Here is a 56,868-nt window from a genome sequence, read left to right as displayed (position 1 = left end):
GCTCGAACACGCCCGCAAGCGCCAGATCGGCGTCCCGGCGTCCACGAGCACCGACTATGTGAACACCATCCCCGTCGAGGCCGAGCCGCACTACCCCGGCGACGAGGCCGTCGAGCACCGCATCCGCGCGTTCGTGCGCTGGAACGCGGCGATGACGGTCCACCGCGCGCAGCGTCCCGGCATCGGCGTCGGCGGCCACATCTCGACGTACGCCTCCGCCGCGAACCTCTACGAGGTGGGCTACAACCACTTCTTCCGCGGCCGCGGGCACGCGGGCGGCGGCGACCAGATCTTCTTCCAGGGCCACGCCTCCCCCGGCATGTACGCCCGGTCCTTCGTGGAGGGACGCCTGACCGAGGACGACCTCGACGGCTTCCGCCAGGAGGTGTCGCGCCCGCAGGGCGGCCTGCCCTCCTACCCCCACCCCCGCCTCATGCCGGACTACTGGCAGTTCCCCACCGTGTCGATGGGCCTGGGCCCGATCAACGCGATCTACCAGGCGCTGTTCAACCGGTACATGGACGACCGGGGCCTGAAGGACACCAAGCAGCAGCAGGTGTGGGCGTTCCTCGGCGACGGCGAGATGGACGAGGTCGAGTCCCGCGGCGCGCTCCAGTTCGCGGCGGGCGCCGAGCTCGACAACCTCACGTTCGTCGTCAACTGCAACCTCCAGCGCCTCGACGGGCCGGTGCGCGGCAACGGCAAGATCGTGCAGGAGCTGGAGTCGTACTTCCGCGGCGCCGGATGGAACGTCATCAAGGTGATGTGGGGCCGCGAGTGGGACCCGCTCCTGGCCGCCGACCACGACGGCGCGCTGGTGAACCTCATGAACACCACGCCCGACGGCGACTTCCAGACGTTCAAGGCCGAGTCCGGCGCGTTCATCCGCGAGCACTTCTTCGGGCGCGACACGCGCACGAAGGCGATGGCGCTGCCGATGACCGACGACGAGATCTGGGACCTGCGCCGCGGCGGCCACGACGACCGCAAGATCTTCGCGGCGTACAAGGCCGCGATGGAGCACGAGGGCCAGCCCACCGTGATCCTCGCGCACACCGTCAAGGGCTACAAGCTCGGCTCGACCTTCGAGGGCCGCAACGCGACCCACCAGATGAAGAAGCTCTCGCTCGACGACCTCAAGGGCTTCCGCGACGCCCTCGACATGCCGGTCACCGACGAGCAGCTCGAAGCGAGCCCGTACCTGCCGCCGTACATCAAGCCGGAGGCGGGCTCGGCCGAGCACGAGTACCTCCAGGAGCGCCGCGCGGCGCTCGGCGGGTCGATCCCCTCGCGCCGCAACACCGTGATCCCGCTGTCGCTGCCGGGCGAGGACGCGTACAAGTCCGCCAGGCGCGGCTCGGGCAAGCAGAAGGCCGCCACGACGATGGCGCTCGTCCGCCTGCTCAAGGACCTCATGCGGGACAAGGAGATCGGCCAGCGCTGGGTCCCGATCATCCCGGACGAGGCGCGCACGTTCGGCATGGACGCGATGTTCCCGACGGCGAAGATCTACTCCCCGCACGGGCAGCAGTACCTGTCGGTGGACCGGGACCTGTTCCTCTCCTACAAGGAGTCCGAGCAGGGCCAGCTCATGCACGTGGGCATCAACGAGGCGGGGTCGGTCGCGGCGTTCACCGCGGCGGGCACGTCCGGGGACACGCTCGGCGTGCCGATGATCCCGTTCTACATCTTCTACTCGATGTTCGGGTTCCAGCGGACCGCGGACGCGATCTGGGCCGCCACGGACCAGCTCGCGAACGGGTTCCTCATCGGGGCCACGGCCGGGCGGACCACGCTCAACGGCGAGGGCCTCCAGCACGAGGACGGGCACTCGCTGCTCATCGCGCACACGAACCCCGCGGTCGTCTCGTACGACCCGGCGTACGGGTACGAGATCGGGCACATCATGCAGGACGGCCTGAAGCGCATGTACGCCGACGGCGAGCACGTCTTCTACTACCTGACGGTGTACAACGAGCCGATCGTGCAGCCCGCCGAGCCCGAGGGCGTCGATGTGGAGGGCATCCTCCGCGGCATCCACCGGGTGTCGTCCTCGGACGCGTCCGGGCCGCGAGTACAGCTCTTGACCTCCGGTTCGGCGATGTCGTGGGCTCGCAAGGCCGCCGACCTGCTCGCCGAGGACTGGGGCGTGGCCGCCGACGTGTGGTCGGTGACCTCGTGGTCGGAGCTCAACCGCGACGCGATCGAGGCCGAGCGGCACAACCTGCGCCACCCGGAGGCCGAGAAGCAGGTCCCGTACGTGACCGAGAAGCTCTCGGGCGCCGAGGGCCCGTTCGTGGCCGTCAGCGACTACCAGCGGTCCGTGCCGGACCTCATCAGCCGCTGGGTGCCGGGCGACTACACCTCGCTGGGCACGGACGGCTTCGGCCACTCCGACACCCGCGGGGCGCTGCGCCGCCACTTCAACGTGGACGGCGAGTCCGTCGCGGTGGCCGCGCTCCAGCAGCTCGCCGCCCGCGGCGAGGTCAAGCCGGAGCTGGCCGCGCAGGCGGCGGCGAAGTACCAGATCACCGACCCGACGGCCGCCGAGGCCGGCGAGGCGGGCGGCGACTCCTAAGCCGCGGTGACATCCGCAGGGCCGCAGGCGATCCGCCTGCGGCCCTACGCTGTGCTCCCGGAGGGTCAGGCGTCCACGACCAGTCGGCCTTTCGCGCGGCCCACGCAGGGGTAGAACAGGGCCGCGCCGTCGGGCGCGAGGGCGCCGGGGACGCGGCCGGGGTGGTCGGGGCGGCCTTCGACGACGCGGAGGCGGCAGGTGCCGCACACGCCGTTCTCGCAGCTTGAGGGGACCTCGACGCCCGCGCCGACGAGGGCGGCGAGCGCGGTGCGGTCGGGGCCGACGGTGACCTCGACGCCGCTGCGCTTGGCGAACAGGGGGAACGGGGCGGGTCCGGCGGGTGCGGCGAACTTCTCGGTGTGCAGCTCCAGTTGGGGCGCGACGCGGCGGACGGTGTCGGCGAGGGCGTCCATGAGGGGGACGGGGCCGCACGCGTACAGGCCGGTGGCGGCGGGGAGCCCGGCGAGTTCGGCGACGTAGTCGGGGCGGCCGTACTTGGCGGTCGGGTAGAGGACGACGTTGCCGGGCCAGGTGGTGGCGAGCTGGTCGGCGAAGGCCATCGTGGAGCGGTCGCGGCCGGTGTAGACCAGGCGCCAGGGCATTCCGGCGCGTTCGACCTGGAGGATCATCGGCATGATCGGGGTGATGCCGATGCCTCCGGCGATGAACAGGTACCCGGAGTGGAGGCCGAGCGGGAACTGGTTGCGGGGCGGGGAGATGCGCACGAGGTCGCCTTCGCGGAGGCGGTGGGCCTCGCGGGAGCCGCCGCGCCCGGCGTCCTCGCGCAGGACGGCGATCCGGTACAGGAGGCGGTCCCCGGCGTAGGAGCACAGGGAGTAGTGGCGGACGGTCCCGGAGGGCAGTTCGACCTCCAGGTGCGCGCCGGGCTCGAACGGCGGGAGGAGGCGTCCCTTGAGGCCGACGAGTTCGAGGGCGTGGACCTTCGCGGCGACGGGGACGACGCGGCGCACGCGCACCTGGATGCGCCCGTCGGCGACGGGCCGTTCGGCCCGCATTCGCCCGATGCGGCCCCAGGGGCGCAGGTAGGAGACGGCGACGGCGAACCCGAGTGCGACCGTGCCGAGGGCGGTTCCCGCGGTGAGGGCCGCCTGGTCGGCGCCGGTCCCGGCCCCGGCGGCGAGCGCGGTGAGGCTGGGGCGCAGGACCGCGAGGCCCCCGGCGACGACGGCGAGGGCGGCGGCGAGCTTCGCGGCGGTCCACCACTGGCGCAGGAGCCCGCCGGAGGCGGCGAGGACGACGCCGGTGCCGAGGACGGCGAAGCTGATCGCGCCGGTGCCGAGGCCGTTGAACATCCCGGCGACGGCCCACGCGGCGTCGGCGGTGCCGGGCTCCGGCGAGGCGAGGACCCAGATGCACAGGGTGAGGACGAACGCCATGTAGGCGAGCCACACGACCGAGAGGACGACGTGGCAGGCGGTGAGGGCCCGGCGCGTCGCGGCGCCGAGCGGGGGGCGGGTATCGGGGGCGGTGTCGGCCGGCACTTGCGCGCCTCCTCGGGAGGTGACCCTGCTGCTGTCCCCAACCGAAGCTCAACGTAGCACGCACATCGGACGGACAAAAGAGGGCGAGCGCGTCGAAACGCGCTCGCCCTCAATGAAGTCCGCGGGGCCGTGCCCCGGGAGGAGCTAGGCCTCCTCGGCCTCCTCCTTCTCGATCTCGGCGCGGACGGCGTCCATGTCGAGCTCCTTGACCTTGCCGATGATCTCCTCCAGCGCGGCCGGCGGCAGCGCGCCCGGCTGGCTGTAGAGGAGGATGCCGTCGCGGAACGCCATGAGCGTGGGGATCGACTGGATCCCGGCCTCGGCGGACAGCTGCTGCTGGTCCTCGGTGTCGATCTTCCCGAAGACGACGTCGGGGTGCTGCTCGCTCGACGCCTCGAAGGTCGGAGCGAACATCTTGCACGGCCCGCACCAGTCGGCCCACCAGTCGACCAGCACGATGCCGTTGCCGGTGACGGTCTCCTCGAAGTTGTCCTTGGTCAGTTCAACGGTGGCCATAGGACCGCCTCTCTGTCTCGGGTGATTTCGTCCTCTCCCGGGCAACAGTAGTGGCGCCGGTGGTATTCCGTCCGACGTCGGTGCGCGGCGCGCGCCACGTCTGGCAGGCTATAGGGCATGGACCTGGCCACGACCATTCAGAACATCGAACGCTCCTCGTCGGCGCTGACGACCCAGTCGCTCACCCGGATGGACGAACGCCTCCCCTGGTTCCGCGACCTCCCCGCCGAGCAGCGCTCGATGGTGACCCTGGTGGCCCAGGCCGGCGTGCGGCAATTCCTGGAGTGGCTGCGGTCCTCCGGGGACGACCTCGGCACCTCCGACATGGTGTTCGAGGCCGCGCCGCTCGAACTCGCGCGCGCGATCTCCCTCCAGCACACCGTCGCCCTCATCCAGGTCGTCATCGACGTCGTCGAAGAGCAGGTCCCCCAGCTCGCCGCCGACGGCGAGGACGACCAGCTCCGCGAGTCGGTGCTGCGCTTCAGCCGCGAGATCGCGTTCGCGGCCGCGCGGGTGTACGCGCGGGCCGCCGAGACGCGCGGCGCGTGGGACGCCCGCCTCCAGGCGATGCTCGTCGACGCGCTCCTGCGCGGCGACAACCCCGACGAGCTCATCAGCCGCGCCGCCGCGCTCGGCTGGTCGGAGACGCAGACGATCACCGTCGTCTGCGGCGCGACTCCCGGCGGCGAGGCCACGCTCGTCCTCCACTCGGTGCAGCGGGCCGCCCGGCGGCTCGGGCTCGACATCCTCGCGGGCGTCCACGGCGCCCGCCTCGTGCTCCTCCTCGGGGGCGTCGCCGAGCCCGTCGAGATCGTCGAGAAGCTCACCGGGCAGTTCGGCGAGGGCCCGATCGTCGTGGGGCCCACCGTGACCGGCCTCGCGGACGCGTCCGCGTCGGCCCTCGCGGCCGTCGCCGGGCACCGCGCCGCGCCCGCCTGGCCCGACGCGCCCCGCCCCGTCACCGCCGTCCAGCTCCTCCCCGAGCGGGCCATCGCCGGGGACGAGGCGGCCCGCCGCGGCCTGCGCGAGGGCGTGTACATGACGCTGCGCCGCGCCGGGGGCGAGCTGCTGGAGACCATGGACGCGTTCATCTCCTCCGGCGGCGTCCTCGAAGGCACCGCGCGCGAGCTGTACGTCCACCCGAACACCGTCCGGTACCGCCTCCGCCGCATCCAGGAGGTGACCGGTTTCTCCCCCACCGATCCGCATGAGGCGTTCGTGCTCCGTGTGGGGTTGACCATAGGGCGCCTGGAGAACTCCCCGGCGACCCGGCGTCCCCGCAGCTGACAACGAGTGTTGTAGATTCCCTACAAGAACCGACCGGGATCTCAGTCCGCAGACTGCTCCCGGTTCCCGTGCCGCCGATGCGAAAGTTCTAGTGTGCTTGCCATTCTCGCCCCTGGGCAGGGCTCCCAGAAGCCCGGGTTCCTCACCCCGTGGATCGAGGCCGACCCCGACGCCGCGGCGAAGCTCCGCGACTGGTCCGACCTCATCGGCCTCGACCTCGTGCGCCTCGGCACCGAAGCCGACCAGGCCGAGATCACCGACACCGCCAACACGCAGCCGCTCCTGGTCGCCGCGGGCCTCATCGCCGCCGACTCCCTGCCGCTCGACGCGTTCGACGCCGTCGCCGGGCACTCCGTCGGCGAACTGACCGCGCTCGCCCTCGCCGGGGTCCTCACCCCCGAGGTCGCCGTCCGCCTCGCCGCCGTCCGCGGCCGCGAGATGGCCGCCGCGTGCAGCATCGAGCCGACCACCATGGCCGCGGTCCTCGGCGGCGCCGAGGACGAGGTCCTCGACCGCATCGAGTCCTCCGGCGCCTGGCCCGCCAACCGCAACGGCGCCGGGCAGATCGTCGCCGCCGGGCCCGTCGCCGCCATCGAGAAGCTCGCGGGGAACCCGCCCGAGAAGGCCCGCGTCATCACCCTCAAGGTCGCCGGGGCGTTCCACACGCCCCACATGGCGCCCGCCCAGGAGGCCCTCGAAGCGCTCGCCGCCGAGATCCCCACCGCCGACCCCGTCCGCACCCTCCTGTCCAACCGCGACGGGAGGCCCGTGACCTCCGGCGCCGCCGCCTTGCAGCAACTGGTGGCCCAGGTCACCTCACCCGTCCGATGGGACGCCTGCATGAGTACGCTTGGAGAACTGGGCGTCACGGCGGTCGTGGAACTGCCGCCGGCGGGCACGCTCACCGGGCTGGCCAAGCGGGCGCTCACGGGCGTGGAACGACTCAACGTCAACACCCCCGCCGACCTCGCGGCCGCCGCCGCCCTCGCAGGGAACGAAGGAGCCGAGTGAGCGTCAACGGAACACGCGTCGTCAGCGTCGGGCACTACCAGCCCGAGAAGATCCTCACCAACGAGGACCTCGCCAAGATCGTCGACACCAACGACGAGTGGATCGTCTCGCGCGTCGGCATCAAGGAGCGCCGCATCGCCGCCGACGACGAGAAGGTCGCCGACATGGCGACCCACGCCGCCAGGCAGGCCCTGGAGAACGCGGGCCTCCAGCCCGGCGACATCGACATGGTCATCGTCGCCACCGTCTCCGCCAAGGACGTCTGCCCCAACACCGCCTGCCGCGTCTCCGACGCGCTCGGCATCAATGCGCCCGCCGCGATCGACGTCAACACCGCCTGCTCCGGCTTCGAGTACGCGCTCGCCCAGGCCGACATGGCGATCCGCACCGGCAGCGCCACTCGCGCGATCGTGATCGGCGCCGAGAAGCTCACCGCGGTCACCGACTGGGAGGACCGCACCTCGTGCGTCCTGTTCGGCGACGGCGCGGGCGCGGTCGTGGTCGAGGGCACCGACGACCCGGCGCTGGCGATCAGCCCGGTCGTGTGGGGCTCGGAGCCGTCGATGAGCGACGTCATCCGCATCGAGGAGGACGTCCCGTTCATCAAGCAGGCCGGGCAGACCGTCTTCCGCTGGGCCACCACCCAGCTCGCGCCGCTCATCGAGAAGGTCGCCGAGCGGGCGGACGTCAAGATCTCGGAACTCGCGGCCTTCGTGCCGCACCAGGCGAACCTGCGGATCATCCAGGGCATCGCCAAGCGGCTGGACTTCAGCGACGACTGCGTCGTCGCCGAGGACATCGTCTACTCCGGCAACACGTCGGCGGCGTCGGTGCCGCTGGCGCTGTCGAAGTTGGTACAAAGTGGCAAGGTGGCCTCCGGCGCCCCGATCCTCCTGTTCGGATTCGGCGGCGGGCTCACCTACGCCGGGCAGGTCATCCGCTGCCCGTAACTATCGAGAGGAAATTAACTCATGGCTCTGTCTCGTGACGAGATCCGCGAAGGCCTGTCGGACATTCTCGAAGAGGTCGCGGGCGTCAACCCCGACGATGTCGCCGACGGCAAGTCCTTCACCGACGACCTTGACGTCGACTCGCTCGCCATGGTCGAGGTCGTCGTGGCCGCCGAAGAGAAGTTCGGCGTGAAGATCCCCGACGACGAGGTCGCCAACCTGAAGACCGTCGGCGACGCCGTCTCCTACATCGAGAAGGGTTAATGTGACTGAGGTAGTCGTGACCGGGCTCGGCGCGACCACTCCCCTCGGCGGGGACGTGGCGTCGACCTGGGAGGCACTCGTCGCCGGACGCTCCGGCGTGCACCTGCTCCAGCACGAGTGGGCGCAGGAACTCCCGTGCCGGATCGCCGCCGAGCTCGCGGTGGAGCCGTCCGAGGTCCTGCCTCGGGTCCGGCTGCGCCGGCTCGACCGCTCCGAGCAGATCGCGCTCGTCGCGGCTCAGCAGGCGTGGGACGACGCGGGGCTGAGCGACGACCTCGACAAGGAACGGCTCGGCGTCGTCTTCGGCTCCGGGATCGGCGGCGCGCTCACGCTCCTCGCCCAGGACGACATCCTGGAGGAGAGCGGCGCGCGCAAGGTCTCCCCGTTCACCGTGCCCATGCTCATGCCCAACGGACCCGCCGCGGTCGTCGGCCTGGAGTTCGGCGCCAAGGCAGGCGTGCACGCCCCCACCAGCGCGTGCGCCACCTCCGCCGAGGCGATCTCCTGGGCCGCCGACATGATCCGCGCCGACCGTGCCGACGTCGTCGTCGCGGGCGGCGCCGAAGCGGTCATCGGCGGCCTGCCGATGGCCGGGTTCTCCTCGATGAAGGCCATGTCGACCCGCAACGACGACCCCGAGCACGCCTCCCGGCCCTGGGACCGCGACCGCGACGGGTTCGTCATGGGCGAGGGGTCCGGCGCGCTCATCCTGGAGCGCCGCGACCACGCCGAGGCCCGCGGGGCCCGGATCTACGCGGTCGTCGCGGGCTCCGGCCTGACCTCCGACGGCTACGACATCGTCCAGCCCGACCCGGAGTGCCGGGGCGGGGGCCGGGCGATGGCGGCGGCGATCAAGCAGGCCGGCATCGACCCGAAGGAGATCGGGCACGTCAACGCGCACGCCACGTCGACGCCCGTCGGCGACATGGCGGAGGTCAAGGGCATCAAGCGCGAGGTCGGCGACCACGTGGTGCTCACCGCGACCAAGTCGATGACCGGGCACCTGCTCGGCGGCGCGGGCGCGGTCGAGTCCATCGCGGCCATCCTGGCGATCACCGAGGGCGTCATCCCCCCGACGATCAACCTGGAGAACCCCGACCCGGCCCTGGACCTCGACGTCGCCGCGAACGAGGCCCGCAAGGTCGAGCTGAACGCCGCACTCAACACGGCCTTCGGCTTCGGCGGCCACAACGCCGCGCTCTTGTTCACCAAGCCCTAGTACCACAGCACTACTGCTTGCAGAAAGGCCCCGTCGCGTCAGCGGCGGGGCTTTTCTGCGTCCTGGGACTTCGACTGGCGGGTGGGATGGGGTGCTGGTTAGTGCGGGCAGCGACGAAGAGGCAGTCCTCTTCCTGGGGTTGGGTTGGCGGCCATGGGGTGTGATGATGGCGCGGGTGGGGCGGGTTGAATCTTTCTCACTAAAGATCACCCTTCTGGGTGTTGACGCACTTTAGCACACAGAGTCACAATTGAAGCACGAACATCGAACAGGCACACGGAAAACAGCAAGACATTCGAGAACAGTACGAGGGGGTGATCCCGATGGCGACCGATACGATCCACAGCCGGACCAGCACCGGCGACCAGGCCCAGACCATCCGGACCCTCCTCGACACCGCTGCCGCCGCTATCAATACCCACCATGCAGCGGTCCTGTCCTCGGTCATCGCGATGAAGGAAGCCAACCTCCATCGCACGGCCTTCGGGTACTCGGCCCTGCGGGATCTCCTGCTCTCCCAGTTCGACTTCACCCACCGCACCGCCTCGGACATCGCGGCCATCGCCCGCCTCTCCTCCAAGTTCCGGGCCCTCGTGGAGGCGGCAGTCTCAGGGCGGGCGAGGATCGACCAGGTCGCCTACGCGGTCAGGCAGTTGGACCGGACCCCGGCGATGCGCCTGTTCACCCTCACCCCCTTCCGATCCCCCGTGGCCTCCCCCTTCGACGCCGAGATCCTGTGCGCGACCCCTGAGCACCTGATCGCCCAGTACTGCACCCACGCCCCCTTCAAAGACCTCCAACGCCACCTCGATGAACTGGCCGCCAACCTGGCCGAGGAGACCGAACTCCTCGACAGCCTCGGCGAGCAGTCGCTCCAGTGGATCGAGGTCGCCGAACAGGACAACGGCATGTGGGCCCTCTCCGGCGAACTCTCAAGCGACACCGGCAGGCTGTTGGACAAGTACTTGAAGACCGCCTGCCCTCCGCCCCGCCAGGACGAGCAAGACGCTGAGGGGGTGCTTCCGGCCCAGCCGAACCGGCATGCCGAAGCCCTCCACCAGCTCCTCGCCGGATACGGCACCTCACCGGAGGCGGTCAAACGCCACGGGCACACCGCCACCCTCGACCTCATGGTGGACATCGAGACCCTCAAAGGCGAAGACACCGGCCGCACCCCGATCTTGGAAGGCCAGCCCGTCTCCGTCGCCAAGGCCCGCCACCTCGCCTGCGAAGCCGGTGTCATCCCCAGTGTGTTCGACTACGAGACCGGCGAGGCCATCGAACTCGGCAGGGAGAAGCGCCTCCCCAATGCGGCCCTGCGCAGGAAGCTCGAACTGGAGCAGCGGGAAGGCTGCGCCTGGTCGGGTTGCTCCCGCCCGGTCGCCTGGACCGAAGCCCACCACATCCAGCATTGGGCCGACGGGGGCGAGACCAACGCCGGCAACCTGATCCTCCTGTGCCGCTTCCACCACGGCCGCATCCACACCGCAGGCTGGACGGTCGAGAAGACCGGCCCCGGCCAGGCGATCATCACCCACCACAACCACCCCGACACCCACACTGAGGCAGAGCAGGCCCGGGAGTGCGGATGCTCCGACTGGCGAACCGATGCCGACATGGACACCGAACACGCCACCGATGAAGCGAACAACGTCTTCCCGACCGGGCTCTACCGGACCGAATGGTCGGACACACTGAAACCCGACCTGGACTCACGAGCCGAGGAGGCCGAGAGACAAAGAGCCCTCGCCGCCATCCGCGCCGCCCGAGCCAAATGCCGAACCAGGTTCACACCCCAACCCAAGGAACCCGCACCCACCCCCGCAGGCAGCCGAGGCGACCCACCCCACTGAACCGGCCCGCCCCGGCCAGCCAACCGGGCCGGGAGTACCAGGCAAAGGCCCAGGCGCACAGGCACACCAGACCCCAGGCCCGGCACCCAAGCTGGGCCGCCTCCCACACCTCTCCGTCGCCGCCAAAGAACCCGCTCCCCATCAGGCCCCATGGCCGAACAACCCGACCCCGCCCCACCACCCACCCCGTTGTCGCCGCCCGCTCTGACCAGAACCCTCACAAACCCGCAAGTCGGAAAGCCCAGCCCAGCCCAACCCAGCCCAATCCAGCTCAGCCCAGTCCAGCCCGGCCCGGCCCGGCCCGCGATCCACCCCTCACCGTCGCTGCCGGAATAGCCCGATCCCCATCTCCCGCAAGCCGAGAAGTAGGACCTAGGTATGACTCGGCCGAAGAGCCGTCGTTCCTCAGAACGAGGCGGAACGGTACCGCAGACGGGAGCGCGGGGCGGGGGCTGGCACTACCGTGAAATCGACGCAGTTTTCCTAGACTGAGGACGCGGACCCCACCGCGGATGGAAACCAGGAAGCCCGTCTCGAACCCGAAGGAGCCCGACGTGACCGCCACCCCCTATGCGACCGCCGACCCGCCGAAGTCGGGCGTGCCGGCGCCGATCAGCAAGGCCGAGCGGTCGCTCGCGCCGGACATCGCGCGCGGCGGGATGCTGCTGTTCATCGCGCTCGCGAACGTCCCGATCCACCTGTGGGGCATGGGCGTCGACAAGTACGGCCACAACACGGGCCAGTCGCTCGCCGACCACATCGCGCTGTTCGTGGAGCAGCTCGTGATCGCAGAGCGCTCCCGCCCGATGTTCGCGATCCTCTACGGCTTCGGCCTCGCCGTCATGGCCTCGCGCATGTTCGCGCGCGGCATGGAGCCCAAGGCCGTCCGCAAGCTCCTGCGCCGCCGCTCCTGGTGGCTGCTGCTGTTCGGCTTCGTCCACGCGGTGTTCCTGTTCATGGGCGACATCCTGGCCCCGTACGGGGCCATGGGCCTCATCGTGCTCGCGTTCGTGCACCTCTCCGACAAGGCCCTCAAGCGCTGGCTGTGGGGCTCCGTCGCGTACGTGGTGCTCATCGGCAACGTGATGATGGCGTTCTTCTTCACCGTGGGCGGGTCCTCCGGGCCGCCCGCCGACCCGGGCCTGCCGCCCTATGTGGAGCAGATGGTCCTCGGCGCGATCGCCTCGCCGTTCGGGTCGCTCGCGCTCGTGGTGACCGGGACGTTCTTCCCGCTCATCATCGCGGGCATGATGCTCCAGCGCGCGGGCTGGCTCAACCACCCCGAGGACCACCTGCCGCAGCTGAAGAAGGTCTTCGTCTCCGGCATGGCCGTGAACGTCCTCTCCTCGCTTCCCGTGGCCCTCATCGCGATCGGCGCCTGGGAGCCCTCGACGGGCCTGTGGCGCGGCGCGGTGTACCTGACGCTGCTCGGCGGCCTGTACGCCGGTCTCGGCTACATCTGCGGGTTCGCGCTCCTCGCCCACAAGCTCCGCGGCTACGGCCGCAAGGGCCTGCCCGGGGCGCTCGCCGCGGTCGGCGAGCGGTCGCTCACCAGCTACCTGCTCCAGTCGATCATCATGGCGCCCCTGCTCACCGCCTGGGGCTTCGGCCTCGGCGAGGACCTGGGCTACCTCGGCGCGTTCGGGGTCGCGTTCGGGACCTGGGCGGTCACCGTCATCATCGCGGTGCTCATGGACCGGGCCGGCGTGCGCGGCCCGTTCGAGGTGGTCCTGCGACGCCTCACCTACGGCGGCAAGCGGTCCTGATCCTCGGATCGCTTTCGGACGCCCCCGTGTCGGATGCCCGACGCGGGGGCGTCCGCGCATCCGCGGCCGTGACACAATACGGCCGTGCAGATGAGCTGGACTCCCCTCCGGGCGCTGCGGGCCGCCGTGTTCGCCGCGGTCTCGGGGTCGGCGTCGCTCCTGCTGCACCTGTGGAGCGGCGGGCACGCGCCCGGCCCGCTCCAGTCGGCCGCCGCCTTCGGGCTGGTCTTCGCCGCCGCGTACGCCGCCGGAGGCCGCCAGCGCGGCTTCCTCGTCCTCGCACCGCTGTGCCTGGCGGCGCAGTGGGGCCTGCACGAGCTGTTCCAGGCCGGGGCGGTGGGGGCCGTGCACGCGCACGGCGCGGGCCTGAGCATGTGGCTGGTCCACGTCGCCGCGGCGCTGGCGCAGGCGTCGTGGCTCGCGCGGGGCGAGTCGGCGATGGCGGCGCTGCTGGACCTGCTGACGCTGTTCGCCGCGCGCCTGGTGCGCGTCGCGGGCGTCGGCGCGCTGGTCGTGGTGCGGCCGCGCGGGTTCGTGCCGCGGGCGCGGGCGCCGCGTCCGGCCCCGGTCGCCGCGGCGGCCATCTCGCGGCGCGGGCCGCCGCGGTTCGCTTTCTGATTCCCGTCGTCCCCCGGCGCCAGTAGGCGCTTCCCCCTGCCCTGGGCGCAGTGCGCCTTCAGGGCCGCTCAGAAAGCGAACCATGTCCAGACTTCCGGCTGCCCTGCGGCAGCTCCTGCTCCGGCTGCATTTCTACGCCGGCATCTTGATCGCACCGTTCCTGCTGGTGTCGGCCCTGACGGGGCTGGCCTACGCGCTGTCCTACCCGTTGGAGGAGTACCTCTACCAAGATTTGAAGACCGTCGAGCCGGGCGGTGAGGCGCTGCCGCTGGCCGACCAGGTGGCGGCCGTCGCCGAGGCGCATCCGGACTGGACGGTGACGGCGGTGCGGCCCGCGGCGGGAGCCGAGGACTCGACGGGGGTCCTCGTGGACGACGGGACGGTCCGCGAGTCGGGCGCGGTCGCCGTCGTCTATGTGGACCCGTACACCGGGGAGGTGCTCGGGGACTCGACGACGTACGGGTCGTCGCAGGCCGGTCCGGTCCGTGAGTGGGTCTCGACGCTGCACCGGAGCCTGCACCTGGGCGAGCCGGGGCGGCTGTACTCGGAGCTGGCGGCGTCGTGGCTGTGGGTCGTGGCGCTCGGGGGCCTGGTCCTGTGGATCGCGCGGAGGCGGCGCGGCGGCGGGTTCTGGCGGCCGAAGCCGGAGGGGCGCGGCCGGGCGCGGACGCTGGCGTGGCACGGGCCGGTGGGGCTGTGGCTGGCGGCCGTGCTGCTGTTCCTGTCGGCGACGGGCCTGACGTGGTCGCGGTACGCGGGCGAGAACGTGTCCGAACTGAGAGCGGCGCTCTCGTGGACGACGCCTGCACTCACTGTGGAGCAGGATGCGGCCTCGGGCGACCATGCGGAGCACCAGCATTCGGACGGCGCGGGGTCGTCGGCGTTCGCGGTGGCGCTGCTCGACGGCGTGCACGGTGCGGCGCTGGACGCGGGCATGTCGGGGCCGGTGCAGATCGCGCTGCCGACCGGGTCGGGCACGGAGTTCCTGGTGACCGGGCAGCAGCGGTCGCTGCCGTTGCAGCAGGACCAGGTCGTGGTGGACACGGCGTCGGGGGCGCCGGTGGTGACCGAGGAGCTGCGGTTCGCGGACTGGCCGGTCATGGCGCAGGCGACGAACGTGGCGATCGCGCTGCACATGGGCATCCTGTTCGGCCTGGCGAACCAGATCCTGCTGGCGGCGGCAATGGCCGCGCTGGTGTGCATGATCGTGTGGGGCTACCGGATGTGGTGGCTGCGGCGTCCGCGCGGCTCCCTGGTGGGCCGCCCGTATCCGCGCGGCGGGCTGCGGCGGCTGCCGTGGCCGCTGGTCGCGGTGGTCGTCGCGGTCGCGGCGGGCGTGGGCTGGTTCTTCCCGCTGCTGGGGATCTCGCTGGCGGTCTTCGTGGCCGCCGATGTGGCGGTGGGGCTGTGGAAGCGGGCCGAGCGCCCGCCCGCGGACGGGGACGACGAGCCGTCGGTGACGCGACGGACGGCCCTGGCGACGGCGACGCTCGCGGCGGCGGTCGGCGCGGGGGTCGGGAAGGCCCTCGGGTCCGGGGGCCACGACGACGGCGAGGCGGGGCACGAGCACGCGACCGCCGGGGTCGAGCCGTTCTTCGGGGACCGGCAGGCGGGGATCGCGACGGCCGCGCAGGCGCACGCGCTGTTCGCGGCGTTCGACCTGGCGGCGGCGGACCTCGCTTCGGGCGAGGCGCTCGATGCGGCGGCCGTCGCGGCGAATCTCGAAGCGCTGCTTCGGGACTGGTCGGCGGTGTCGGCGGCGCTGGCGGCGGGTGAGGCCCCGCCGAAGGCCGCGATCGACGGCGCGGACCAGTTCGACGCGGAGGCGGTCGCCTCGGGTCTGGACCCGGCGCGGTTGACGGTGACGTTCGGGATCGGCCCGGCGGCGTTCGCGAAGGCGGGCCTGGAGGCGGCGCGGCCCTCGAAGCTCGCGGAGCTCCCCGAGTTCGACGGCGACCGGTTGAATCCGGCGTGGTCGGGCGGGGACCTGCTGGTGCAGGTGTGCGGGGACGACCAGCAGGTCGTGTCGGCCGCGTTCCTGGAGCTGCGCAAGCGCGCGGTGGGCCGCGGGACGCTCCTGTGGGTGCAGCAGGGGTTCTCGTCGGCGCCTTCTGGCGGGACGCCGCGGAACCTCATGGGGTTCAAGGACGGCAGCGCGAACCCGGAGGCGGGGAGCGCGCTGTTCGACGAGCGGGTGTGGGCGGTGGATTCGGAGCCGTCGTGGTTCGAGGGCGGCACGTACCAGGTGTTCCGCAAGATCCGGATGCGCCTGCCGGACTGGTCGGTGCTGAGCGCGGAGGACCAGAACCTGACGTTCGGGCGGGAGCGGGACTCGGGGGCGCCGCTGAGCGGTGGCGGCGAGTTCGACCACCCGGACTTCGAGGTCCTGGACGATTCGGGCCTGCCCGCGGTGCCCGCAGATTCGCACGTCGCGGTGGTCCACGACGCGGCGATGGTGCGGCGCGGCTTCAACTACGACTACGGGTTCCTGACCCAGGGCGACGTGTCCTCCGACGCGTCCGGCGACGGTCACCTGGACGGCCACATGCACGCGGCGCACCCGTACGACGCGGGGCTGCTGTTCGTGTCGTTCCAGGCCGACCCGCAGGTGTTCATCGACGCGCAGGAGAAGATGGCGGCCGGGGACCGGCTGGCGGAGTTCATCACCGCGGAGGGGTCGGGGGTGTACGCGGTGCCGTCGGGCGCGCCCGACGGCGGCTTCGTGGGCGAGGGTTTGTTCAGGTCGTAAGGGAAAGGGGCGGGCGCGAGTGGGCGCCCGCCCCTTTCACGTTCGCTACTGCCAGCGCCTGCCGGTGAGCAGCTGGTACGCCTCGATGTACCGGTCCCGGGTCGCTTCGACGATGTCGGCGGGGATCTCGGGGGCCTCGGCGTCGTCGGGCTTCCAGCCGGTGGACCGGGCCCAGTCGCGCACGAACTGCTTGTCGAAGGACGGCTGGGTCTGGCCGGGCTTCCAGCCGTCGGCGTCCCAGAAGCGGGAGGAGTCGGAGGTGAGGACCTCGTCGGCGAGGGTGAGGACGCCGTCGTCGTCGAGGCCGAACTCCAGTTTCGTGTCGGCGATGATGATGCCCTTGGCGAGGGCGATCTCGGCGCCGCGGCGGTAGACGTCGAAGGTGAGGTCGCGGACGCGGGCGGCGAGGCCGGGGCCGAGGCGGGCGGCGGTCTGCTCGTAGGTCTCGGGGGCGTCGTGGTCGCCGACGTCGGCCTTGGTGGTCGGGGTGTAGACGGGCTCGGGAAGTTTCGAGCCGTCCTGGAGGCCCGCGGGGAGGGGCACGCCGTTGACGGCGCCGGTGGTGCGGTAGTCGTTCAGGACCGAGCCGGTGAGGTAGCCGCGGACGACGGCCTCGACTTTGACCATGTCGAGGCGCTTGACGCGGACGGCGCGCCCGGCGAACTCGGCGGGGACGTCCTCGGCGGAGACGACGTGGTTGGGGACGATGTCGGCGAGGCGCTCGAACCACCAGAGGCTGAGGGCGGTGAGGAGGGCGCCCTTGCCGGGGATCTCGGTGGGGAGGATGACGTCGTAGACGGAGACGCGGTTGGAGGCGACGAGGATGAGGTCGCCGCCGTCGGCGTAGACGTCGCGGACCTTGCCCTGGTGGATGAGTTCCACTGCTGCTCCTTCATGGCGTGCGCCCCGGCGGTACTGACCTGTACGGCCCCGATTACATCAGCGGGGACGTCATCCTACGTGTGGCGCGGCGGGCGGCTGTGCCGAGCGACACCTGCCGGTGCGCGGTGTCGCGGCGTAGGCTGGGGCGGTGACTTCCGTACAGCCTGAAGGACGCCGGATGCTGCGCCTCGAAGTGCGCAACGCCCAGACCCCGATCGAGAAGAAACCCTCCTGGATCAAGGTCAAGGCCAAGACCGGACCTGAGTACACCGAGCTGCGGGGCCTCGTCAAGAGCGAGGGGCTGCACACGGTGTGCCAGGAGGCCGGGTGCCCCAACATCTACGAGTGCTGGGAGGACCGCGAGGCGACGTTCCTCATCGGCGGCTCCCAGTGCACGCGGCGCTGCGACTTCTGCCAGATCGACACCGGCAAGCCCGGCCCGCTCGACCGCCTGGAGCCGATGAAGGTCGCCGAGTCGGTCAAGACCATGGGCCTGAAGTACGCCACGGTCACGGGCGTGGCCCGCGACGACCTGGACGACGGCGGGGCGTGGCTCTACGCCGAGACCGTCCGCCAGATCCACGCGGCGATCCCCGGGTGCGGCGTCGAGCTGCTCATCCCCGACTTCAACGCCGAGCCCGACCAGCTCGCCGAGGTGTTCTCCTCGCGGCCCGAGGTGCTCGCGCACAACGTCGAGACCGTGCCGCGGATCTTCAAGCGCATCCGCCCCGGCTTCCGCTACGAGCGGTCCCTGTCGGTGATCACGCAGGCCCGCGAGGCCGGGCTGGTCACCAAGTCGAACCTGATCCTCGGCATGGGCGAGACCCGCGAGGAGATCTCGCAGGCCCTGAAGGACCTGCACGAGGCCGGGTGCGAGCTCATCACGATCACCCAGTACCTGCGCCCGACCAAGCGCCACCACCCGGTGGACCGGTGGGTCAAGCCCGAGGAGTTCGTGGAGCTGTCGGCCGAGGCCGAGGAGATCGGCTTCGCGGGTGTCATGAGCGGCCCGCTCGTGCGGTCCTCGTACCGGGCCGGGCGCCTGTACCGACAGGCGATCGAAGCGCGTGGAGAAGCCCGCAGCGAAGCGCTCGCGTAACCCGCCGGTAGAATCGGAGCCATGGCAAAGCAGCAGGAAAAAGAGACGTTCGGGTCGCGCCTGAAGACGATCGGGATGGCGATCAAGTTCACCAACCAGCGGGACAAGCTGTTCCTGCCGTTGGAGGCCGCGGCGATCCTGCTGCCGTTCGTCATCGTGACCGCGCTGGTCGTGTTCGCGCGATTCTCGCTGCTGTGGTACATCTCGGCCCTGTTCGTGGCGCTCCTGGCGGGCCTGATCGTGCTCAACATGCGCACGAGCAAGGTCGTGAACAAGGAGGCCGTGGGCAAGCCGGGCGCGGCGTACGCGCTCATCGACGGCATCCGCGGCTGGACCGTGACGCCCGGCGTCGCGGCCCTCTCGGAGACCCAGATGGTCCACCGCGCGGTCGGCAAGGCCGGCGTGGTGCTCCTGGGCGAGGGCGGGCAGAAGACCCGCAAGCTCCTCGGCCAGGAGAAGAAGCGCATCTCGCGGGTCGTGGGCTCCACGCCCGTGTACACGTTCCTCGTCGGCGAGGCCGCCGGGGACGACTTCTCGGTGACCGAGGTCCGCAAGCGCCTCATGAAGCTCCCGAAGAACATCGACTCCAAGGACGCCAACCACATCGCCAAGCGCCTCGACGCGCTCGGCATCGGCATGGCCATCCCGAAGGGCCCCATCCCGACCAGCGTCAACCAGGGCCGCGCCGCCCGCCGGGCGATGCTCCGGGGCCGCTAGGCCCGAAGGCGCCTGCACGCGACGCCGCGGCCCGACGGGGGAACCCGTCGGGCCGTTCCGCGTCCCCGGCTCGGCCCCGGTTCGCGCCTCACGTCCCGCGGAATGTCACACCCGTCAGTCACCCTTGAAGCCGGGGGCGGCCCGCCACCCGATCGCATCGCCATGCCCTGCGGGCGCCCGCCGCTCCGGAATGTCACACCTGTCAGTCACCCTTGAAACCGGGGGCGGCCCGCCACCCGATCGCATCGCCATGCCCTCCGGCCGCCCGCCACTCCGGAATGTCACACCTGTCAGTCACCCTTGAAACCGGGGGCGGCCCGCCACCCGATCGCATCGGCGTGCCTTCCGGCCGCCCGCCACTCCGGAATGTCGTACCCGTCGGGAACCCTTGTAGCCGGGGGCGGCTCGTTTCGCCTCCCGGCGGGGCTCGGCCCTGCCCTCGTTCCGGTCCCGTCCGGGCACGCGAAGACGGGCCCGCCCTCAGGCGCGGCCCGTCGCTCGCGTGCGCTTACTCGATGCAGGTCAGAAGATGTCGCCGTTGTCGCGGCGGCGGCGCCAGCGCTCCTCCATGCGGGAGGTGAACCCGCCTGGCTTGGTGTTCTTGGAGCCGCCGGTCGAACGCGTGGTGCCCTTGCCGTCGACGGCCTTGAGCTTCACGTTGGTGCCGCGGCGCTGGGCCCACAGGCCCAGGATGAGGCCGCCGAACATGAGGACCGCGCCGATGGGGGCGCCCCACTTGGCCACGTTCCCGCCGGCGATCACCGTGCCGATGACGGCGGCGATGCCGATGACCGTGACGACCCCGGCCAGGATCAGCCTGCGCCGGGTCACATGCGCCGGATCGTGGGCGCGCACCGCATTGGCGAACTGCGGGTCTTCAGACAAGGACTGCTCGATTTGCTCGAACAGACGTTGCTCGTGGTCGGAGAGCGGCACGACACTCCTCCTGCACTAGTCTCGACGGGGCCCGTCAAGGCCCCGGTGCTTGATAGTCCAAGTCTACGAGGCTTTCGCCCGAGGCGGAAGGCAGTTCGTCCTTGAATCGGTCCGTTCTGGCCTCGCATCCCCAGGCGGGGACCCTCGGTGCGGCGGCGCTCACCTGCCGGGGTTCCCGGAGTCGCGGGTGTCTACACGCGAGTCACGCCGAGTGAGCCTCCCGGCGGACCCGACGGCGCCCTTCCCGAACTTCTCGCGGGCCTTGTCCATCACGGTTTCTATGTCGCGCCAACCGTGTTCGGGCTCGCCGAGCGCGACCTGGCGGCCGACCGCGGCGGCCTCCACGAGGTGGTCGAGCTTCACTCCGATGAGGCGCACCGGCGCGGTCGCGGCCGCGTCGGCCATCTCGCGGGCCGCCTCGTAGATCTCCCGGCCGACGTCCGTGGGGGCCGCGAGCATACGGGAGCGGGTGATGGTGCGGAAGTCGCCGAACCGAATCTTCACGGTCACGCCGCGCCCGGCCCAGCCCGCCGAGCGCGCCCGGGACGCGACCTTCCGCGACAGCTCCAGGAGCACCGGCCCCCACACGGCCGCGTCGGGCGCGTCGTGGCCGAACGTGGTCTCGTTGCTGATGGACTTCTCGACGCGGTCGGGGTGGACCGGCCGCGGGTCGATGTTCCGTGAAAGCGCGTACAGGTGTTCGGCGCTGGCCGTGCCCACCGACGACGCGAGGCTGTCGACGTCGAGGCGCGCCAGGTCCCCCACCGTGCGCATCCCGAGGCGCCGGAGCTTCTCGGCGGTCTTCTCACCGATGCCCCAGACCGCGCGGATCGGCAGCCGGTGCAGGAATTCGAGCTCGGTGGCGACCGGGACGACCCCGAGGCCGTCTGGCTTGACCGCCTCCGAGGCGAGCTTGGACAGGAACTTCGTGGACGCGATGCCGACGGTGCAGGTGATGCCGTGCTCGGCGCGGACCCGCTCGCGGATCGCGCGGGCGATCGCGACGGGCGAGCCGATGAGGCGCCGGGCCCCGGCCACGTCGAGGAACGCCTCGTCCACGGAGATCGGCTGCACGTGCGGCGTGTACTCCCGGAAGATCGCCATGATCTCCCGCGAGACCTCCCCGTAGGAGGTCGTGGGCGTCATGAACACCCCCTGCGGGCAGCGGCGGCGCGCGATCGCCATCGGCAGCGCCGAGTGGACCCCGAACGTGCGGGCCTCGTACGACGCGGCCGCCACGACGCCGCGCGGGCCCAGCCCGCCGACGATCACGGGCTTCCCTCGCAGCGACGGGTCGCGCGCGACCTCCACGGACGCGAAGAAAGCATCCATGTCGACGTGCATGATCCCGAGGCCGTCGTCGGACAGGTCGGGGCCGATGAAACGGGTGAGGTCGCTGGCCACCACCGAAGCGTAGCCAGCGGGTCCGACAACCGGGCTCAGCCCGTGCGGTAGGTCCAGAGCGGGACGGCCATCTCCGCGGCGGTGAGGCCGCCGTGCTGGCCGATGAGGCGGGCGACGTGCGGGGGCTCGCCTTCGACGCCGACGACCGCGAACGTGCCCTTGCAGGCCACGACCAGGTCGCCGATGCGCTCGCGGGCGGCGTCGGTGACCTTCGGGCCGAACCAGCCGCGGTCCACCGCCTCGTCGCGGTCGATGAGCTCCGCGCGGTCCCCCACCGCCGCGGACCAGGCGGCGCGCACGTCCTCGACCGCGCCGGGCAGGGCGTACAGGTACCGCATGCGGCCGTCGCCGCCGATGACGTCGACGCCGTGGAGCAGGTCGGGCCGCTCGTCCACGTGCAGGCGGTCGGTCACGTTGACCATGCCGTGGTCGGCGGTCACGAACAGGGCCGCGTCCCGCGGCAGGCCCGCCAGGATGCCGTCGATCGCCTCGCTGACCTCGGCGACCGCTTCGAGCCAGTCCGGGGAGCCCACGCCGTGGAAGTGCCCGGCCGTGTCCACGTCGGGCAGGTACGCGTACACCAGGCTCCGGTCGCCGCGCGCCAGCGCCGCCACGGCGCCCTCGGCGACCTCGCGCGGGCTGGTCGCGGGGAGCCAGTCGGCGCCGCGGTAGATCGCGCGGGTGAGGCCGGTGGCGCGGAACGCGCCGTTGGAGACGATCGTGCACTCGACGCCGTCGGCGCTCGCCCGCTCGAACGCGGTCGGGGCCGGCTGCCAGGTCTCGGGGTCGGGGCTGGAGCCGTCCCAGCGGATGTGGGTGACGAGGTCGCCGGTGTCGGGGACGCGGACCGTGAACCCGATGATGCCGTGCTCGCCGGGCGGGAGGCCGCACGCGAGGGACGCGAGGCTGATCGGGGTGGAGGAGGGGACGGTGGCGGTGATGGCGGTGAGGGTGCCGAGCTCGCCGTGGTGGACGGCGCCGACGGTGGCGCTGGCCTGGGCGGCCTGGCCGAGGAGGTGGTAGCCGAAGCCGTCGAGGAGGAGCACGGCGATGCGGCGGACGCCGTCGAGCTCACCGGTGGCCCCGCCGCCGCGCAGGAGCACCGCGGGGCTGTCCGCCGGTTGCGGGACCCCAAGGGCCGCAAGGGCGGTGGGCATGACATCGGCGAGGGTGCCGGTGCCGTAGGCGGGTCGGGTGTCCGCCGTGTACGGGCTCGAAGGCATGGCAAGAGGCTAGCCGGTTTCGTGTCGTTTCGGCCACAACCGGGTCCGGTATACCGGAATGGCGCCCGGAACGGACGAGGCGCGGCTACGTCTCGGGGATGTCCAGGCCCGAGCGGTAGGCGATGGCGACGAGCCCGGCGCGGTCGCGGGCGCCGAGTTTGGCGAGGAGCTTGCCGACGTGGGTGCGGACGGTGGCGGGGCTGATGAACAGGCGTTCGCCGATCTCGTCGTTGGGCAGGCCGGTGGCGACCCAGCGGAGGATCTCCTGCTCGCGTTCGGTGAGGTCGCCGAGGTTGGGGTGGGGGCGAGCGCCGCCGGTGCCGCGCTCGGCGTAGGCGTCGATGACCTTGCGCGTGACGTCGGGGCTGAGGAGCGAGTCCCCGGCGGCGGCGAGGCGCACGGCGCGCAGGAGGTCCTCGGGCGGGGCGTCCTTCATGATGAACCCGGCGGCGCCGCCCGCGAGGGCCTCGAAGATGTACTCGTCGATCTCGAACGTGGTGATCATGACGACGCGGGTGCCCGCGAGCGACGGGTCCTTGCCGATGCGGCGCAGCACTTCGAGGCCGTCGAGGCCGGGCATGCGGATGTCGAGGAGGGCCACGTCGGGCCTGATGCGGCGGATGACCTCCCACGCCTCGCGGCCGTCCTCGGCCTCGGCGGCGACGTGGATGTCGTCCTCGTCCTTGTAGAGGTTGCGCAGGGCCATCCTGATGAGGCTCTGGTCGTCGGCGATCACGAGTTCGATCATCGCGCTTCCTTACGGTCGTAAGGGATGTGGGCTTTCACGGCGAAGCCGCCGCCGGGCCGGGGCGCGGCGGTGAACGCGCCGCCGCCCGCCTGGACGCGCTCCATCATGCCGGTGACGCCCTGGCCCATCCGGTCGGGGTGGAGGGGGCCGCCGCGGCCGTCGTCGAGGATGTGGACGCGCAAGGCCCCGGGGTCGCACGCGACCTGGACGACGGCCTTCGTCGCGCCCGAGTGGCGGATGACGTTCGTCAGGGACTCCTGCACGACGCGGTAGGCGGTGGCGGCGACGTTGACGGGGACGGCGGCCATGTCGCCGGTGAGCTGGTACTCGACGGGCAGGCCGCCCTTGCGGACGCCGTCCACGAGCGCGGCGATGTCGCTGATCGCGCCGGTGGGCCGCAGCTCGGGGGCCTGGCCGCGGCGCAGGGGCGCGAGGGTCGCGCGGAGGTCCTGGAGGGCCACGTTGGAGGCCTCGCGGATGGCGCGGAGGTTCTCCACGACCGCCTCGGGGGTGCCCTCGTGCTTCTCGGCCATGTGGAGGGCGACGCCTGCGTTCATGGAGACGACGGCGAGGGAGTGGCCGACGACGTCGTGGATCTCGCGGGCCATCTCGACGCGCTCGTCGGCGCGGAACCGCTCGCGCTCGGCCTCGCGCTCGCGGGCGCGGGCGCGGCGGGCCTCGCGGACGATGCGGCCGCCGACGGCGGGGATGCCCAGCCACAGGACCGTCAGGGTGGCGGTGAACCACAGGCTGCGGCCGGGGTCCACGACCTGGTGGAGGACGACGGTGTAGGTGAAGAGGGCGCCGAGGGCGATCGCGAGGGCGCGCACGGACCTGGTGAACGCGTAGAAGAACACGGCGAGGGCCGGAAGCATGAACACCGGGCCCTGCGGGAGGTCGAGGTACAGGTAGACCGAGAGGCCCGCGACGGTGCCCGCGAGGGCGGCCTCGGGCGAGAGGCGGCGCACGGCGAGGAACGCGGCCATGCCCCAGATGAGCGCGAACGCGACGGGGTCGGGCCGGTGGCCCTCGTTGGCGCCGACGGTCCCGCCGGAGGCGAGGATCGCGACGAGGACCGCCAGGCCGATGTCGAAGACGGGGGCCGGAATCCGGGGCCGGGTCGCGTTGGTAGTGGTCACAGGCTCAAGGCTACGGCCGCCGTGCCGCTCCGGCGTGGTCCCGGCGGCGTAATCGCGTCTACGTCGCTGAGCGTAGGCGCAGGCCGCGGGGCCGCCGGTCAGCGCATGGGCTTGCGGGCGAGCAGGTGGATGCGGGTGGCCATGTCGCGGAAGGGGACGCGGGCGGCGGTGGCGAGCTCGAACTCGCGCAGGGCCTCCCCGGCGGCGTTCTCGGGGACCTGCACGAGGTCGCCGACGACGCCGACGCCGTGGACCTGCTCGGTGACGAGCCCGGAGCCGCCGACGAGCGCGGTGAGCGTGGCGGTCTCGAAGCGGCGCTTGAGGGTGTCGCGGCCCTCGGCGACGCCGTCGACGTCGGCGAGGAGGTCGAGGGCGGTCGCGAACTGGCCGGAGAGGGCCTTGCCGAGGACGGCGGCGATGCGGTTGGCGACGAGCACGGAGACGGCGCCGCCGGGCGCGCAGGTCTTCGCGAGCGCGTCGAGGGCCGTGTCGGGATAGTCGACCATCTCCAGGACGTTGTGGCACAGGACGAGGTCGGCGGAGGCGGGCTCGGCGACGTCGGGGAGCTCGTCGGCGTCGGCCTGGACGGCGGTGAGCCTGTCGGTGACGCCCGCGTCGGCGGCCCTCTGGCGCAGGGACGCGAGGGCGTTGGCGCTGGGCTCGACGACGGTGACGTCGTGGCCGAGTTCGGCGAGGGGGACGGCGAAGCCGCCGGAGCCGCCGCCGACGTCGAGGATGCGCATGGTCGCGCCGGTCCCGGCGGCGAAGCGCTCGATCTCGGCCGACAGGACGGACCACACGACGGCGATGCGGGGGTGGCGGGGCGCCTTGGTGCTCTCTCTGGGCATGTTGTCGACCATGCGGCACAGCCTAGCGCTGACGGCGCGGGAGGGTCAGGCGAGCGGGCGGGTGCGCAACGTGAACGGAGGGTCCCGGCAAATCGGACATCGCTGGGCCCCCGGTCAAAACCCTGACACGGGGGTGCGACAGTTTCGGCGGCGTCCTGAATGCGGGCAGCTCTCATGGCGCGGAGTGCGTTGAGCCCCCGGTCTCAACCCTGCCCCGGGGGTACGACATGGCCGGGCGGCGATCAGGTGTCGTCTAGTCGCGCAGGAACGGGGGGCGCTTGCGGATCTGGCGCAGGTAGGCCGGGTTGTTCTGGAAGTACCTGCGCCACAGGCGCTTCGGTTCCTTGGTGAGGCGGTAGAACCATTCGAGGCCGTTGCGCTGCATCCACGGCGGGGCCTGCGGGACCAGGCCCGCGTGGAAGTCGAAGGCGGCGCCGACGCCGAAGAGCGCGGGGGCGTTCAGGCGGTCGCGGTGGGCGGCCATCCAGCGCTCCTGCTTCGGGGTGGACAGGCCGACCCACACCAGTTGGGCCCCGGAGTCGTTGATGCGCTTGACGATCGTATCGTCCTCCTCCTCGGTGAGGGGCCGGAACGGCGGGGAGTAGAGCCCTGCGAACTTGACGCCGGGGATGCGCTCGGCGAGCTTCTCGGCGAGGAGCTCGGGGACGCCGTCCTTGCCGCCGTAGAGGAACGAGGTCCAGCCGCGCTCGGCGGCCCGGGTGAGGACGTTGAGCATGAGGTCGGGCCCGTAGACGCGGTCCATCCAGTCGGCCCCGGCCTTGTGCCCGGCCCACACCATCGGCATGCCGTCGGGGGTGGTCAGGCCGGAGGCGTTGTGGATGGCGAGGAGCTCGGGGTCCCGCTGGGACTCCATGACCCCGTGGACGCCGGTGACGCACACGTAGTGGCGCTCACCGGCGTCGACCCAGCGGGTGACCTCGTCGAGGGCCATGGCCTGGTCGACGGTGGAGACGCCGACGCCGAGGACGTCGACGCGGCGGAGCTTCTGGTCGCTCATTAGGCGGCGAGCTTGACCTTGACCTGGTCGTAGACCCACTCGTAGGTCTTCGCCATGCCCTCGCGCAGGGAGATCGAGGGCTCCCAGCCGTAGTACTTCTGGATGAGCGTGTTGTCCGAGTTGCGGCCGCGCACGCCCAGGGGGCCGTCGATATGCTTGAGCTCGATGTCGATCCCGGCGATGTCGGCGACCAGGTAGTACAGGTTGTTGATCGTGGTCAGCTCGGAGGAGCCGAGGTTGAGCGGCTCGGTGACGTCGCCGCGGGTGAACATCTTCGTGCCGTGGACGCAGTCGTCGATGTAGGTGAACGAGCGGGTCTGCTCGCCGTCGCCCCAGATCTCGACTTCCTTCTGGCCGGTGAGCGCGGCGATCGCGATCTTCCGGCAGGTCGCGGCGGGGGCCTTCTCGCGGCCGCCGTCCCACGTGCCCTCGGGGCCGTAGATGTTGTGGTAGCGGGCAATGCGCGTCTGGAGGCCGAAGTCCTCGCGGAAGTGGCGGCACATGCGCTCGGAGAACAGCTTCTCCCAGCCGTAGCCGTCCTCGGCGTCCGCGGGGTAGGCGTCCTCCTCCTTCAGGGGCGCGATGTTCGCCTCGGTCTGCTTGTACCCGGCGTACACGCACGCGGAGGAGGAGTAGAAGAAGCGCCCGACCTCGGCGTCCTTGGACGCCATGAGCATGTGCGTCGAGGGGAGGACCGAGAGCATGCACAGGGCCTTGTTGTTCTCGATGAAGCCCATGCCGCCCATGTTGCACGCGAGGTTGTACACCTCGCCGGCGCCGTCGCCGACGGCCTCGCGGCAGTTCGCGAGGTCGGCGAGGTCCCGCTGGAGGCTCTCGACCCCGCCGTGGACCTGGTACCACTCGTCGAGGGGCTTCACGTCGACGGCCCGGACGGTCTTGCCCTCGGCGAGGAGGCTCGCCACCAGGTGCCCGCCGATGAACCCACCGGCTCCCGCCACTACCGCGTCCACGCTTGCCGCCATCGTCACTCCTCATGATTCCGGGTACGGGGAAGAATTGCTTCAGCCTACCCGTCGCGTTTCCGCGCCCACCAGCCGGGAAATGGGGTGTAAGTCACCGTCGGGGGTGGATTCGGGCGTTTCATCGGCGGTGGTCGCAAGGAGTGCCGAGGAGGTGACGACGCCGAGCCCCGGGTCCGGGTCGGCGGCGATCACCGGCTCGAAGCGGGACGCCACGCAGTAGAGCCGCACCGGCGGGTCGCCGAGGAGCCGCTTGACGTAGCGCAGGCGCTTGAGCTGGCGCTCGACCATCCGGAACCGCCACCTGACGGTCCCCAGCGCGAGCGCCTCGCCGTCCGCGTCCCAGGCGGCGAGCTCCAGGGTCCGCATCTGGCGGAACCGCGGGTCGGGGACGGTGATGCGCGTCGCCGACGCGGCGCCGGTCTCTCCGAGGACCCATTCGCGCGCGAGGCTGAGGAACTCGGGGCGGCCGACGTACCGGTCGAAGCGGGCCCGGTTGCGCCGCCACAGCGCGTCCGCGATGCGGCCCCGCCGCCACCGGTCGAGGTGGGGGCGCAGGACCGCGTAGTGGAAGCGCGCCTTGCGGTCCGTGAAGACCCAGAACGGGTTGTCGGGTTCGAGCGGGTTCACCGTGGGCGCGACGAGCCCGGCCGCTTCGAGGCGCGGCAGGAGCGCGGCCAGGTCCGCCTCGCTGAGGCGGGTGCCGGTGCGGAGGTCGTAGACGGTGCGCGGGCGGACCGCGATGAGCGCCAGGACCGCGTCCTCGGCCTCGTCGGGCTCCTCCCCCAGCGCGGCGGCGGGGGCGGCGTCCACGGCCGCGAAGTGCGGGGACTCGGGGGTGAGGAAGCCCTGCATGAGCCAGCCGTCGACCTGCTCGTAGCGCTGCGGGAGCGGCGCGGGGCCCTGGAGCAGGACCGGGTCGGCGCCGGTGACGGCGTGGACGGCGACGGCGGTCTCGGGGTCGGCGATACCGAGGGAGCGGATCGACTCGCGCAGTTCGTTCATGGTGAGAGCGATGCTACTCGGGGGCCGCGAGGCTCACAGTTCGCGGAACATGAGGTGCATGTCGACCAGGCCCTTCGACGGGTGGCGGAACGTCGCCGGGAGCAGTGCGAGGGTGCGGAAGCCCAGGGAGTGCCACAGGTCGACCGCGGCGGTGTTGGTGGCGACCACCGCGTTGAACTGCATGGCGGCGAAGCCGTCGGCCTTCGCGCGGGCGAGCGCGGCCTCCCCGAGCGCGCGGCCCAGGCCCCGGCCGCGGACGTCGGGGTCGACCATGAAGCCCGCGTTCGCGATATGCGCGCCGCGGCCGGGCTGGTTCGGGTGGACCTCGGCGATGCCGGCGACGCGCCCGTCCACTTCGGCCACGAGCGCGCTCGCGGGTGGCTCCTTCTCGATCCAGTAGGCGCGCAGGCGCTCCTCGGGGGTGCCCGGCTCCCACACGAAGTGCTCGCCGGACTCGACCACGGGTTCGGCGAAGGCCCACACGGCGGGCCAGTCCTCGGGGCGGGCGTCGCGGATCTGCATGGGAGCGAACCTATCGGGTCAGCGCGGCGGCTGCCAGTCCGAGAGGGACGCGGCCTGGCTCTGCACCCACGAGTCGGGGACGGCCCGCAGGAGGCCGCGCGTGACGCCGCGGCCGCCGGAGGCGATCGTGTGGACCCGGCGCGAGAGCCGCGCGACCCGTTTGAGGCGCGGCAGGCGGGCCCGGTCGTAGGAGGCGAGGGCGTCGGGGATGGACTCGGGGGCGCGGCGCAGCGCCCACCCGAGGGTCACGGCGTCTTCGAGGGCGAGGCTGCCGCCCTGGGCGAGGACGGGTGCGACGCCGTGAGCGGCGTCGCCCATGAGGACGAGGCCGCCGTTCCCGGCGCTCTGGTGGAGCCGGGACGGGACGGGCCAGACGTAGCGCACGGACTGCTGCGTCAGCTCCGAGGGCCGGGTGGCGGCGATGTACTTGCCGACGGGCGCGGGCCAGTCGGCGAACCACCGGTTGATGAGCTCGTGCTGGATCTGCGGGGACTCCGGGCGCATCCCGCCGGGGACGGTCGCCCACCAGCAGGCCCCGGCGTGGCCGAGGTCGCCGTAGCCGAAGCGGCGCCGGTCGGGGCCGTAGATCTCCACGGCCTCGGCGCTGCGCTCGGGGGCGCGGTGCGCGGGGATGGTCCCGCGGAACACCACCACCCCGGCGTCCACTGTGGGCGATCCGGGGGCGATGAGGGGGCGGGTCGGGGAGTCGATGCCGTCGGCGGCGACCACGAGGTCGGCGTCCCAGCGGCGGGTCTTGTCCCCCGCGGCGGGGTCGACCATGTCGATGCGGTCGACCTGCACGGCCGGGTGGACCTCCACGGAGTCCCCCAGGCGCGACACGAGCGCCTCGTAGAGCATCGCGTTGTGGACCATGACGGACGGGGTGCCGTCGTCGGCGCCGAGCATCGCCCCGGCGAACGAGGAGGACAGGCGCTCCTCGTTGCGGATCTCGAAGCGGTCCACGGGGGTCCCGGAGGCGTCGAGGGTCGCGTCGACCCCGAGCGCGCGCAGCGCGCGCACGCCCGAGGCCCACAGGATCATGCCGAGGTCGTCGCCTTTGAGGCGCTCGCGCCGCTCCAGCAGCGCCACCCGCCAGCCGAGCTTCGACAGCACGATCGCGCTGGCGAGCCCGGCGACGCCGGCGCCGACGACTACGGCTCTACGGTTGTGCATCTGGACCTGCCCGGGGGGAAGCGGTGTCGGTCAGCCGTCGTCGCGGGTCTTGCCCGCTTCGGCCTGGGGTGCGTCGGACGGCTCGTCGGCGACGCCGTCCTCCTCGGGTCGAGTGTCCTCGGTTTCGTCGGGTTCGGGGGTCCCGGCCGCCTCGGCGTCGGCGGGCGGGGCGAGCAGGACGCCCTTGGGGAGGGCGCCGTCGACGTACCCGGCGTCCTTCGCGGCGTCGGAGTCCCAGTCCACGGCGGTGCGCTCATCGCCCTCGAAGACGAAGACCTGGCGGGTGCCGCGGGCGAGCAGCAGGTAGGCGACGGCGGCGACCACGACGATGATGCTCATCCACTGGTTCAGGCGCAGCCCGAACATGGCCTCGGCGGGGTCGATGCGCAGGCCCTCGATCCAGAAGCGGCCGATGCCGTAGAGCGCCACGTAGAGGGCGACGGCGCGTCCGGCGCCGAACTTGAAGCGGCGGTCCGAGAGCCACACGACGAGGGCGACGCCGAGGTTCCACAGCAGCTCGTAGAGGAACGTGGGGTGGAACGTCGCGTAGTTCGCGTACCCGGCGACGCGGTGGTCGGGGTCGATCTGCACGGCCCACCAGGCGTCGAGCGGCCTGCCGTACAGCTCCTGGTTGAACCAGTTGCCGAGGCGGCCGATCGCCTGGGCGACGGGGATGCCGAGGACGATCGAGTCGGCGACCATCGTGAACGGGAGCTTGAGCTGGCGGCAGCCGAGCCACACGCCGACGCCGCCGAGGAGGATCGCGCCGGGGATGCCGAGGCCGCCCTCCCAGACCGCGAGGATCTTCCACGGGTCGCCGTCGGGCCCGAAGTAGGCGTCGGGGCTGGTGAAGACGTGGTAGAGGCGGCCGCCGACGATGCCGAAGGGCACGGCCCAGACGGCGAGGTCGAGGACGGCCCACTCGGGGGCGCCGCGGCGGCGCATGCGCGCCTCGGCGATCCAGCAGGCGACGACGATGCCGGCGATGAGGCACAGCGCGTAGGCCCGGATGGGGACGGGGCCGAGGTGCCAGACCGATTCGGACGGGCTCGGGATTGAAGCAAGGTCCACGACGCAAAACCTATCGGGTGTGCAGGGGCAGGCTGGATGCGGGCACGGTTCGGCCCCGCGGGCGACGCCCGCGGGGCCGGGTGCGCTAGCGGCGGACGCCTTCGGCGAGGTCCGCGGTGAGCGCCGCGAGGCGCTGGTGGCCTGCGGGAACGTCGTCGGTGTCGAGGTAGCAGTTGACCATGGCGGAGCCGACGATGACCGCGTCGGCGTACGTCGCGATCTCGGCGGCCTGGTCGCCCGAGCGCACGCCGAGGCCCACGCCGATCGGCAGGTCGGTGCGGGACCGGGTGCGGCGCACCAGGTCCGGTGCGGCGACGGAGGTCGCGGCGCGGGCGCCGGTGACGCCCATGACCGACTGCGCGTACACGAACCCGCGGCAGGCCGCGACGGTGGACGCGATGCGCTCCTCGGTGGAGGAGGGCGCGACGAGGAAGACCCGGTCGAGGTCGTGCTCGTCGGACGCGTCGATCCACTCCCCCGCCTCGTCGGGGATGAGGTCGGGGGTGATGAGCCCGGCCCCGCCCGCGGACTTGAAGTCGCGCGCGAACCGGTCGGTCCCGTAGCGCTCCACGAGGTTCCAGTAGGTCATGACGAGGATCGGGACGCGCCCGGCGACGGCCTCGGTGACCTCGAAGACCTGCCTGGTGCGGAACCCGCCGGCGAGCGCCCGGTCGGCGGCCTTCTGGATCGCGGGGCCGTCCATGACCGGGTCGGAGTAGGGCAGGCCCAGCTCGATGACGTCGGCGCCGTGGTCGATCATGATGTCGACGGCCTTGATGGAGTCGGCGAGGGTCGGGAACCCGGCCGGGAGGTAGCCGACGAGCGCGGCGCGCCCCTCGGCCTTCGTCTTCGCGAACGCCGTTTCGACGCGCATCTACGCAGCCCCCTTGTCGTAGCCGTAGTACTCGACGACGTTGCCCATGTCCTTGTCGCCGCGGCCCGAGAGGTTCACCAGGACGCGCGCGCCCGGCTCCAGGCCCTTCGCGAGGCGCAGGGCCCCGGCGAGGCCGTGGGCCGACTCGATGGCGCAGATGATGCCCTCGGTGCGGGCGAGCTTCTCCAGCGCGGCCATGGCCTCGGCGTCGTCCACGGGCTCGTAGCGGGCGCGGCCGGTGGCGGCGAGGTGCGCGTGCTCGGGGCCCACGCCCGGGTAGTCGAGCCCGGCGGAGATCGAGTGGGACTCGATCGTCTGGCCGTCCTCGTCCTGGAGGACGAACGTGCGGGCGCCGTGGAGGACGCCGATCTGCCCGGCGGTGATGGTCGCGGCGTGGCGGCCGGTGTCGTACCCGTCGCCCCCGGCCTCGAAGCCGTACAGTTTCACGTCCTCGTCGCCGAGGAACGCGGTGAAGATGCCCATGGCGTTGGAGCCGCCGCCGACGCACGCGGCGACGACGTCGGGGAGGGCCCCGGTGCGCTCCAGGAACTGGGCGCGGGCCTCGTCGCCGATGCCGCGGCAGTAGTCGCGCACGAGCATCGGGAACGGGTGCGGGCCGCCGACCGAGCCGATGAGGTAGTGGGTGCCGTCCACGGAGGCGACCCACTCGCGCAGGGCCTCGTTCATGGCGTCCTTGAGGGTCCGCGAGCCGGTCGTGACGGGCACGACCTCGGCGCCGAGGAGGCGCATGCGGGCCACGTTCAGGGCCTGGCGGCGGGTGTCCTCCTCGCCCATGTACACGGTGCATTCGAGGCCGAAGTAGGCGGCGGCGGTCGCGGAGGCGACGCCGTGCTGGCCCGCGCCGGTCTCGGCGATGATCCGGGTCTTGCCCATGCGCTTGGTCAGCAGCGCCTGGCCGAGGACGTTGCGGATCTTGTGCGCGCCGGTGTGGTTGAGGTCCTCGCGCTTGAGCCAGACCTCGACGCCGGCCTCCTCGGAGAGCCGCTCGGCGAGGTACAGCGGGGACGGCAGGTTGCCGTACTCGCGGCCCAGCTCGTCGAGTTCGGCGAGGAACGCCGGGTCGGCCATCGCGGACGCGTGGGCCGCTTCGAGCTCGTCGAGCGCGGCGATGAGCGCTTCGGGGACGAACCGCCCGCCGAATTCGCCCCAGTGGCCGCCGGGATCTGGATTGGGCACGGTTCTCCCCTTCGCGTACTAGATGGGTCTGGGCGTCGCCGGGTGCGATCCGGCGGTGACCAGTTCGCGGACGGCGTCGCGCGGGCTCTTCTGCTTGACGACCCCTTCGCCGACGAGCACGGCGTCGGCGCCGGCGCTCGCGTAGCGGATGAGGTCCCGGGTGCCGCGGACGCCGGACTCGGCGACCTTGACGACGTCCCGGGGCAGGCCCGGCGCGATCCGCTCGAACACCGAGCGGTCCACTTCGAGCGTAGTCAGGTCGCGCGCGTTCACGCCAATGACTTTGGCCCCGGCGCGCATCGCCCGGTCGGCCTCGTACTCGGTGTGGACCTCGACGAGCGCGGTCATGCCGAGCCCGGTGATCCGCTCGTGCAGGGACACGAGCGTGTCCTGGTCGAGCGCGGCCACGATGAGCAGGACCAGGTCCGCGCCGTGGGCGCGGGCCTCCAGGACCTGGTAGGGGGAGACCACGAAGTCCTTGCGCAGCACCGGGATCTGGACCTTCGCGCGCACGGCGTCGAGGTCGTCGAGGCTGCCCTTGAAGTAGGACTGCTCGGTGAGCACGGAGATGACCGAGGCGCCGCCCGCGGCGTACTCGGCGGCCAGGACGGCCGGGTCGGGGATGTCGGCGAGCGCGCCCTTGGAGGGCGAGGCCCGCTTCACTTCGGCGATGACGCTCACGCCGCCGGTCTTGAGGGCCGCGTACCCGTCGATCGGGGCCTTGGCGGCCTCGGCGCGCTCGCGGATCGCCTCGATGGGGGTCTCGCTCTGGCGCCGTTCGAGATCGGCGCGGACTTCGGTGATGATCTGCTCCAGCACGTTCATCTACGCGGTCCTTTCTCCGGCGCCGATGCCGTGATATTAGGCGACGAGGGGTCCCGGCCCGAGTCGAGGGCGTTCCACAGCGACACGGGGTCCTCTGCTATGGCCTGCTCCCCGGACGTCTCGTACCGGTCGGTGGCGGGCCAGCCGCCCGCGCGGATGGTGGTCCACGCGCCCGCGGCGGCGAGGACCAGGGCGGCGGCGGCGAGCGCGACCGGCCACGCGCCGGACGTCAGGTGCAGGAGGCCGCCGAGCGCGGCGGCGAGCCCGGCGAGGGCGGCGACGATCCCGAGGACGCGGCGGGCGCGGTTCCCGGTGGCGAGCATCGCGAGGAACGCGGCGCCGCCCGCGAGCGCGCACGGCAGGGCCCAGGAGGCGAGGTCGGTGCCGGACTGGACGGTGGTGGCGGTGATCCCGGCGTGCCCGGTCTCGGCGGTGGAGGTCCAGCCGCGGGAGGCGGCGAGGGCCGCGAGGGCGGCGGCGAGGACGCCGGCGAGCATGGTGCGGGTGCGCTCGGCGGCGCGGTCGGGGGCGGCCTCGGCGGCCTCGGGTGCGTCGGCTCCGGCGGTGTCGGGGGCGTCGTCGCTCATGCGATCTCCCTCCCGGTGAAGCAGGTGCGGGTGCCGGTGTGGCAGGCGGGGCCGGTCTGGTCGACCTGGAGGAGGACGGTGTCGGCGTCGCAGTCGACGGCGACGGAGACGACGGCCTGGTGGTGCCCGGAGGTCTCGCCCTTGACCCAGTACGCGCCGCGGCTGCGCGACCAGTAGGTGGCCTTCCCGGTGGCGAGGGTGCGCCGGAGCGCCTCCGCGTCCATCCACGCGAGCATGAGCACTTCGCCCGTGTCGTGCTGCTGCGCGATCGCGGGCACGAGCCCGTCGGCGTTGAACGCCAGCTTCGACAGGACCTCTTCTCGACCTTCCACGGTTATCGATTGTGATCGCACCGCGGCGCGCGGTGCCACCCGGGCCCTTCGGAGAGTGAATCGTGGGATTCTCGGGGGCATGGAGCGCCCGTATGTCATCCTTTCGGCCGCGGTGAGCCTCGACGGGTTCCTCGACGACGACTCGCCCGAGCGGCTCATCCTCTCGAACGCGGAGGACTTCGACCGGGTGGACGCGGTCCGCGCCGACGTGGACGCGGTCGCGGTCGGGGCCGGGACGGTGCGGGCGGACGACCCGCGGCTGCTGGTGCGGTCCGCGGCGCGGCGGGCCGGGCGGGTCGCGGCGGGGCGGCGGGAGTCGCCGCTGCGGGTGGTGTTCTCGCCCTCGGGCGAGCTGGACCCGGGCGCGCGGCTGTTCGCGGGCGGGGACCCGGTGGTGGTGTACACGTCGGTGGCGGGGGCCGCGGTGTTCGCGGTGGGCCGCGAGGCGGCCGAGCCGGTGGCGACCGGGGAGCGCGAGGTGGACCTGGAGGCGGCGCTCGCGGACCTGGCGGGGCGGGGCGTGTCGCGGCTGCTGGTGGAGGGCGGGGGGACCGTCCACACGGCGTTCCTCTCGGCGGACCTGGTGGACGAGGTGCACGTGGCGGTGGCGCCGTTCCTGCTCGGGGAGCGGGGGGCGGCGCGGTTCACGTACCCGGCGCCGTTCCCGCAGTCGCCGGCGCGGCCGCTGCGGCTGGTGGAGGCGCGGGCGATCGGGTCGGTGGCGCTGCTGGTGTACCGGCGCGACTGACCGGCCCGGCTGTTTTTCCAGTCTGGCGCGGTTCGGCCTGATCTGACGGATTGGTCCTTTATGGTGGCGGGAGTCCCCTGTCCGATCCGCGAGAGGACCCGCGCCATGGCCGTGAGCGACACGCCGACCGATCCCGAGCACGTCGAGCAGGAGGAGGCGCCGCCGCCGCAGCGGCCGATCGAGGACGAGGAGCGGCAGGCGACGCTGCCGGTGGACAGGCCGGTGTTCTGGACCGGCGCGATCGTGACGCTCGCGGTGATCGTGTTCGGGGCGGTGTTCCCGAAGCAGTTCGAGTCCGGTTCGACGGCGGCCCTGAACTGGGTCATCTCGAACTTCGGGTGGCTGTTCATCATCGCGGCGAACATCTTCGTGGTCCTGGCGATCTACATCGCGGCGAGCCGGTACGGGAACATCAAGCTCGCGGCGTCCTCGGACGAGGAGCCGGAGTTCGGGACGCTCCCGTGGATCTCCATGATGTTCGCCGCGGGCATGGGCATCGGCCTCATGTTCTACGGCGTGGCCGAGCCGCTCTCGCACTACGTGGAGCCCCCGCCGCCGCTCCAGCTCAACCCCGACAACCCGTTCTACACCGACCAGCTCCAGGAGGGCGCGCTGGTCTACTCGTTCTTCCACTGGGGGCTGCACCCGTGGGCGATCTACGCCGTGGCCGGCCTGGCCCTGGGCTACTCGACGTTCCGCAAGGGCCGCGGCAACAACATGAGCGACGCGTTCGAGCCGCTCACCGGCGGGCGGCGCTGGGGCCCGGCCGTGGGCCGCACCGTGGACCTCCTGGCGGTGTTCGCGACGGTGTTCGGGACGGCCGCGAGCCTGGGACTGGGGGCGCTCCAGGTGGCCGTGGGGCTGGGGATCGTCGCGGGCGTGGAGGACTCGAAGTTCCTGGAGATCGTCGTCATCGTGGCGCTGACGGCGGCGTTCGTGGCGTCGGCGTTCTCGGGCGTGCACCGCGGCGTCAAGTGGCTGTCGACGACGAACATGGTCATGGCGCTGTTCCTCATCGTGTTCGTGTTCTTCGCGGGCCCGACCCTGTTCATCCTCGACGCGTGGCCGAACTCGGTCGGCGGGTACCTCGCGAACCTGACGAACCTCTCCAGCGTCACCGGCGCGTTCGGCGGCGAGGACTGGATGGCCGCGTGGACGATCTTCTACTGGGCGTGGTGGCTGTCGTGGGCGCCGTTCGTGGGCACGTTCATTGCGCGCATCTCGCGGGGCCGCACGATCCGGCAGTTCATCGTCGGCGTGCTCCTCATCCCCTCGACCGCGTCCACGGTGTGGTTCGCGATCCTCGGCGGGACCGCGCTGTGGAAGCAGGGCAACGGGACCGACTACAGCGACTCGCTCGGGCAGGGCGAGGAGTACGCGCTGTTCGCGCTCCTGGACTCGCTGCCGCTGTACAGCCTCATGTCGGGCCTGTCGATGGTCCTGGTCGCGATCTACTTCGTGACCGGCGCCGACTCGGCCTCGCTCGTGCTCGGGTCGCTGTCGAGCCGCGGCTCACTCGCGCCGAAGAAGCCGCTCGTGGTGTTCTGGGGCTCCACGATCGGCGCCGTCGCGGCCGTGCTGCTCCTGTCGGGCGGCCTGGAGGGCCTGAAGAACGCGACGATCATCGTGGCCCTGCCGTTCGCGATCGTCATGCTCGCGCTGTGCGTCTCGCTCATGAAGGAGCTGACCTCCGACCCGGCCGCGAACGTGCTGCGACACCACATGCGCCAGAAGGGCTTCCGCGACGCGATCCGCCGCATCGTCGGCGAGGAGGTCGACACCCGGGCGGCCGCGAAGAACCCGTGGGGCCGGGCCCGCATGAAGTACGGCGTGGGGGGACGCCGGACCGGAACGGAGGAATAGGACAGGGGGCCGCTAAGTTATTGGTGAACCTGCGGCGGAAGGAAACCCCATGAAGGCGATCGTGGTCGAGCGGACCGGCGGGCCGGGCGTGATGGCGCTCCTGGACGGCGAGGACCCGGGCCCGCGGCCCGGCCAGATCGCCGTCAGGGTCGCCGCCGCCGGCGTCAACTTCATCGACGTCTACCACCGCAGCGGCGCCTACGGGCTGCCGCTGCCGTTCACCCCGGGCCTCGAAGGCGGCGGGTACGTGGCCGCGCTCGGCGAGGGCGTCACCGACTTCGCGGTCGGCGACGAGGTCGCCTGGAAGAGCGTCCCCGGCTCCTACGCGGACCTCGTCGTCGCCGACGCGGCCGAGTTCGTGCCCGTCCCCGAGAAGGTGGCCGTCGAGACCGCCGCGGCCGTCATGCTCCAGGGCCTGACCGCGCACTACCTGTGCAACAGCGTCTACGACGTCCAGGAGGGCGACACCGTCATCGTCCACGCCGCCGCCGGGGGCGTCGGGCTGCTCCTGACGCAGATGGTGAAGTACAAGGGCGGCAAGGTCATCGGCACCGTCTCCACCGACGCGAAGGCCGAGCTGGCGCGCCAGAACGGCACCGACCACGTGCTGCGCTACGAGGGATTCGGCGCCAAGGCCCGCGAGCTCACCGACGGCGCGGGCGTCGCCGCCGTCTACGACGGCGTCGGCAAGACCACCTTCGACGAGGGCCTCGAAGCGCTCCGGCCCCGCGGCGTCATGGCCCTGTTCGGCCAGGCCAGCGGCCCCGTCCCGCCCGTCGACCCGCAGCGACTCCACAAGGGAGGGTCGCTGGTGCTCACCCGCCCGACCCTCGGCGACTTCACCCTCACCCGCGAGGAGTACCTCGCCCGCGCCGCCGACGTCTTCCAGATGATCGAGGACGACAACCTCCTCGTCCGCGTCGGCGAGACCTTCCGCCTCGAAGAGGCCCCCGAGGCCCACGAGCTCCTCCAGGCCCGCAAGACCACCGCGAAACTCCTGCTCATCCCGTAGCCGCGCCCTCCCGGAACGTCCGCCGGTACGCCGAAGGCGAGACGCCGAGGACGGCCCGCAGGTGCTGGCGCAGCGACACGCCGGTGCCGAGCCCTGAGCGCCGCGCGATCTGGTCCACGGTGAGATCGGTGGCCTCCAGCAGGTGCCGGGCGTGCTCGACGCGCTGGCGGTTGAGCCACTGGAGGGGGCTCTCGCCGGTCTCGTCGCGGAACCGGCGCGTGAACGAGCGGCGGCTCATCGCGGCCTGCGCGGCGAGGTCGTCGATGCCGATGGCCCGGTCCAGGCGGGCGAGCGCCCACGCGCGGGCCCCGGCGGTGCCCGCGTCCCGCTCCTCGGGGACGGGCCGCTCGATGAACTGCGCCTGCCCGCCCTCGCGCCACGGCGGGACCACGCAGCGTCGGGCGACCGTGTTCGCCACGCGCGCACCGTAATCGAGGCGCACCAGGTGCAGGCACAGGTCCACGGCCGCGCCCGCCCCCGCGGAGGTGAGGATGCGGCCCTCGTCGACGAACAGCACGTCGGGGTCGACGCGGACCTTCGGGAAGCGCCGCCGCATCCGCTCGGTGAGGATCCAGTGCGTGGTCGCGGCCTTCCCGTCGAGGAGGCCCAGCTCGGCGAGGACGAACGCCGCCGAGCAGAACGAGACGATGCGGGCCTGGGGACGGACCGTCGCGAACGCCTCGGCGAGGCCCTCGGGGAGCTCGCGCACGTCGCACACGGGCCCGTCGGGCTGGATCGTGGCGACCACGACCGTGTCGGCCCACGCGAGGGCCTCCGGGCCGTGGTCCACTGTGATCGCGAACCCGCCGGAGGTGCGCACCGGGCCGCCGTCGAGGGAGCAGACCCGCACGTCGTAACGGTGCGTCAGGTCGTCCCTGATCGCGGCCCCGAAGATGCGGTCGGGGACGCCGAGCTCGAACGCCATCACGTGGTCGAGCGCGAGGACCGCGACGCGGTGCGCAGCATGCATGGCCCGATTGTTTCACAGGATGGCCCTCGGGCCACTTCTCCGCGGTCGCGATACGGCACACAATGGGACGCACACCGACCGAGAGGAAACGGACATGACCGTCATGCGAGCAGTGGTCCAGGACGAGCTGGGCGGGCCCGAGGTGCTGCGCCTCGCCGAGGTCGAGCGGCCCGAGCCGGGCCCCACCGAGATCCTCGTCAGGGTCCACGCGGCGGGCGTCAACCCGACCGACTGGAAGTCCCGCGAGTCCGGCGGGCTCACCGGCCTCAAGCCGCCGTTCACGCTCGGCTGGGACGTCTCGGGGACCGTGGAGGCCGTGGGCGTCGGCGTGCGCCTCTACGCGCCCGGCGACGAGGTCTACGGGATGCCGCGCTTCCCGCACCCCGCGGGCGGCTACGGGCAGTACGTGGCGGCCCCGGCCCGCCAGTTCGACTTCAAGCCCGCGTCCCTGACGCACGTGGAGGCCGCGGCGCTCCCGCTCACCGGCCTCACCGCCTACCAGGCGCTCGTGGACAACGCCGATGTCCAGGCGGGCCAGCGGGTCCTGGTCCACGCCGCCGCGGGCGGGGTCGGGCACCTCGCCGTGCAGATCGCGAAGGCCCGCGGCGCGCACGTCATCGGCACCGCCAGCGCCGCCAAGCACGACTTCCTGCGCTCGATCGGGATCGACGAGGCGATCGACTACCGCGAGGTGGACTTCGCCGACGTCCTGTCGGACCTCGACGTCGTCGTGGACCCGATCGGCGGGGAGTACGCCGCGAAGTCCGCGTCGGTCCTCAAGGACGGCGGCTTCCTCATGCAGGTGATCCCGGGCCCGGTCCCCGACGCCGGGCGCATCCGCACCGGCTTCGTCCTGGTCGAGCCCGACTGGAGCGGCATGCGCGCCCTCTCGGCGCTCGTGGACGCGGGGAGGCTGCGGCCCACCGTGGCCGAGACGTACCCGCTGGAGGAGGTCGCGAAGGCCCACGAGTCGCTCCAGACCGGCCGCACGACCGGGAAGATCGTCCTCACCGTGGACTGAGGCGGCGGACTGACGCCGTGTCGTTTTCCGGCCAGCAGCGGCGGCCCGGGGCGGGTTCCATTGGGGCATGCATGTGAACACGCCGTTGAAGGTCCACTACTACGGGAGCGCCGTGGTGCTCCTGGGCACCCGCGACGAGGAGGGGCGGCCGAACGTCGCGCCGATGTCGTCGGCGTGGTGGCTGGGGCAGTCCGCGATGCTCGGGATGGGCGACCGGTCGCAGACCGCCCGGAACATGAGGGCCGCGCGGGAGGTCACGATCAACCTGGTGCCGAGCGGCCTCGCCGACGCCGTGGACCGGCTCGCGGACCTGACGGCCGCGGACCCGGTCCCGGAGGGGAAGGCCGCCAAGGGGTACCGGTTCGAGGCCGACAAGTTCGGGGCGGCGGGGCTCACGGAGCAGGCGGGCGAGCTCGTCGGGGCGCCGCGGGTCGCCGAGTGCCCGATCCAGCTCGAATGCCGGATCACCGCGGTCCACCCGTTCGGGAAGGGCTGCTCGGCGTTCGAGGCCGAGATCCTGCGGTCCCATGTGGACGATTCGCTGCTGGTGCCGGGCACCGCGTACGTCGACCCGCTCGCGTGGGACCCGCTGGTCATGAAGTTCTGCGACTACTTCGGGGAGGCCCGCAACCTGCGCGAGTCCACGCTCGCGCGGAACTGGCGGATGCCCCGCGGCCGCCTCGACCGCGCGGCGTAATGGGGAGAGGGCCCGCTCCCGGTGGAGCGGGCCCCGCCCGTCAGCTGGAGCGGGTCTGCTCGACCCACGAGCCGTGCAGGCCCGCGTACACCGAGCCCGCCTCGGCGGCGAGGGCCGCGTGCGGGCCGTGCTGCACGAGGTTCCCCGCGTCGAACACCAGGACCTCGTCGGAGGTCTCCGCGGTCGAGAGCCGGTGCGCGATGATCACCGTGGTCCGCCCGCGCGTGACCGCGTCGAGCGCCGCCGACAGGCGCAGCTCCGTGGCCGGGTCCACCGCGCTGGTCGCCTCGTCCAGGACCAGCAGGTCAGGGTCGGTCACGTACGCGCGCACCAGGGACACGAGCTGCCGCTCCCCCACCGACAGGTTCGCGCCGCCCTCGCCCAGCTCGGTGTCCAGGCCCGCCGGGAGCGTCTCGACCCACTCGGTCAGGCCCAGCTCCGCGAACGCCACGTAGATCTCCGCGTCCGTGAGCTCGGGCCGCGCGAACCGCACGTTCCGCGCGAGCGTCCCGTTGAACAGGAAGCCCTCCTGCGGGACCATCGTCACGCGCGTGCGCAGCGACGCGAACGTGACGCCCTTCAAGTCCGCGCCGCCCAGGAGCACCCGGCCCGAGGTCGGGTCCATCAGGCGCGTCAGGAGCTTCGCGAACGTCGTCTTCCCCGAGCCGGTCTCGCCGACCACCGCGACCTTCGAGTGGGCCCGGATCTCCACGTCGATGCCGTGCAGCACCTCCGCGCCGCCCGGGTACGCGAACCGCACGCCCTCGAAGCGGACCCCCAGGGGCCCTTCGGGAAGCGCGTCGCCGTCGACCGGGTCGGCCACGTCCGGCTCGGTGTCGATGATGTCGAGCACGCGCCGCCAGCCCGAGACCGCGTTCTGCGCCTCGTTCAGCGTCTCCGTGCCGATGACCACCGGCTGCGTGAACAGCACCACCAGGAACAGGAACGCCGTCAGCTCGCCCACGGTCATCTGCCGGTCGGCGACCAGGAACGCCCCGAGCACGACCACGACCGCGTTCACGCCCAGGTACACCAGCTCGCCCGCGCCGAACGACAGCGCCGAGCGGCTGATCGCGCGCGTCTGGTCCCGCCGGTGCTCCTCGATCGAGGCGTCCAGGCGCTCGCTCGTGCGCGCCCCGACCCCGTATGCGCGGACCGTGCCCGCGCCGACCACCGACTCCGCGACGGCCGACAGCATCTTCGAGACCGAGCGGCGCACGCTCGTGTACGCCGACGCCAGGTGCTTCTGGAGCCACTTGATGAGCCACGTGACCGGGATGAACACGATCCACACCGCGATCGCCAGCTGCCACGAGTAGAACACCATGACCACCGTGGCGACGATGATCTGCGCCGTCGAGGTCACCAGGACCATGCCGCCCTGCTGGAGGAACTGGCTGATCTGGTCGATGTCGGTCGTCACGCGCGCGGTGAGCGCGCCGCGCCGCTCCGACTGCTGGTGCAGCATCGACAGGTCGTGGATGTGCCGGAACGTCTTGCGCCGCAGCGCCGCCAGCGCGTGCTCGGAGACGACGAACAGGCGCCGGTTCATGACGTAGTTCGCGGCCGTGGTCACCAGGAGCGCGGCCGTGCCGATCGCCGCGACGGCGAACACGTACGGCAGGTCGGGGCCGCCCCCGCCGAGGAGGCCCTCGTCGAGGATCTTCTGCGCCCCCACGGGCACCACGAGCCGCCCGAGGGCGGTGACGGCGGCGAGGAACACGGTGAAGCCGATGCCGCGGCGCAGCTCGGGCGAGAGCTGGAGGCCGCGCTTGACGGTCTCCCACGGGCCGGTCTGGGGCTGCTCGGTCTGCTCCTGGGCGGTCACGCCGCACTCTCCTCATCGAATTCGCGTTCGGCCTCGGCGCGCTCGTAGGCGGTGACGAGGCCGGCGTAGGGCTGGTGGGTGCGCAGCAGCTCGGCGTGCGGGCCGCGGGCGGTGATGCGGCCGCCTTCGAGGAACACGACCTCGTCGGCGAGCGCGATGGTGGCGCGCCGGTAGGCGACGACGAGGACGCTCACGGCCTCGGCCGAGCCCTTGAGCCCGGCGAGGATCTGCGACTCGACCTTCGGGTCGACGGCGCTGGTGGCGTCGTCGAGGACGAGGAGGCGCGGGTTCGCGGCGAGGGCGCGGGCGAGGGTGAGGCGCTGGCGCTGGCCGCCGGAGAGGCTGGTGCCCCGTTCGCCGACTTCGGTGTCGAGGCCGTCGTCGAGGTTGGCGGTGAACTTCTCGGCTCCGGCGGCGACGAGGGCGTCCCAGAGGCGGGCGTCGGCTTCGGGGCCGTCGGCGAGGCCGGGGCGGCCGAGGCCGATGTTGGCGCGGATCGTGTCGTCGAAGATGAAGGGGATCTGCTGGACGAGCGCGGTGGTGCGGGCGAGGCTCGCGTGGGTGAGGTCGCGGAGGTCCTTGCCGTCGACGCGGATGGCGCCGCGGGAGGGGTCGATGAGGCGGGCGGCGAGGTGGGCGAGGGTGGACTTGCCGGAGCCGGTGGCGCCGACGAGGGCGACGGTGGTGCCGGGCTCGACGGTGAAGGTGACCTCGCGGAGGGCTTCGTGGCCGTCGGGGTAGGCGTAGGCGACGGCGTCGAGTTCGAGCCGGGCGGGGGTGGCGGTCGCGGGGAGTTCCTTGTCGCCGTAGGCCATGTCGCCGGTGGCGGCGAGGACGTGGTCGACGCGGGCGCGGCCGACGACGGACCCGGGGAGGTCGCCGAGGACCCAGCCGATGGCGCGGACGGGGAAGGCGAGCACGGAGAACATGAAGGAGACCGTGACGAGCTGTTCGAGGTCGATGGCCCCGGCCTCGAAGCGGGCGAGGCCGACGAGGAGCGCGACGAGGACGGCGATCTCGGGGAGCCCGGCGATGGCGGGCTCGAAGGCGGCGCGCAGGCGGCCGACGCCGATCATGGCGTCGCGCAGTTCGGAGGCGGAGCCGCTGAAGCGCTCGGTCTCGGCGGCCTCGCGTCCCATGGCCTTGACGACGAGGGCGCCGTCGAAGGACTCGTGGCCGACGGCGGAGACCTCGGCGCGCAGTTCCTGGGCGCGCTTGGCGCGGGGGGCCATCTTGGTGGCGAAGACCGCGTTGAGGGCGAACAGGGCGGGGAACATGCCGAGGGCGACGAGCGCGACGGCCCAGTCGATGGCGAAGAACGCGAACATGGCGACGACGACCATGAAGAGGGTGCCGCACGCGAAGGGGAGCGGCGCGAGGGGGCGGCTGGCGGCCTCGACGTCGGCGTTCGCGTTGGACAGGAGCGTGCCGGTGGGGTGCTTCTGGTGCCAGGAGACGGGGAGGGCGAGGTAGCGGCGGGTGATCTGGCGGCGCCAGATGGCCTGGACGCCGAACTGCATGACGCCCGCGCCGATGCGCCGGGCGCACATGGAGGAGAAGCGGACGATCGAGGTGCCGAGGAGGGCGGCGACGCCGAGGAGGACGGTGCCGAGGGCGACCTCGCCGTTCTCGTAGGCGGGGACGGCGATCCCGGCGACGACCCAGCCGACGACGTACGACAGCAGGAGGGTCATGCCGGTGTTGATCATGGCCCCGGCCGCGCCGACGGCGAAGGGCTTGGGTGCGAGCCGGATCATGTCGCCGAGGTTGCGCAGGCCGCGGGCGAGGATGTGCTCGTCCGCGCCTGCGGCGAGGTCGTCGGGGGCGGTGGCGGCGCCGGTGGGCAGCGTCATTGGGTCTCCGGTCAGGTGGGTGCGCCAGCGTGGTGTTGCGAGGCGGTCGCTAGCCGGGCGGCAAGCGTCCGCAGGCAATGATGCCTCGCGCGTCCGACACTCGCCAACCCCGTTTCAAAGCTGAAGGCCGTATAGCCATCCCTAGCCCCCACCCACCCAGAGGGGACCGTAGCGGCCAGCTTCGCGGCCGGGTGCGACAAGACGCGGGTCCGCGGGCACCGGTGTCACCCGAAGGGGGACACGGATGTCGCCGAGGTCACTGGCGGGGGCGGGCGCCGGTTCAGCGCACGGGGTGCCCGGCGTTCTTCAGTTCCTGCTTGACCTCGCCGATGGCGACGTCGCCGAAGTGGAAGATCGAGGCGGCGAGGACCGCGTCGGCGCCCGCGGCGACCGCGGGCGGGAAGTGGGCGGCGGCGCCGGCGCCGCCGGAGGCGATGAGGGGGACGTCGACCGCGGCGCGGACGGCCGCGATGAGCGGGAGGTCGAACCCGGCCTTGGTGCCGTCGGCGCCGATCGAGTTGAGGAGGATCTCGCCCGCGCCGAGCGCCGCGGCCCGCGCGCACCACTCGACCGCGTCGATGCCGGTGCGCCGCCGCCCGCCGTGCGTGGTGACCTCCCACCCCGAGTCCGTCCCGGCGCCGGAGGCGACGTCGGCGGAGAGCACGAGGACCTGGTTGCCGAAGCGGTCGGCGATCTCGGCGATGACCTCGGGCCGATTGACGGCCGCGGTGTTGACGCCGACCTTGTCGGCGCCCGCGCGCAGGAGCCGGTCGACGTCGTCGGGGGTGCGGACCCCGCCGCCGACGGTCAGCGGGATGAAGACCTGCTCGGCGGTGCGCGCGACGACGTCCATCATCGTGCCGCGGTCGTCGGTCGAGGCGGTCACGTCGAGGAACGTCAGCTCGTCGGCCCCGGCCGCGTCGTAGGCCGCGGCGAGCTCGACGGGGTCGCCCGCGTCGCGCAGGTTCTCGAAGTTGACGCCCTTGACGACCCGTCCCGCGTCCACGTCCAGGCAGGGGATCACACGCACCGCAACAGTCACGCCGGAAAGCCTACCGGCAGGGGCAGTCCGTGGCGTCGGCCATATTTCAGCATGCGGACTTGAACATGTTCAAGAATCTGCGTAGGTTGAAGCCATGAGTTGAACATGTTCAACTCTGGAATCCCCCTTTTAGAACGGAGCACTGTCATGGACATGACGGTCGTCGCCTACACCGCCTACCTGCTCGTCGCCGTCCCGCTCACCGTGTGGGTCGCCCGGACCCTGGGCGCCAACGGCTTCCACTTCATCAAGGACGTCTTCGACGGGGACGAGCAGCTCGCCCAGGCCGTCAACCGGCTCCTCCAGGTCGGCTTCTACCTGCTCAACTTCGGGTTCGTGGCGCTGTGGCTGCGCACCGGGACCGACATCGCGACCGCCCGGGAGGTCTTCGAGACCGTCGCCGTCAAGATCGGCGCCGTGCTCCTGGTCCTCGGGGTCCTCCACGTGCTCAACGTGGTCGTCCTCAACGGCTTCCGCAGGCGCGGCCGCGTGGTCGACGCCCGCACCCTCGGCGCGATGGAGCCCCCGCGGCCGCGGCCGGGACAGTACGGCCCCCAGCCACAGTAGGATCGCCTTTGTGAGCGCCTCTGCTTCCGGCCCCGACGAGTCCGACGCGTCCGCCCGCCCTTCCAGCAAGGGCGAGCGGACGCGGCAGCGCATCATCGACACCGCGCTCGACATGTTCGCCGAGCGCGGCTACGACAAGACCACGATGCGGGCGATCGCGGCCGAGGCGGGCGTCTCGGTCGGGAACGCGTACTACTACTTCAAATCGAAGGAGCACCTGATCCAGGGCTTCTACGAGCAGGCCACGATCAGGCACGCCGAGCTGACGCCGACGATGCTGGAGGGCAAGGAGACCCTCGCCGAGCGGATCGAGGCGGCCCTGCTGGCCTGGCTCGACATCGCCGGGCCCTACCACGCCTTCGCGGGCCAGTTCTTCCGCAACGCGGCCGACCCGTCGAGCCCGCTGAGCCCGTTCTCGGAGGACTCCGGCGAGAGCCGCGACCGCGACATCGCGCTCTACCAGGAGGTCCTGGAGGGCTCGAAGACCAAGGTGCCCAAGGACATGGCCGACATCCTCCCCGAGATGCTGTGGCTGCACCAGATGGTCGTGGTCCTGTACTGGGTCTACGACGCCTCGCCGGGCCAGGAGAAGTCCAAGGAGCTGGCCCGCCGCACCGCGCCGCTCGCCGCCCGCGTCGTGGCGCTCTCGCGCCTGAAGATCCTGCGGCCCCTGGTCAAGCAGGGCGAGGAGCTGGTGCGGGACTTCCTCATCACCCGCAAGCCCGCCTAGCCGACCGGCCCCGGGACGGCCCGAAGGGCCGCCCGGACGCCGTTGTCCTTGCGGCCCTTCGGTGGTGCAGTGCTCCAGTCGTGCGGTGCGGCTAGCAGTCCTTCAGCTCGGGCGACTGGTTGAGCAGCTGCCCGCGCGGCGAGGTGAACTTGCGGTAGGTGTCCGAGTCGACCTCGGAGACCGGGAACGCCGCGATGCGGTGGCAGTTCTGGAAGGCGAACTTGACGCCGTGGTGGCGCTCCAGCGCGGCCCGCATCGAGTCCGAGGCGAGGGCCCGCAGGAGCTGGCCGCGGGCCTGCTCGTCCGGCGGCGGCGTGGTGTTGTCCGCGAACTGGGTGGACCCGGTGGACGAGACCACCCCGTTCTTCAGGTCGTCGGCGACCTTCGCGAAGAGGTCCCACGCGAACGGCAGGGACTGCTTGACGCAGTCCAGGAACTCGGCGTCGGTCACCTCCCCCGCTTCGGCCTTGGTGAGCAGGTCTTCAGAGACGTCAAGGGACATGCGTACTCCTCTCGGTTCGGAATCGGTTCATTGTGCTGGCGCGGGTCACCGTCCGCTGTCGGGTACTCGACGCAGGCGGTTCCGCGGTCCCGCGGCGTCCAGACGCGGGCCGCGCTCACTAGTGGACGGGCGTGTCGAGCAGGTGCTCGCCGAGGACGAAGTCCGGCACGATCTGGTCCGCGAGGTCCACCCCGGCGCGGTCGTTCCCCCAGGCGAGGGCGGCCTTGCGGTGGAAGTCGTGGGCCTGGCGGGTGAACTTCGCCCAGTCCTTGCCCCCGGCGACGGCCCGCTCGCGGGCGGCGTCCAGGACGGCGAGGTTCTCCGGTTCGAGGTCGGCGACGGGCCCGACGCTGCCGCGCTCGGCGGCCTTGACGTACTTCGAGCGCGCGCACCAGCCCAGGAGCGCGTCCCCGACGTGCCCGCGCAGGAACGCCACGTCGTCATCGTCGTCGATCTTGTTGCCGATCACCGAGATCCGCACGTCGTAGTCCTCGGCGTAGCCCAGGTACTGCTTGTAGACGCCCACGGACCGCAGGGTCGGCTCGCACACCAGGAACGTGTGGTCGAAGCGGGTGAACATGCCCGAGGCGAAGGCCTCGGCGCCCGCGACCATGTCGACCACGACGAACTCGTCGGTGCGGTCCACGAGGTGGTTGAGCAGCAGCTCGACGGCGCCGACCTTCGAGTGGTAGCAGGACACCCCGAGGTCGTCGTCCACGAAGCCGCCGGTCGCGGCGAAGCGGATGCCGTCGTGGGCGGTGAAGAGCCGGTCGAACAGCGGGTTCGACTCGCGCACGGTCACCAGGCGCGAGCCGGGCCCCGGCGGCGTGGTCTTGAGCATGAGCTCGGCCGAGGGCACGAGCGGGTTCGCGCCGCGCAGGTAGTCCTTGATGTCGGCCAGGTGCTCCCCCAGCACCGGGCCCATCGCGGCGGCCTCGGCGTCGAGGCCGAGCGCCGCGGCCAGGTGCTGGTTGATGTCGGCGTCCACGGCCATCACCGGGTGGCCCAGCGCGGCGGCGCGCCGCGCGAACAGCGAGGCCATCGTGGTCTTGCCCGAGCCGCCCTTGCCGACGAAGGCGAGTTTCATCGTTCCGGTCCCCCACCAATTGAAAATGGTTGTTGATTTCAAGAGGGAGCGTAGCAGGCCCCGAAAACGACTGCGCCTCATACGCAGAGGGCCCCGCCTGCCGGAGCAGACGGGGCCCTCTCGGGTCGTGCGGTCGTCAGACGACGGTGCCGGCGGTGCCGCCGGCGACCACCGACTCCAATTGCGCCGCGGCCTTGGGCGCGGCGGTCTTCTTGCGCATCCGCCGCTCCGCGTAGACCACCAGCTTCGAGAGGGCGTACGCCATCGCGAAGTAGATGAGCGCCGCGATGATGAGCGCCTGGAGGAAGGAGTTGCTGTAGTCGCGGCCGATGATGTTCGCCGAGTGCAGCAGCTCGGGGTAGGTGATCACGTAGCCCAGCGAGGTGTCCTTGAGCAGGATCACCAGCTGCGCGAGGACCGCCGGGAGCATGTTCCTCAGCACCTGGGGCAGCACGATGAGACGCTGCACCTGCCCGTGGCGCAGGCCGATCGCCTGGCCCGCCATCGCCTGGCCCGGGGGCAGGGCGTTGACGCCGGCGCGGAGGATCTCGGCGAGGATCGCGGCGTTGTAGATGCCCAGGCCCAGGACCAGGAAGGTCAGGCGCCGGGCCTCGCCGCTCCATCCGAGCGTGTCGGTGGTGAACCCGAAGTGCCCGTCGATGGTGAAGGAGACCCAGATCAGGAGCACCAGCGGCAGCGACCGGAAGAACTGCACGTAGACCGTGGAGGCCGCGCGCGTCGGCAGGAACCGGGAGATCCGGCCGAAGCCGATGACGACGCCGAGCGCCAGGGCCAGCAGCGAGCCCAGCGCGAACGCCACGAGCGTGCTGACGATCGCCGGGATCCAGGTGGTCTCCACCACGAGCGCGTCGAGCGGGTTGACCCAGCGGGAGGACTCGAAGAAGCCCTCGCCGTAGAGCACGTAGGCGACCCAGCCGAGCACGCCGAGGATGACGACCGCCGAGGCGATCGCGGCGAGGTTCGCGTTGCGCCGCCCCTTGGGGCCGAGCGCGTCGAACAGGACGGTGGTCTCGTTCTTGCTGTTCACGATTCGGCCCCTCTCATCGGACGAATGCGGTGCGCTTCTCAGCGATCCGCACGAGGTAGCTCAGGACGAGGGCGATCAGCAGGTAGCCGACCGTCACGCAGATGATGACGCCCCAGAGGTCGAAGCGGCTCTGGGTGTCCTCGATGAGCCGCCGCGACCGGGCGGTCAGTTCGGGGACGCCGATGGCGAGCACCAGCGCGCTGTTCTTGACCAGGGCGATCAGGAGCGAGCCGAGCGGCGGGATGACCGCGCGCACCGACTGCGGCAGGATCACCGAGCTCAGGGACTGGCCGAAGGTGAGCCCCAGCGAGCGGGCGGCCTCGGCCTGGCCCAGCGGGATCGAGTTGATGCCCGAGCGCATGGTCTCGCCGACGAACGCGCCGGTGTACATGCCGAGGCCGAGCAGGGCCCAGACCCAGTTGTCCGCCACGATCCCGACCTTGGGCAGGCCGAAGTACATGATGAACAGGACGGCGAGCAGCGGCACGTTGCGGAACAGCTGCGTGTAGGCGTTGGCGGCCCAGCGTGCGGGGAACGCGGGGCTGACGTGCATGACCACGAGGACCATGCCGATGACGAGCGCGATGGCGTAGCTGGTGAGGGTGACCCACACGGTGGTCCACATACCGGCACCGAGGGCCTCGATCATCAAGTCGAAATTGTCGAACAAGCGGACTCCTCCATAAGGCGGGCGGCGGCGGCCGTGTCACGGCCGCCGCCGCCTCACCGAACGGTTGCGAAGGGACCTAGTACCGGTTCGGGGCCGGGAGCGGGTCCGGGGTCGGCATGCCGGCGGCGCCGAAGGTCAGGTCGAACGCCTTCTGCCAGTCGCCGTTGGCCAGGATTTCGTCGATCATGTCGTTAACGAAGTTACGGGCGTCGGTCTCGCCGAGCGGCATGGCCACGCCGTACGGCTCGTCGGTGAAGATGTTCGACGAGTCGAGGACGCGGAACGCGTCGGGCTTGTCCACGGTGAAGCCGTAGAGGATCGTCTCGTCGGTGCTGACCGCGTCGGTCTGGCCGTTCTCCAGGGCCTCGGCGCAGGCGGCGTAGTCGGCGAGCGGCGTGATCACGGCGTCGGGGTTCTCGGCCTCGAGGTTCGCGATCGAGCCGGAGCCCTCGGCGATGCACACGTTCTTGCCCGCGAGGTCGGCCACCGAGTTGATGTCGGTGTTGTCGGCCGAGACCATGACGTTCTGGCCGGTCTCGAAGTACGGGCCGCCGAACTCGAACTGGGTCAGGCGCTCGGGGTACATGGAGTACGAGGCGATGACCGCGTCCACGGTGCCGTCGTTGATGTACGTCTCGCGGTTCTGCGAGGTCGTCTCGACGAAGACCAGGTTCGCGTCGTCGCCCTCTTCGACGACCTCGCCGAAGATGTAGGTGGCGAAGAGGCGGGCGATCTCGGCGTCGAAGCCCTCGATCTTGCCGGTGGCGGTGTTCTTCTGGCCGATGAGCGGCTGGTCGAACTTGACGCCGACGGTGAGGACGCCCTTGTCCTGGATGTCCTGGATGTAGCCCGCGGGGATCTCCGCGGCCTGCTCCAGGGAGTACGTGCCGACGGACTCTTCCAAGGACTCCTGGTCTTCCGCGTCCTGGCTGGCCTCGCCTGAGCAGGCGGCCAGGGACATGAGGCCCGCGGCCGCAATCGCGGCGGCGGCCTTGCGGTATGCGCGCATGGCTGTTTCCTTCCTTATGGGTGGGGCTGACAGTGTGGTGTTCGGGTGCGGCTCAGTGGGACATGACCTTGGCGAGGAAGTCCTGCGCGCGCGCCGTCTTCGGGTCGTCGAAGAACTCGTCGGGCGGCGCGACCTCCACGATCTGGCCGTCGGCCATGAACACGACGCGGTTGGCGGCGCGGCGGGCGAAGCCCATCTCGTGGGTGACCACGACCATGGTCATGCCCTCGCGGGCGAGGTCCTGCATGACGTCGAGGACCTCGTTGATCATCTCGGGGTCGAGCGCCGAGGTCGGCTCGTCGAACATCATGAGCTTCGGGTCCATGGCGAGGCCGCGGGCGATGGCCACGCGCTGCTGCTGGCCGCCCGAGAGCTGCGAGGGGAACGAGTCGGCCTTGTCGGCCAGGCCCACGCGCTCCAGGAGCTGGCGGGCGCGCTCCTCGGCCTTGGCCTTGGGGGTGCGGCGCACCTTGATCGGGCCCAGGGTGATGTTCTGGAGGACCGTGAGGTGCGCGAAGAGGTTGAAGTGCTGGAACACCATGCCGACGTCGGCGCGCAGGTTGGCGAGCGCGCGGCCTTCGGCGGGGAGGGGCTTGCCGTTCACGGTGATCGAGCCGGCGTCGACGGTTTCGAGGCGGTTGATGGTCCGGCACAGCGTGGACTTGCCGGAACCGGAGGGTCCGATGAGGACCACGACCTCGCCGTCGTCCACGGTCAGGTCGATGTCCTTGAGCGCGTGGAGGTTTCCGAAGTGCTTGTTCACTCCGGCGATGGTGACCATCGGAGCCTTCGGCGTTGCTTCCATTCGTATCCCTGTGGTCGTGTGGAACCCTCGACTGGCGCGGGGCGAGCGGATTGGGCTTTAAATACCTTAGGAATAGTAGTGTGACAGCTCACGCCCGGTCACCGGGGCGGCCGTGGGCCGCAACTAGTCGGCAATTAAGTAACGGCATCATAAAGAAGGACCTGCCCATAACGGGCACGACCCACGCCTGGAACATCGGTGACGCTCGCGTCCGTTGCTGGCCGCCGGGGCGCGCGGCGGACTAGGGTCGAACGATGACCGCAACAGTGGGAGCCGTCGGCGCGGGCGCCGGCGCGATCAGCACCGTGGAAGGCATCACGGTGGAGCAGCGCGGCCTCATGGACTACCAGGAGGCGTGGGACTACCAGAAGGAGCTCCAGCAGCGGCGGATCGACGACGAGATCGGCGACACCGTGCTGCTGCTCCAGCACCCGAGCGTGTACACGGCGGGGCGGCGCACCGAGACGTGGGCGCTGCCGCAGGACGGCACGCCGGTGGTGACGACCGACCGGGGCGGGCAGATCACCTGGCACGGGCCGGGCCAGATCGTCGGGTACCCGATCATGAAGATGCGCAACAAGGTCGACGTCGTCGGCTACGTGCGCCGCGTCGAGGACATGATCGCGGCGGTGTGCCACGAGATGGGCGTGCCGTCGGCGCGCGGGCGCCTGCGCGACCGCACGGGCGTGTGGCTGCCGGAGGACGAGCAGGGCCCGGAGCGGAAGATCTGCGCGATCGGGGTACGGGTTCGCTGGGCGACCACGATGCACGGGTTCGCGCTCAACTGCAACCCGGACATGACCTACTGGGACCGGATCGCGCCGTGCGCGATCACGGACGCCGACGTCACGAGCCTCTCGCGGGAGCTGGGCCGCACCGTCACGGTGGAGGAGGTCCTGCCGGTCGTGAAGAAGCACCTGGGCCTGCTGCTCGAACGGGACTAGACGGATATATGGGACGGGCGCGGCCGGCGGCCGCGCCCGTCTCTGCGTGTCTCTAGGAGCAGGACTCGTTGGGGACGGGCTGCTCGTCGGCGAGCTCGGGGTCGCCGCCCAGGAGGACCTGGAGGATGTTCTTCCAGGCGTCCCCCTCGGGGTAGAAGACCTCGGAGTGGGAGTGGACGCCTTCGATGGTCTTCCCGGCGATGCCCTCGTCGGCGAGGCTGCGGCCGTAGTCGTCGACCGCGCCGGGGGCGTCGGGGAGGCTCCCGGTGACGAGGTTCTTCACGCCGGGGAAGTCGTCGGGGTCGGCGCCGTGGCCGAGGAGCGGCACGTACGGCATGCCCTGGATGTAGGAGATCGGGTCGCCGGGGGCGGTGATCGAGTAGCGGGTGCGGCAGGGCTCGGTGTAGTCCTCGGGGCTGTACACGTCGTTGCCCATGCCCGCGGAGGCGATGTGGAGGACCTGGTCGGCTTCGAGGTCGTAGGTCTCGGCGTACCCGATGACGGCCCCGCCGTAGGAGTGGCCCATGAGGGTGAGGGGGCGGTCGCCGATCTGGTTGCGCAGGTCGAACGTGAAGGACGCGAGGCTCTCGGCGGCGACCTGCGACCAGGACGCCCAGGACTCCTCGACCCACCCGGAGGGCCAGGACGCGGCGGCCCACACCACGATCGCGAGCTCGCCGTCCGAGGCGTCCACGAAGGACTTCGCGCGGTGGTAGTAGAGGTCGAAGTTCTCGCTGGAGAGGACGGCGGAGCCGCCGGGGACGAGGACCGCGACGTTCGCGGCGGTGTCGAGGTCGCCGACGACCTCGATCCAGGAGCCGTCGCCCGCGTTGTTGTACGGGTCGAGGTAGAGGAACTCGCGGCCGGAGCCGATGAGGCGCTGGAGCTCCTCGCGGGGCGGGCGCTCGGCCTCGTCGGTCCAGGGGCGCTCGGGGCTGGCGTACGCGGTGGAGGCGGCGGTGCTCGCTTCGAGGACGAGCTGGTTGGCGGCCATGCGGGCGTGGAAGGGCGCGCCGGGCATCTCGCTGATCGCGGAGGGGTAGAGGACCGCGAGCCACGCGGTGCGCTCCTCGCCGAGGCCGGTGAAGAAGTCGTTGACGGCGAGCGGGTCGAGGCCGCCGCCCGCTTCGTAGAGGGAGGCGAGCGCGGCGCCGAGTTCGCCGGAGGCGGCGGTGGGGACGGCCGCGACGAGTTCGGCGGCGGTCTCGGGGTCGGCCAGCGCGGCGTCGAGGGCGGCCTGCGGGTCGTCGCCGCCGACGGGCGCGCCGGTGCGGAGCGCGGCGAGTTCGGCGGTGGGGTCGGCGGCGAGCACGGGCACCGCGTGGAGCTGCTCGGCCTCGGCTTCGCCGAGGCGTGTCAGTCCGGCGAGGTACACGAGCGCCAAAACGGCGACGGCCGTCAGGACCGTCGCGCGCCACCACCGGAATCTCACCGGGTCAGCGTAGCCGAGCAGGGCGAGGGGCGGCGACCGCTGCGCGTGTGACACGGGCCGGAGGGCAGCCGCAGAGGCGGGGACCGGCGTATCGCGGGCCCCCGGTTCAACACCCTGACACGGGGGTCCGACAAGAACGGGTCGGGGCAGTTCGCGGGCACCCGCAGAGCCGAGGACCGACGTTCCGTAGGCCCCCGGTCAAAACCCTGGCACGGGGGTGCGACAGGACTCGGGCGGGTCGGGTTGCGGTGGGGGCGTGAGTTAGGCGGCGGTGGCGGTGAAGCGGTTGCCGTTGGCGGTGAGGGTCAGGGGGAGGCCGAAGGCTTTGGAGAGGGTGTCGGAGGTGAGGGCCTCGGCGATGGGGCCGGCGGCGATGACGCCTCCGGCGGAGAGGATCAGGGCGTGGGTGAAGCCCGGGGGGATCTCCTCGACGTGGTGGGTGACGAGGACGAGCGCGGGGGCGGCCTCGTCGCGGGCGAGGCCCGCGAGGGTGGCGACGAGCGCTTCGCGGGCGCCGAGGTCGAGTCCGGCGGCGGGCTCGTCGAGGAGGAGCAGCTCGGGGTCGGTCATGAGCGCGCGGGCGATGAGGACGCGCTTGCGCTCGCCCTCCGAGAGCGTGCCGAAGAGGCGGTCGGTGAGCTGGGCGACGCCGAGCCAGCGCATGAGCGAGGCGGCGCGCTCGTCGTCCTGCGGGTCGTACTCCTCGCGCCAGCGGCCCATCATGCCCCAGGCGGCGGTGCGGACGACGTCGAACGCCTTCTCGTCGCGCGGGATCGCGTCGGCGACCTGCGTCGTGGTGAGGCCGATGCGGGGGCGCAGCTCGAACACGTCGACGCGGCCGAGGCGCTCGCCGAGGATCTGGACGACGCCGGAAGTGGGGTGGTTGCGGGCAGCCGCTAGGTTGAGCAGCGTCGTCTTCCCCGCACCGTTGGGGCCTAGGACGACCCACCGCTGGTCAGCGTCGACTTGCCAGTCGACGCCGTCGAGGAGCTGGTTGCCGCCGCGTCGCACGGTGACGCCGGACAGGTCGAGGACGCGTTCAGACTGAGCCACGGGTCAATGAAACCACGCGCCCCCGACGGCCGGACACAGGCGGGCCGCGAGGTGGGAGTAGGACACACGGGCGAGCCCCGACCCGGGCGGACCCGGAGCGTCCCGGCGGTCGTGCAACGGCACGGCTCCCGGCGGCGTCTCTTGTACGTCGCCGCACCCGCGGCGCCGCCATCCCGGACTGGAAACGAGTTCATGCCCCCCATCATCGAGATATCGGGGCTGCGGAAGACCTATCGACGGAGCTTCCGCCAGCCGCACAACGCGTTGGACGGCCTCGACCTGGAGGTCGCCGCGGGCCAGGTACACGGCTTCCTGGGCCCCAACGGGTCCGGGAAGACGACGACGCTGCGGGCCCTGCTGGGCCTCATCCGCGTCGACGGCGGGACCATGCGGGTCTTCGGCCAGGAGGTGCCGCACCGCCTGCCCGAGGTCGTGGGGCGCATCGGCGCGGTCGTGGAGTCCCCGCAGTTCTTCAAGCACTTCTCGGGGCGCCTGACGCTCCAGCTCCTCGCCGAGAGCGCGGGGGTCCCGAAGGAGCGCGTCGAGGCGGTCCTTGAGCAGGTGGGCCTGCGCGACGCCGCGAAGTCGGCCGTCAAGGGCTACTCGCTGGGCATGCGCCAGCGCCTCGCGGTCGCGCAGGCGCTGCTGAAGCAGCCGGAGCTGCTGATCCTGGACGAGCCCGCGAACGGCCTGGACCCGGCGGGCATCCACCACATGCGCGAGCTGCTCCAGTGGCTCGCGCACGAGCAGGGCGTCACGGTCGTGGTGTCCTCGCACCTCCTCTCGGAGGTGCAGCAGCTGTGCGACTCGATGACGATCGTGTCGCGGGGGCGGCGGATCGTCGACGGCTCGGTGGCCGACATCATCGCCGGGCATTCGAGTGCGTCGCTGAGCGTCCGGTTCCCGGACGCGGGGTCGCTTCCGCAAGCGGCGGAGGCGCTCACGACGGCGAAGGCCGGTGTGGGCGCGGTCGTGGAGCGCGACCGGCTGATCGTCACGAACGCGCCGGAGGCGGCGTGGGTGACGCAGACGCTCGCCGAGGCGGGGATCTACCTGTCGGAGCTGGTGGCGCAGACGAAGAACCTGGAGTCGGT

General features: G+C 71.8%; 52 protein-coding genes and 1 pseudogene (2 of these 53 running past the window's edge). 21 read left to right on the top strand and 32 right to left on the bottom strand.

What is annotated here, in order from left to right; genetic code table 11:
- A protein-coding gene (aceE, locus tag ACFFXY_RS07675; protein ID WP_382347944.1) for a pyruvate dehydrogenase (acetyl-transferring), homodimeric type crosses the window boundary here: on the top strand, nt 1–2,578 show its 3' portion. 155 nt of this gene lie to the left of the window's left edge; only the last 2,578 of its 2,733 coding nucleotides appear in the window; its start codon lies beyond the left edge, outside the window; the stop codon is at nt 2,576–2,578.
- A 65-nt stretch (nt 2,579–2,643) separates the two neighbouring features.
- Here aceE and ACFFXY_RS07670 read toward each other — a convergent pair whose 3' ends face one another.
- Both ACFFXY_RS07670 and trxA read right to left on the bottom strand, forming a co-directional pair.
- A complete protein-coding gene (locus ACFFXY_RS07670) occupies nt 2,644–4,080 on the bottom strand; it encodes a PDR/VanB family oxidoreductase (RefSeq protein WP_382347941.1) in 1,437 nt (478 codons plus the stop codon).
- Nucleotides 4,081–4,224: 144 nt separating this feature from the next.
- The gene (gene trxA, locus ACFFXY_RS07665) at nt 4,225–4,596 is read right to left on the bottom strand and encodes a thioredoxin (protein ID WP_106362343.1); all 372 of its coding nucleotides are present in this window, start codon (nt 4,594–4,596) and stop codon (nt 4,225–4,227) included.
- A 117-nt stretch (nt 4,597–4,713) separates the two neighbouring features.
- Here trxA and ACFFXY_RS07660 point away from each other — a divergent pair, with 117 nt between their 5' ends.
- From ACFFXY_RS07660 to ACFFXY_RS07620, 9 genes and pseudogenes are all read left to right on the top strand, one after another.
- On the top strand, nt 4,714–5,883 hold the full coding sequence (locus tag ACFFXY_RS07660; RefSeq protein ID WP_382347938.1) for a PucR family transcriptional regulator: 1,170 nt from the start codon (nt 4,714–4,716) through the stop codon (nt 5,881–5,883).
- A gap of 93 nt (nt 5,884–5,976) precedes the next feature.
- Nucleotides 5,977–6,870 (top strand): annotated as a pseudogene (locus tag ACFFXY_RS07655) (ACP S-malonyltransferase); the annotation flags it as partial.
- A gap of 20 nt (nt 6,871–6,890) precedes the next feature.
- Nucleotides 6,891–7,844, top strand: a complete 954-nt coding sequence (locus ACFFXY_RS07650) for a beta-ketoacyl-ACP synthase III (RefSeq protein WP_382347936.1) — start codon at nt 6,891–6,893, stop codon at nt 7,842–7,844.
- 27 nt (nt 7,845–7,871) lie between these two features.
- Nucleotides 7,872–8,108: an acyl carrier protein gene (locus ACFFXY_RS07645; protein WP_030159099.1), complete on the top strand. Its 237-nt coding sequence runs from the start codon at nt 7,872–7,874 to the stop codon at nt 8,106–8,108.
- A 1-nt stretch (nt 8,109) separates the two neighbouring features.
- Nucleotides 8,110–9,327 carry a beta-ketoacyl-ACP synthase II gene (gene fabF, locus ACFFXY_RS07640; RefSeq protein WP_382347933.1) on the top strand — a complete coding sequence of 406 codons (1,218 nt, stop codon included), beginning with the start codon at nt 8,110–8,112 and terminating at the stop codon, nt 9,325–9,327.
- Nucleotides 9,328–9,650: 323 nt separating this feature from the next.
- Nucleotides 9,651–11,180: an HNH endonuclease signature motif containing protein gene (locus ACFFXY_RS07635; protein ID WP_382347932.1), complete on the top strand. Its 1,530-nt coding sequence runs from the start codon at nt 9,651–9,653 to the stop codon at nt 11,178–11,180.
- Nucleotides 11,181–11,734: 554 nt separating this feature from the next.
- The gene (locus tag ACFFXY_RS07630; protein WP_382347931.1) at nt 11,735–12,946 is read left to right on the top strand and encodes a DUF418 domain-containing protein; all 1,212 of its coding nucleotides are present in this window, start codon (nt 11,735–11,737) and stop codon (nt 12,944–12,946) included.
- Nucleotides 12,947–13,036: 90 nt separating this feature from the next.
- On the top strand, nt 13,037–13,564 hold the full coding sequence (locus ACFFXY_RS07625) for a hypothetical protein (protein WP_382347928.1): 528 nt from the start codon (nt 13,037–13,039) through the stop codon (nt 13,562–13,564).
- Nucleotides 13,565–13,646: 82 nt separating this feature from the next.
- Complete coding sequence (locus ACFFXY_RS07620) at nt 13,647–16,313, top strand: Dyp-type peroxidase (RefSeq protein WP_382347926.1); 2,667 nt, start codon at nt 13,647–13,649, stop codon at nt 16,311–16,313.
- Nucleotides 16,314–16,358: 45 nt separating this feature from the next.
- On the opposite strand, the gene ACFFXY_RS07615 is transcribed toward ACFFXY_RS07620, so the two are convergent.
- Nucleotides 16,359–17,195, bottom strand: coding sequence for a phosphoribosylaminoimidazolesuccinocarboxamide synthase (locus tag ACFFXY_RS07615; RefSeq protein WP_382347923.1), 837 nt, complete (start codon nt 17,193–17,195; stop codon nt 16,359–16,361).
- 178 nt (nt 17,196–17,373) lie between these two features.
- Here ACFFXY_RS07615 and lipA point away from each other — a divergent pair, with 178 nt between their 5' ends.
- On the top strand, nt 17,374–18,294 hold the full coding sequence (lipA, locus tag ACFFXY_RS07610; RefSeq protein WP_382350560.1) for a lipoyl synthase: 921 nt from the start codon (nt 17,374–17,376) through the stop codon (nt 18,292–18,294).
- 21 nt (nt 18,295–18,315) lie between these two features.
- Nucleotides 18,316–19,011 (top strand): DUF4191 family protein, encoded by a 696-nt coding sequence (locus ACFFXY_RS07605; RefSeq protein WP_382347921.1) that lies wholly within the window; start codon nt 18,316–18,318, stop codon nt 19,009–19,011.
- Between the two features lie 522 nt (nt 19,012–19,533).
- On the opposite strand, the gene ACFFXY_RS07600 is transcribed toward ACFFXY_RS07605, so the two are convergent.
- The 17 genes from ACFFXY_RS07600 to hisI all read right to left on the bottom strand — a co-directional run bounded on the left by ACFFXY_RS07600 (nt 19,534) and on the right by hisI (nt 34,974).
- Nucleotides 19,534–19,947, bottom strand: a complete 414-nt coding sequence (locus ACFFXY_RS07600; protein ID WP_382347919.1) for an SCO2097 family morphological protein — start codon at nt 19,945–19,947, stop codon at nt 19,534–19,536.
- Nucleotides 19,948–20,106: 159 nt separating this feature from the next.
- Complete coding sequence (gene dinB, locus ACFFXY_RS07595) at nt 20,107–21,291, bottom strand: DNA polymerase IV (RefSeq protein WP_382350557.1); 1,185 nt, start codon at nt 21,289–21,291, stop codon at nt 20,107–20,109.
- Nucleotides 21,292–21,386: 95 nt separating this feature from the next.
- Nucleotides 21,387–22,574 carry an alkaline phosphatase family protein gene (locus ACFFXY_RS07590; protein WP_382347916.1) on the bottom strand — a complete coding sequence of 396 codons (1,188 nt, stop codon included), beginning with the start codon at nt 22,572–22,574 and terminating at the stop codon, nt 21,387–21,389.
- 85 nt (nt 22,575–22,659) lie between these two features.
- Entirely contained in the window at nt 22,660–23,322 is a 663-nt protein-coding gene (locus ACFFXY_RS07585; RefSeq protein WP_382347913.1) for a response regulator, read from the bottom strand.
- A complete protein-coding gene (locus tag ACFFXY_RS07580; protein WP_382347910.1) occupies nt 23,319–24,461 on the bottom strand; it encodes a sensor histidine kinase in 1,143 nt (380 codons plus the stop codon). Before ACFFXY_RS07580 ends, ACFFXY_RS07585 begins: the two co-directional genes overlap by 4 nt.
- A gap of 98 nt (nt 24,462–24,559) precedes the next feature.
- Nucleotides 24,560–25,321, bottom strand: coding sequence for a class I SAM-dependent methyltransferase (locus ACFFXY_RS07575; RefSeq protein ID WP_382347907.1), 762 nt, complete (start codon nt 25,319–25,321; stop codon nt 24,560–24,562).
- A gap of 241 nt (nt 25,322–25,562) precedes the next feature.
- Entirely contained in the window at nt 25,563–26,327 is a 765-nt protein-coding gene (locus ACFFXY_RS07570; protein ID WP_382347905.1) for a WecB/TagA/CpsF family glycosyltransferase, read from the bottom strand.
- On the bottom strand, nt 26,327–27,310 hold the full coding sequence (locus ACFFXY_RS07565) for an NAD-dependent epimerase/dehydratase family protein (RefSeq protein WP_382347902.1): 984 nt from the start codon (nt 27,308–27,310) through the stop codon (nt 26,327–26,329). Before ACFFXY_RS07565 ends, ACFFXY_RS07570 begins: the two co-directional genes overlap by 1 nt.
- Before the next feature lie 39 nt (nt 27,311–27,349).
- Nucleotides 27,350–28,312, bottom strand: coding sequence for a hypothetical protein (locus ACFFXY_RS07560; RefSeq protein WP_382347899.1), 963 nt, complete (start codon nt 28,310–28,312; stop codon nt 27,350–27,352).
- Between the two features lie 33 nt (nt 28,313–28,345).
- Nucleotides 28,346–28,834, bottom strand: a complete 489-nt coding sequence (locus ACFFXY_RS07555; RefSeq protein ID WP_382347897.1) for a GNAT family N-acetyltransferase — start codon at nt 28,832–28,834, stop codon at nt 28,346–28,348.
- A gap of 18 nt (nt 28,835–28,852) precedes the next feature.
- On the bottom strand, nt 28,853–30,007 hold the full coding sequence (locus tag ACFFXY_RS07550; protein ID WP_382347894.1) for an FAD-dependent oxidoreductase: 1,155 nt from the start codon (nt 30,005–30,007) through the stop codon (nt 28,853–28,855).
- A 30-nt stretch (nt 30,008–30,037) separates the two neighbouring features.
- Nucleotides 30,038–31,078, bottom strand: a complete 1,041-nt coding sequence (lgt, locus tag ACFFXY_RS07545; RefSeq protein ID WP_382347891.1) for a prolipoprotein diacylglyceryl transferase — start codon at nt 31,076–31,078, stop codon at nt 30,038–30,040.
- Between the two features lie 85 nt (nt 31,079–31,163).
- A complete protein-coding gene (gene trpA / locus ACFFXY_RS07540; protein ID WP_382347888.1) occupies nt 31,164–31,952 on the bottom strand; it encodes a tryptophan synthase subunit alpha in 789 nt (262 codons plus the stop codon).
- Nucleotides 31,953–33,149, bottom strand: a complete 1,197-nt coding sequence (gene trpB / locus ACFFXY_RS07535; RefSeq protein ID WP_382347885.1) for a tryptophan synthase subunit beta — start codon at nt 33,147–33,149, stop codon at nt 31,953–31,955.
- Nucleotides 33,150–33,167: 18 nt separating this feature from the next.
- Nucleotides 33,168–33,974 (bottom strand): indole-3-glycerol phosphate synthase TrpC, encoded by an 807-nt coding sequence (gene trpC / locus ACFFXY_RS07530; RefSeq protein WP_382347883.1) that lies wholly within the window; start codon nt 33,972–33,974, stop codon nt 33,168–33,170.
- Entirely contained in the window at nt 33,971–34,561 is a 591-nt protein-coding gene (locus ACFFXY_RS07525) for a Trp biosynthesis-associated membrane protein (protein WP_382347880.1), read from the bottom strand. Before ACFFXY_RS07525 ends, trpC begins: the two co-directional genes overlap by 4 nt.
- A complete protein-coding gene (gene hisI, locus ACFFXY_RS07520; RefSeq protein WP_382347878.1) occupies nt 34,558–34,974 on the bottom strand; it encodes a phosphoribosyl-AMP cyclohydrolase in 417 nt (138 codons plus the stop codon). Before hisI ends, ACFFXY_RS07525 begins: the two co-directional genes overlap by 4 nt.
- Between hisI and ACFFXY_RS07515 the strand changes: the two genes are divergently transcribed.
- The 3 genes from ACFFXY_RS07515 (at nt 34,973) to ACFFXY_RS07505 (ending at nt 38,516) form a co-directional block, all read left to right on the top strand.
- A complete protein-coding gene (locus tag ACFFXY_RS07515) occupies nt 34,973–35,641 on the top strand; it encodes a RibD family protein (RefSeq protein WP_382347875.1) in 669 nt (222 codons plus the stop codon). The two genes, hisI and ACFFXY_RS07515, sit on opposite strands and share 2 nt — an antisense overlap.
- Before the next feature lie 105 nt (nt 35,642–35,746).
- Entirely contained in the window at nt 35,747–37,504 is a 1,758-nt protein-coding gene (locus ACFFXY_RS07510) for a BCCT family transporter (RefSeq protein ID WP_382347872.1), read from the top strand.
- Nucleotides 37,505–37,553: 49 nt separating this feature from the next.
- Entirely contained in the window at nt 37,554–38,516 is a 963-nt protein-coding gene (locus tag ACFFXY_RS07505) for a quinone oxidoreductase family protein (RefSeq protein WP_382347869.1), read from the top strand.
- On the opposite strand, the gene ACFFXY_RS07500 is transcribed toward ACFFXY_RS07505, so the two are convergent.
- Entirely contained in the window at nt 38,506–39,486 is a 981-nt protein-coding gene (locus ACFFXY_RS07500) for a GlxA family transcriptional regulator (protein ID WP_382347866.1), read from the bottom strand. The two genes, ACFFXY_RS07505 and ACFFXY_RS07500, sit on opposite strands and share 11 nt — an antisense overlap.
- 103 nt (nt 39,487–39,589) lie before the next feature.
- Between ACFFXY_RS07500 and ACFFXY_RS07495 the strand changes: the two genes are divergently transcribed.
- Together ACFFXY_RS07495 and ACFFXY_RS07490 are read left to right on the top strand one after the other, a co-directional pair.
- Entirely contained in the window at nt 39,590–40,507 is a 918-nt protein-coding gene (locus tag ACFFXY_RS07495) for an NADP-dependent oxidoreductase (RefSeq protein ID WP_382350554.1), read from the top strand.
- 67 nt (nt 40,508–40,574) lie between these two features.
- Entirely contained in the window at nt 40,575–41,204 is a 630-nt protein-coding gene (locus ACFFXY_RS07490) for a flavin reductase family protein (RefSeq protein WP_382347863.1), read from the top strand.
- Nucleotides 41,205–41,244: 40 nt separating this feature from the next.
- On the opposite strand, the gene ACFFXY_RS07485 is transcribed toward ACFFXY_RS07490, so the two are convergent.
- From ACFFXY_RS07485 to hisF, 3 genes are all read right to left on the bottom strand, one after another.
- Nucleotides 41,245–43,032, bottom strand: coding sequence for an ABC transporter ATP-binding protein (locus ACFFXY_RS07485; protein ID WP_382347860.1), 1,788 nt, complete (start codon nt 43,030–43,032; stop codon nt 41,245–41,247).
- The gene (locus ACFFXY_RS07480; RefSeq protein WP_382350552.1) at nt 43,029–44,822 is read right to left on the bottom strand and encodes an ABC transporter ATP-binding protein; all 1,794 of its coding nucleotides are present in this window, start codon (nt 44,820–44,822) and stop codon (nt 43,029–43,031) included. The genes ACFFXY_RS07485 and ACFFXY_RS07480 overlap by 4 nt, the downstream gene beginning before the upstream one ends.
- Before the next feature lie 343 nt (nt 44,823–45,165).
- Nucleotides 45,166–45,927 (bottom strand): imidazole glycerol phosphate synthase subunit HisF, encoded by a 762-nt coding sequence (gene hisF / locus ACFFXY_RS07475; protein ID WP_382347857.1) that lies wholly within the window; start codon nt 45,925–45,927, stop codon nt 45,166–45,168.
- Nucleotides 45,928–46,074: 147 nt separating this feature from the next.
- Between hisF and ACFFXY_RS07470 the strand changes: the two genes are divergently transcribed.
- Both ACFFXY_RS07470 and ACFFXY_RS07465 read left to right on the top strand, forming a co-directional pair.
- Nucleotides 46,075–46,494, top strand: a complete 420-nt coding sequence (locus ACFFXY_RS07470; RefSeq protein WP_382347854.1) for a hypothetical protein — start codon at nt 46,075–46,077, stop codon at nt 46,492–46,494.
- A gap of 10 nt (nt 46,495–46,504) precedes the next feature.
- Nucleotides 46,505–47,224 carry a TetR/AcrR family transcriptional regulator gene (locus ACFFXY_RS07465; RefSeq protein WP_382347851.1) on the top strand — a complete coding sequence of 240 codons (720 nt, stop codon included), beginning with the start codon at nt 46,505–46,507 and terminating at the stop codon, nt 47,222–47,224.
- Between the two features lie 91 nt (nt 47,225–47,315).
- Here ACFFXY_RS07465 and ACFFXY_RS07460 read toward each other — a convergent pair whose 3' ends face one another.
- The 6 genes from ACFFXY_RS07460 to ACFFXY_RS07435 form a co-directional block, all read right to left on the bottom strand.
- Nucleotides 47,316–47,726, bottom strand: a complete 411-nt coding sequence (locus tag ACFFXY_RS07460; RefSeq protein WP_359953754.1) for an SCO5389 family protein — start codon at nt 47,724–47,726, stop codon at nt 47,316–47,318.
- A gap of 118 nt (nt 47,727–47,844) precedes the next feature.
- Nucleotides 47,845–48,813: an ATP-binding protein gene (locus tag ACFFXY_RS07455; protein ID WP_382347848.1), complete on the bottom strand. Its 969-nt coding sequence runs from the start codon at nt 48,811–48,813 to the stop codon at nt 47,845–47,847.
- Nucleotides 48,814–48,949: 136 nt separating this feature from the next.
- Complete coding sequence (locus tag ACFFXY_RS07450) at nt 48,950–49,861, bottom strand: amino acid ABC transporter permease (RefSeq protein ID WP_382347845.1); 912 nt, start codon at nt 49,859–49,861, stop codon at nt 48,950–48,952.
- 13 nt (nt 49,862–49,874) lie between these two features.
- Nucleotides 49,875–50,531 (bottom strand): amino acid ABC transporter permease, encoded by a 657-nt coding sequence (locus tag ACFFXY_RS07445; RefSeq protein ID WP_382347843.1) that lies wholly within the window; start codon nt 50,529–50,531, stop codon nt 49,875–49,877.
- Between the two features lie 76 nt (nt 50,532–50,607).
- Nucleotides 50,608–51,540: a glutamate ABC transporter substrate-binding protein gene (locus ACFFXY_RS07440; protein WP_382347840.1), complete on the bottom strand. Its 933-nt coding sequence runs from the start codon at nt 51,538–51,540 to the stop codon at nt 50,608–50,610.
- 52 nt (nt 51,541–51,592) lie between these two features.
- Nucleotides 51,593–52,345, bottom strand: a complete 753-nt coding sequence (locus tag ACFFXY_RS07435; protein WP_382347837.1) for an amino acid ABC transporter ATP-binding protein — start codon at nt 52,343–52,345, stop codon at nt 51,593–51,595.
- Between the two features lie 254 nt (nt 52,346–52,599).
- On the opposite strand from ACFFXY_RS07435, the gene lipB reads away from it, so the two are divergent.
- Nucleotides 52,600–53,289, top strand: a complete 690-nt coding sequence (lipB, locus tag ACFFXY_RS07430) for a lipoyl(octanoyl) transferase LipB (protein ID WP_382347835.1) — start codon at nt 52,600–52,602, stop codon at nt 53,287–53,289.
- 52 nt (nt 53,290–53,341) lie between these two features.
- Here the strand turns inward: lipB and ACFFXY_RS07425 are convergent, their stop codons facing one another.
- Nucleotides 53,342–54,721, bottom strand: a complete 1,380-nt coding sequence (locus ACFFXY_RS07425) for an alpha/beta hydrolase (protein WP_382347832.1) — start codon at nt 54,719–54,721, stop codon at nt 53,342–53,344.
- A gap of 261 nt (nt 54,722–54,982) precedes the next feature.
- Complete coding sequence (locus ACFFXY_RS07420; protein ID WP_359953740.1) at nt 54,983–55,774, bottom strand: ABC transporter ATP-binding protein; 792 nt, start codon at nt 55,772–55,774, stop codon at nt 54,983–54,985.
- A gap of 192 nt (nt 55,775–55,966) precedes the next feature.
- Between ACFFXY_RS07420 and ACFFXY_RS07415 the strand changes: the two genes are divergently transcribed.
- Nucleotides 55,967–56,868, top strand: partial view of an ABC transporter ATP-binding protein gene (locus ACFFXY_RS07415; RefSeq protein WP_382347828.1) — the 5' portion only. The gene runs 163 nt beyond the window's last position; only the first 902 of its 1,065 coding nucleotides appear in the window; its start codon is at nt 55,967–55,969; its stop codon lies beyond the right edge, outside the window.

The organism is Glycomyces mayteni (assembly GCF_042428885.1).
In the GTDB taxonomy this organism is placed as follows: Bacteria; Actinomycetota; Actinomycetes; order Mycobacteriales; family Micromonosporaceae; genus Glycomyces; species Glycomyces mayteni.
The sequence above is the reverse complement of the archived record's forward strand: the minus strand, read 5'-3'. Positions and strand labels throughout refer to the sequence as shown.

Coding starts and splice junctions, on each gene's coding strand:
- ACFFXY_RS07555 (WP_382347897.1), bottom strand. CDS start 28,834: ATGCAGATCCGCGACGCCCGCCCCGAGGACTGGCCCGCCGTGTGGGCC.
- ACFFXY_RS07570 (WP_382347905.1), bottom strand. CDS start 26,327: ATGAGCGACCAGAAGCTCCGCCGCGTCGACGTCCTCGGCGTCGGCGTC.
- ACFFXY_RS07620 (WP_382347926.1), top strand. CDS start 13,647: ATGTCCAGACTTCCGGCTGCCCTGCGGCAGCTCCTGCTCCGGCTGCAT.
- ACFFXY_RS07565 (WP_382347902.1), bottom strand. CDS start 27,310: ATGGCGGCAAGCGTGGACGCGGTAGTGGCGGGAGCCGGTGGGTTCATC.
- ACFFXY_RS07470 (WP_382347854.1), top strand. CDS start 46,075: ATGGACATGACGGTCGTCGCCTACACCGCCTACCTGCTCGTCGCCGTC.
- ACFFXY_RS07455 (WP_382347848.1), bottom strand. CDS start 48,813: ATGAAACTCGCCTTCGTCGGCAAGGGCGGCTCGGGCAAGACCACGATG.
- ACFFXY_RS07635 (WP_382347932.1), top strand. CDS start 9,651: ATGGCGACCGATACGATCCACAGCCGGACCAGCACCGGCGACCAGGCC.
- ACFFXY_RS07490 (WP_382347863.1), top strand. CDS start 40,575: ATGCATGTGAACACGCCGTTGAAGGTCCACTACTACGGGAGCGCCGTG.
- ACFFXY_RS07605 (WP_382347921.1), top strand. CDS start 18,316: ATGGCAAAGCAGCAGGAAAAAGAGACGTTCGGGTCGCGCCTGAAGACG.
- ACFFXY_RS07495 (WP_382350554.1), top strand. CDS start 39,590: ATGCGAGCAGTGGTCCAGGACGAGCTGGGCGGGCCCGAGGTGCTGCGC.
- ACFFXY_RS07510 (WP_382347872.1), top strand. CDS start 35,747: ATGGCCGTGAGCGACACGCCGACCGATCCCGAGCACGTCGAGCAGGAG.
- ACFFXY_RS07515 (WP_382347875.1), top strand. CDS start 34,973: ATGGAGCGCCCGTATGTCATCCTTTCGGCCGCGGTGAGCCTCGACGGG.
- lipB (WP_382347835.1), top strand. CDS start 52,600: ATGACCGCAACAGTGGGAGCCGTCGGCGCGGGCGCCGGCGCGATCAGC.
- ACFFXY_RS07575 (WP_382347907.1), bottom strand. CDS start 25,321: ATGGTCGACAACATGCCCAGAGAGAGCACCAAGGCGCCCCGCCACCCC.
- trpC (WP_382347883.1), bottom strand. CDS start 33,974: ATGAACGTGCTGGAGCAGATCATCACCGAAGTCCGCGCCGATCTCGAA.
- ACFFXY_RS07560 (WP_382347899.1), bottom strand. CDS start 28,312: ATGAACGAACTGCGCGAGTCGATCCGCTCCCTCGGTATCGCCGACCCC.
- ACFFXY_RS07460 (WP_359953754.1), bottom strand. CDS start 47,726: ATGTCCCTTGACGTCTCTGAAGACCTGCTCACCAAGGCCGAAGCGGGG.
- ACFFXY_RS07625 (WP_382347928.1), top strand. CDS start 13,037: ATGAGCTGGACTCCCCTCCGGGCGCTGCGGGCCGCCGTGTTCGCCGCG.
- trpA (WP_382347888.1), bottom strand. CDS start 31,952: ATGCGCGTCGAAACGGCGTTCGCGAAGACGAAGGCCGAGGGGCGCGCC.
- ACFFXY_RS07440 (WP_382347840.1), bottom strand. CDS start 51,540: ATGCGCGCATACCGCAAGGCCGCCGCCGCGATTGCGGCCGCGGGCCTC.
- ACFFXY_RS07550 (WP_382347894.1), bottom strand. CDS start 30,007: ATGCACAACCGTAGAGCCGTAGTCGTCGGCGCCGGCGTCGCCGGGCTC.
- ACFFXY_RS07585 (WP_382347913.1), bottom strand. CDS start 23,322: ATGATCGAACTCGTGATCGCCGACGACCAGAGCCTCATCAGGATGGCC.
- ACFFXY_RS07435 (WP_382347837.1), bottom strand. CDS start 52,345: ATGGAAGCAACGCCGAAGGCTCCGATGGTCACCATCGCCGGAGTGAAC.
- ACFFXY_RS07590 (WP_382347916.1), bottom strand. CDS start 22,574: ATGCCTTCGAGCCCGTACACGGCGGACACCCGACCCGCCTACGGCACC.
- ACFFXY_RS07660 (WP_382347938.1), top strand. CDS start 4,714: ATGGACCTGGCCACGACCATTCAGAACATCGAACGCTCCTCGTCGGCG.
- hisI (WP_382347878.1), bottom strand. CDS start 34,974: ATGCCCCCGAGAATCCCACGATTCACTCTCCGAAGGGCCCGGGTGGCA.
- ACFFXY_RS07500 (WP_382347866.1), bottom strand. CDS start 39,486: ATGCATGCTGCGCACCGCGTCGCGGTCCTCGCGCTCGACCACGTGATG.
- trxA (WP_106362343.1), bottom strand. CDS start 4,596: ATGGCCACCGTTGAACTGACCAAGGACAACTTCGAGGAGACCGTCACC.
- ACFFXY_RS07525 (WP_382347880.1), bottom strand. CDS start 34,561: ATGAGCGACGACGCCCCCGACACCGCCGGAGCCGACGCACCCGAGGCC.
- dinB (WP_382350557.1), bottom strand. CDS start 21,291: ATGCACGTCGACATGGATGCTTTCTTCGCGTCCGTGGAGGTCGCGCGC.
- ACFFXY_RS07505 (WP_382347869.1), top strand. CDS start 37,554: ATGAAGGCGATCGTGGTCGAGCGGACCGGCGGGCCGGGCGTGATGGCG.
- lipA (WP_382350560.1), top strand. CDS start 17,374: ATGCTGCGCCTCGAAGTGCGCAACGCCCAGACCCCGATCGAGAAGAAA.